Here is a 56,091-nt window from a genome sequence, read left to right on the forward strand (position 1 = left end):
TACCAGCACACTGGAGTTAATAATGGAAAGAAATCTGGCCAAAATTTCGCAAGCTGAGATGGATAAGGTCAACGTCGATCTCGCCGCCGCCGGCGTCGCGTTTAAGGAGCGATACAACATGCCGGTGGTCGCTGATTTGGTCGAGCGTGAGCAGCCCGCCCATCTGCGCGACTGGTTCCGCGAACGACTGATCGCCCACCGGCTGGCGTCTGTTTCGCTTTCCCGACTGCCCTGGGAGCCGAAGCAGAAATAATGCGCGCCCGCCTGCTCCCCGTCGGTTGGCAAGGCCACCCAATTCCTTTACGCTTGTTGTTTTGCTCTGGAGCGAGCCATGTTGCGCGTCATTGATACCGAAACCTGCGGCCTGCAGGGGGGCATCGTCGAAATCGCCTCGGTCGACATTGTCGATGGGCACATCACTAACCCGATGAGCCATCTGGTGCGTCCTGACCGCCCCATCACGCCGCAGGCGATGGCTATCCACCGTATAACGGAAGAGATGGTCGCTGATAAGCCGTGGATTGAGGAGATTATTCCGCACTATCTGGGCAGTCCCTGGTATGTCGCGCACAACGCCAGCTTTGACCTCCGGGTATTACCGGAGATGAGCGGCGAGTGGATTTGTACCATGAAGCTGGCCCGCCGCCTGTGGCCGGGGATCAAATACAGCAATATGGGGTTATATAAATCACGTAAGCTGAATGTGGCGACCCCGCCGGGGCTGCATCACCACCGCGCGCTGTATGACTGCTATATCACCGCCGCGCTGTTGCTGGATATCATCAACGTTTCCGGCTGGACGCCTGACGAAATGGCCAATATTACCGGCCGCCCGGCGCTGCTTACCACCTTTACTTTCGGCAAATACCGGGGTAAAGCGGTGGCCGAAATTGCTGAAAACGACCCCGGCTACCTGCGCTGGTTATTCAACAATCTCGACCGCATGAGCCCCGAACTGCGCCTGACCCTCAAACATTACCTCGGGGAATAGTCATCACACTGCCGCTTTCCCCGGCAGTGTCCCCTGCGCCAGGGCAATGAAAAAGGCATACTCCAGCGCCACTCCCTCATAGCTTTTAAAGCGCCCGGATTTGCCGCCATGGCCGGAATCCATATCGGTGCAAAGCAGCAGCAGGTTATCGTCGGTTTTCAGTTCCCGCAGTTTGGCCACCCATTTTGCCGGCTCCCAGTATTGCACTTGGGAATCGTGCAGCCCGGTGGTCACCAGCATATGCGGATAAGCCTGCGCCCGGACGCCGTCGTAAGGGCTGTAGCTTTTCATGTAGTGGTAATAGGTTTCATCCTGTGGGTTCCCCCACTCTTCAAATTCCCCGGTGGTCAGTGGAATAGATTCATCCAGCATGGTGGTCACCACATCGACGAACGGCACCTGGGCTATCACGCCATGAAACAGCTCAGGACGTTCGTTAACGGCCACGCCCATCAGCATCCCGCCGGCGCTGCCCCCCATGCCATAGCAGAGCTGCGGATCGCCGTACCTCTGGGCCAACAGCGCGTCACAGACGTCCAGATAGTCATTGAAGGTATTTTTCTTACTCAGAAATTTGCCGTCCTCATACCACTGCTGCCCCAGCTCGCCCCCGCCGCGGACGTGGGCAATGGCGTAGACAAAGCCCCGGTTGAGCAGACTTAGCCGGCTGGCGCTGAAATCGGCATCGATACTCTCGCCATATGAGCCATAGCCATAGACCAGCAGCGGATTGCTCCCTTTGCGGAAATGGTCGCGATGGTAGACCAGCGATACCGGAACCTCGACGCCATCGCGGGCGGTCACCCACAGGTGTTCGCTCTGGTAGCAGCTCGTGTCCAGCCCCTTCACTTCCTGCTGCTTGATAACCCGCCGTTCGCCGGTATCCATATCCAGTTCAAACAGGGTGTCCGGCGTGGTCATGGAGGAATACCCGTAACGCAGGCGCGACGTTTCGGGTTCCGGATTATAGGCAAGCCAGGTGACATAGGCCGGATCGTCAAAGGCGATCCCTACCACCTCCCGGGTCTTGCGGTTAATTTGCCGCAAGCTGGTCAGGCCGCGCTGGCGCTCCTCGACGACCAGCCAGTCGGTAAACAGCGTAAATCCTTCGAGCATCACGTCGTGACGCGGCGCGATCAGCGTGGTCCACTGATCTTCATCGCGCAGCACGGTACGGTAGAGGCCAAAATTCTTCCCCTCCCGGTTGGATCGCAGATAGAACGCGTGCTGATAGTGATCGAGGCTGTATTCGTGATCTTTCCGCCGCGGCAGGAAGCAGACCGGCTCAGCGTCAGGGAGTTCGGCGTTGAGCAGTAATGCTTCACTGGTGGTGGCGCTGGAGAGATAAATCACCACGAACTGCTGGGAAGTGGTCTTATGTACGCTGACGTAGAAGGTCTCATCTTTTTCTTCATACACCAGCACATCACTCTGCGCCGCGGTACCCACCGTGTGGCGCCAGACCTGATAAGGCAGCAGTGTGGTGGGATGTTTACGCACGTACCACACAAAGCGGGAATCATTACTCCAGGCAAAGCCGGAGGTGACATTTTCCAGGATCTCCGGGTACCACTCACCGCTGCTAAGATTGCAGAAGCGCAGGCCATACTGGCGGCGGGAAAGATAATCCTCCGCCACCGCCATCAATTGGTTATTCGGCGCGACGCCCAGTCCGCCAAGGGTGTAGAACTCACTCTTCGCCGCCCGCTGGTTGCCGTCAAGCAGGATCTCCCATTCATCCCACTCCTCTTTGAGCACCGACTGGCGCTGATAGATGGCGTATTCACAGCCCGGCTCGTAAACCTGGCGGTAGCGAAAACCGTTTTTACTGTAAGGGGCGGAGACTTCCCGTTGCGGAATGCGGTCGATAATTTCTTTCAGCAGACGTTCCTGCAGGCTGAGCTGCGAATCCATCACCCGCTTGCCGTAGGCGTTCTCCGCGTGCAGATAGTCCAGCACGTCAGGTTGCGCGCGCTCATCGTCGCGCAGCCAGTAATAGTTATCGATGCGTGTATCGCCATGCAAGGTCATGGCGTGAGGGATCCGTTTGGCTTTTGGTGGCATGTTGGTCTTCTGCTGCTTTATCGTGACACAAGAGCATTCAGGCCACACGGCGGCGCCTGAATGATGACGTGTCTATAAGGGTGGCAAAAGACGCGGGCGATGCAAGCGAAACGTGATAATTTAGACGCTTAGCGCTTGTTTTTGTGACTGGATATCCTGTTCTATATCGGCCCGGACATCCTTTGGCAGTGACAGCGCGTCTCCCAGCGCGTTCAGATAACTGCGTTCCATAAAGTGGTCGATATCAATGACCGCGCAGCTGACGTAGTAAATCTCCAGTGCCTCCTGCGGATCAACGATGCCCTCCGCCAGACGCTGTGGATCCAGCGGTTGGGCCAGCGCCTGGTCGATCAGCACCCGAGCCTGAACGTCAATATTGGCCGCCCGCAGCTGGGCTTCAATATTGGCCCGCTCGTGGTCATCAATATGACCATCGCTCTTGGCGGCAAAAACCAGCGCGGTGATCAGCCGCACGCTGCGCGGATCAACGTCCGCCGGCACGACAGCCGGCGTGCTCGCCTCGGACGCAGGCGCGTTTTGAGCGCGCATCTTCTGTTGATACTTGTTCCATAACACCGTACCCGCCACCGCCCCACCGCCTGCCAGCAGCGCGCTGGTGCCGTACTTCGCCAGCAGTTTGCGTGAGGATTTACTGGCCACCAGCAACCCGGCCAGCCCGCCAATCGCACCAGGCAGCAGTGCGCTCCCTTTTGACGACTCGCCTGTCGGTGACGCGCCCTGCTGCCCGAGCAGCGACTGCAGTTGATTAAGCCAGTTAGCCATGGTTTTCCTCTCAGGTGATAAAACACTGCTATCAGCCTAAACGACGCGATGTCAGGAAATGTTAGACCTGGCTAAAGATGCGCAAAGGTGGGCGCGGCAGACAAATCCCTGCCCAGCCAGCCAGACCATAGCTGGCTGCTGCCGGTCAGGCCACTTTCGCCTTACGCGCTTTGGTCGCTGGCGCCGCGGCGTCATCCGCCGGAGAAGCCTCTTCTGCCGCCGACGACGCGGGTGAGTCGTGCGCGGACGCATCCTGCTCCGGCAATCGGCCGACGCGCAGGATATGCTGCAGCGCCTCTTTTCGCTCTGCCAGCCACATCGCCATGGTGTCACGCTGGGCGTCATCCATCTCCAGCGGCGATGCCATCAGCCAGTCATTCAGCACCTCTGCCAGATCGAGCATTTTGTCGTAAGCGTCGGCCTCTTTTTTGCTGGCAAAAGACATTTTTTCCTCACCTTCGCGGATCACAACATATTTAATTTCAACCGCCATGCTGCAGCCTCTCAGTACTGTATTTTTATACAGTATAACAAATTTCCTCTCCGGACTCAACTCACGCGCGTAAAGACAGACGCAAACGTTTTCGTTTATAATCGGCGGCATCTTTTTTTACTGCGGAAGAGAGTTATGACTGTATTAGGCACCGCGCTGCGCCCGGCAGCCACCAAAGTAATGCTGTTAGGTTCCGGCGAGCTGGGCAAAGAAGTCGCCATTGAATGTCAGCGTCTGGGCATTGAAACTATCGCCGTCGACCGCTACCCCGATGCCCCGGCGATGCAGGTCGCCCACCGCGCCCACGTCATCAATATGCTGCACGGCGAGAGCCTGCGCGCCCTGATTGAACAGGAAAAACCCGATTACATCGTGCCGGAGATCGAAGCTATTGCTACCGATACCCTGGTTGAACTGGAGCAGGCCGGGCAGAAAGTGGTCCCCACGGCGCGGGCGGCAAAGCTCACCATGAACCGCGAAGGCATTCGCCGCCTGGCGGCAGAAGAGCTGCAGCTCCCCACCTCCAGCTATCGCTTCGCCGACAGCGAAGAAGGCTTCCGTGCGGCCGTTACCGAGATCGGTTTGCCATGCATCGTCAAACCGGTGATGAGCTCCTCCGGCAAAGGCCAGAGCTTTATCCGCTCGGCTGACCAGCTCAGCGAAGCCTGGCGCTATGCGCAGCAGGGCGGCCGCGCCGGCGCCGGGCGGGTGATCGTCGAGGGGGTGGTGAATTTCGACTTTGAAATCACCCTGCTCACCGTCAGCGCCGTCGATGGCGTGCATTTCTGCGCCCCGGTTGGCCATCGCCAGGAAGACGGCGATTACCGTGAGTCCTGGCAACCGCAGCAGATGAGCGACCTGGCCCTCGAACGTGCCCAGGCCATCGCCCGCAAGGTGGTGCTGGCGCTGGGCGGTCATGGCCTGTTTGGCGTGGAACTGTTCGTATGCGGCGACGAGGTGATCTTTAGCGAAGTCTCCCCGCGCCCACATGACACCGGCATGGTGACGCTGATCTCGCAGGATCTCTCGGAATTCGCCCTGCACGTTCGCGCCTTCCTTGGACTGCCCGTCGGCGCTATCCGCCAGTATGGTCCGGCCGCTTCCGCAGTGATCCTTCCGCAGCTGACCAGCCAGAACGTCAGCTTTGGCCAGTTGCAATCGGCCGTCGGGGCTGGCCTGCAGCTGCGTTTGTTCGGCAAGCCCGAGATTGACGGTACCCGCCGCCTGGGGGTGACCCTCGCCGTTGCCGATTCAGTCGAAGAGGCCGTGGCACGGGCTAAAACTGCCGCCGCGGCGGTCATCGTCGAAGGGTAGAGACAAAAAAACCCGGTCGCGTTGCCGCTGACCGGGTTGTCGACCTTGAGGCGCGGTTTACTTCGCGCCTTCCACCGCTTCACGCGCCAGGGTGGTAATGCGATCGTAGTCGCCGGCCTCCAGCGCATCGGCTGGCACCAGCCAGGAACCGCCGATGCACAGCACGCTGTTCAGCGCCAGGTAGTCACGGTAGTTGGCCGGAGAGATACCGCCGGTCGGGCAGAAACGAATGTGGCCGAACGGACCCGCAATCGCCTGTAGGGCTTTCACGCCGCCGTTGGCTTCCGCCGGGAAGAATTTAAACTCTTTCAGACCATACTGCATACCCAGCATCAGCTCGGACACCGTGCTGATCCCCGGGATCAGCGGAATGGTGCCGTCTTCGGTCGCCGCTTTCAGCAGGGATTCGGTCAGTCCCGGGCTGATAGCGAACTGCGCGCCAGCTTCCGTTACCGCTTTCAGTTGCTCGACGTTGGTGACCGTGCCCGCGCCGACAATCGCGTCCGGCACTTCTTTAGCAATCGCGCGGATCGCTTCCAGGGCGCACTCGGTGCGCAGGGTGACTTCCAGCACGCGCACGCCGCCCGCGACCAGCGCTTTCGCCATCGGTACCGCATGCTCCAGCTTTTTCACCACGATAACCGGGACAACCGGACCGGAGGTGAGGATTGCTTCTGCTGTTGTTTTCCAGTTTTTCATCAGGATTTTCTCTCGCCAGATCTAGAAATAAAATCGTCTTAAAAAGTGATGCAGGTTGCGCCCTGCTCCGCGCCAGAGAGCTTCTCACGCAGCGCCCCAAACATCTCCCGACCGGTTCCCACGCGCGACGCGCTGAGGTCAGGGATATGCGGCTGACGCGCCGCCAGTTCGGCATCGTCCACCAGCAGCGTCAGTTCTCCCGTCTGTCCGTTCACGCGAATCACATCGCCATCGCGCACTTTGGCCAGCAAACCACCGTCATACGCTTCAGGCGTGACATGGATAGCTGACGGGACTTTACCGGAGGCGCCAGAGAGTCGGCCATCGGTCACCAGCGCTATTTTGAAACGGCGGTCCAATAATACACCAAGTGGCGGCATAAGTTTATGTAATTCTGGCATCCCGTTCGCTTTTGGCCCCTGATGACGGACCACCACCACACAATCTTTATCCAGCAAGCCCGCTTCAAAGGCCGGCAATACGTCGTGTTGGCTCTCGAACACCACCGCCGGCGCTTCAATCACCTGGTTCTCTACCGGGACCGCCGACGTTTTCATTACCGCGCGTCCCAGGTTGCCGCTCAGCACTTTCGTGCCGCCGTGGCGGGAGAACGGTTTCTCGAAGGTCGCGATGACCTGATCGTCAAGCGGCGCTGTCGCCCCTTCACGCCAGTCCAGCTCGCCGTTGTTGAGCCACGGTTCCAGGGTGTAACGCGACAGACCAAAGCCGGCGACGGTGTGAACATCCTCATGCAGCAGGCCGCCTTTCAGCAGCTCGCGCACCAGTACCGGAACGCCGCCCGCCGCCTGGAAGTGGTTAATATCCGCCGGGCCGTTGGGATAGAGGCGCGCCAGCAGCGGCACCACGTCTGACAGGTCGGAGAAATCGTCCCAGTTAATAATGATCCCCGCCGCGCGGGCCATCGCCACCAGGTGCATGGTATGGTTGGTGGAGCCACCGGTCGCCAGCAGCGCCACGATGCCGTTGACTACCACTTTTTCGTCGAACATTTTCCCCAGCGGCATCCACTCGTTGCCATTGCCGGTCATGCGGGTGACCTGGAGTGCGGCAGCGGCGGTCAGCGCGTCCCGCAGCGGGGCATCCGGATGGACGAAGGACGATCCCGGCAGTTGCATGCCCATAAACTCGACCACCATCTGGTTGGTGTTCGCCGTCCCGTAGAAAGTACAGGTTCCCGGCGCGTGATAAGAGGCGGCTTCGGACTCCAGCAGCGCCATACGATCCACTTTACCTTCCGCGTACAGCTGGCGAATGCGGACCTTCTCTTTATTAGCCAGGCCGCTGGCCATTGGACCGGACGGAATAAAGACCGACGGCAGATGGCCGAAAGAGAGCGCTGCCATGGTCAGGCCGGGGACAATTTTATCGCACACGCCGAGGTATAGCGCGCCATCGAACATGTTATGCGACAGGCCGATTGCGGCGGACATGGCGATCACTTCGCGGCTCAGCAATGAGAGCTCCATACCATCCTGCCCCTGGGTTACGCCGTCGCACATTGCCGGCACGCCGCCGGCCACCTGGCCGACCGCATTGGCGCTATGCAGCGCTTTACGGATGATGTCCGGATAGTGTTCATAGGGCTGGTGAGCGGACAACATATCGTTGTAGGAGGTGATGATGGCGATGTTGTTGCGCAACATGCTTTTCAGAGAGGCTTTGTCGTCAGCCTGACAGGCCGCGAAACCGTGAGCCAGATTGCCGCAGGCCAGTTGCGCACGATGCACGGTGTCGGTTTTGGCCTGGTTAATCCTTGCGAGGTAAGCCGCGCGGGTCTCACGCGACCGTTCGATAATGCGATTTGTTACCCGTAACATTGTCGAATTCATAAAGGCTCCTCAAATTTGTATCTGTCCGGCCGCTGCGTGATGACGTATTTTTGTGCTAAAGGCCACCAACACCAGCGCTCAGGGGCAAAATGTCTGAAAGCAGTGTAATAAAAAAAGCCCCGTGGGTGAATCCTCACGGGGCTTAAAAGATTAAAAAGCGTGCGACTTTCTGCGTCAGATCATGTTACCGGTAAAATAACCCTGACGGATTAGGCGGCGAGCTTACTCGAACTCGTTCCACGAGCGGCCGTCACGGGTGATCATCGCCACCGACGCAACCGGTCCCCAGGTCCCTGCCTGATACGGTTTCGGCGCATCGCGGTCGGCAGCCCAGGCTTCGGTGATGGAATCCACCCATTTCCACGCCTCTTCGACTTCATCACGGCGCACAAACAGCGCCTGGATACCGCGCATGGTCTCCAGCAACAGACGCTCATAAGCATCGGCCAGGTGCGTCTGATTAAAGGTCTCGGAGTAGCTCAGATCCAGCTTAGTGATCTGCAGATTATGCTTATGGTCGAGGCCCGGCACTTTGTTCAGCACCTGGATATCCACCCCTTCGTCCGGCTGCAGACGAATAGTCAGCTTGTTCTGCGGCAGCTCCTGCCAGGTCTCTTTAAACAGGTTCAGCTCCGGGGTTTTGAAGTAAACCACTACCTCAGAGCATTTGGTCGGCAGACGTTTGCCGGTGCGCAGATAGAACGGTACGCCGGCCCAGCGCCAGTTATCGATATCGACACGGATCGCCACGAAGGTTTCGGTGTTACTGGTTTTGTTGGCGCCCTCTTCTTCGAGGTAGCCCGGCACTTTTTTGCCCTGGGCAAAGCCGGCGGTGTACTGGCCGCGAACGGTTTTCTCACGCACGTTGGAGCGATCAATGCGACGCAGGGATTTCAGGACCTTGACCTTTTCATCACGGATGCTGTCGGCGCTGAGATCGGACGGCGGCGACATGGCAATCATGCAGAGGATCTGCAGCAGGTGGTTCTGGATCATGTCGCGCATCTGCCCGGCCTGGTCGAAGTAACCCCAGCGCCCTTCAATACCCACCTCTTCCGCGACGGTGATTTCGACATGATCGATAGTGCGGCAGTCCCAGTTATTGACAAACAGGGAGTTAGCAAAGCGCAGCGCCAGCAGGTTGAGGACCGTCTCTTTACCGAGGTAGTGGTCGATACGGTAGACCTGGCACTCTTCAAAAAACTCGCCGACCTGGTCATTGATTTCACGCGAGGTTTCCAGCGAGGTACCCAGCGGTTTTTCCATCACCACGCGCGCAGGCTTGGCATTGAGCTTCGCTTCGCCCAGACCTTTGCAGATCGCGCCAAAGGTGCTCGGCGGCATGGCGAAATAGTTGATGGTGACACGGTTCTGTTGATCCAGCATCTCACCCAGACGCGTGAAGCCGCTGGTGTCATTGACGTCAAGGTTACAGAACTCCAGGCGTCCGCTCAGGGAATCCCACAAACCTTCATCAATTTTTTCCTTCATGAAGGTTTCCAGCGCTTCGCGCACGACTTTGGTGTAAGCCGCTTTATCCCAATCGGCACGGCCGACGCCAATGATGCGGGTGTCGGCGTGGATCTGGCCCGCTTTTTCAAGCTGATACAGGGAAGGCAACAATTTACGTCGCGCCAGGTCGCCCTTCGCGCCGAAAATGACCAGGTCGCATGCCTGGGCCGTTTGCGTTACCGCCATGTCATTCTCCTCAGTTGATAGTCTGGTGCTTCTGCCAGGCTATATTTGTAATTTTCTTACACTGCACTGTACTGTGTTTACGTATTTCCCGAAAGCCTTCCCCTTCGTTTGCGGCGGTAAAACCGCACAGGGTGAAAACATTCGGCGATGATTTGGGCATCTGGCTGATATTGTTCGTTGTTTGTACCTGTTTCAGGTCAGTAAAATACGACTCTGATCATGTAATGAAAAAAAACAACATTATTTCACGTCATTCCTCACCGCTTGCGCTTGCGGAGGGGTATATTCTTGCTAAAACGCCCGATGATTTCACCCATTAATGAAATCGTTTCCATTGATGAGCGCCCTGTTACTAATGAACATGCTGGAAAAAATCCAGTCCCGACTGGAACACCTTAGCAAATCTGAACGCAAAGTGGCGGAAGTGATCCTCGCCACCCCCGCGCAGGCCATTCATTCGAGCATCGCCGCCCTCGCCCTTGAGGCCGGGGTGAGCGAACCGACCGTCAATCGCTTCTGCCGCAGCCTCGAAACCCGCGGGTTTCCTGATTTTAAACTGCACCTTGCCCAGAGCCTCGCGCACGGTACGCTCTATGTTAACCGGAATGTTGATGAAGACGACAGCGTTGAGTCATACACGGGAAAAATATTCGAATCGGCCATGGCGAGTTTAGATCAGGTCCACCATTCTCTCGACATGTCGGCGGTGAATCGCGCGGTGGATCTGCTGACTCAGGCCAAAAAAATCGCCTTTTTCGGCCTCGGTTCCTCGGCGGCGGTCGCCCATGATGCGATGAACAAATTTTTCCGCTTTAACGTACCGGTCATCTATTCCGACGACATTGTCCTGCAACGCATGAGCTGTATGAATTGCGATGACGATGATGTGGTGGTGATTATCTCACATACCGGAAGAACCAAGAGCCTGGTGGAACTGGCGCAGCTGGCCCGTGAAAACGATGCCATGGTGATCGCCCTCACCTCCGCCGGTACCCCCCTGGCCCGGGAAGCCACGCTCGCTATCACCCTCGATGTGCCGGAAGATACCGACATCTATATGCCGATGGTCTCCCGTCTGGCCCAGTTGACCGTCATCGACGTGCTGGCGACGGGTTTTACGCTGCGTCGGGGGGCAAAATTCAGAGATAACTTGAAGAGGGTCAAGGAAGCGCTGAAGGAATCGCGTTTTGATAAAGAACAGTTCGTACCCAGTGATAATCAATAAAAGTTGATAACAAGCAGTACCCCATTACACCTTCGATAACGATCCGGCTGTGCGACGTTGCAGGCTGGCGCTACCGAATCCATGTTCACGCAACACCAAAGTTGTATCAGTCAACGGAGTATTACATGTCCAGAAGGCTTCGCAGAACCAAAATCGTTACTACCTTAGGCCCAGCAACTGACCGTGATAACAACCTGGAAAAAGTTATCGCCGCGGGCGCAAACGTAGTGCGTATGAACTTCTCTCACGGCACCCCGGAAGATCATCAGCTCCGTGCCGACAAAGTGCGTGAGATTGCGGCGAAACTGGGCCGTCACGTTGCTATCCTCGGCGACCTCCAGGGACCAAAAATTCGCGTATCGACCTTCAAAGAAGGCAAAATTTTCCTCAATATCGGCGACAAATTCCTGCTCGACGCTAACCTCGGCAAAGGTGAAGGCGACAAAGAGAAAGTCGGGATCGACTACAAAGGCCTGCCGGCGGACGTCGTGCCGGGCGATATCCTGCTGCTCGACGATGGTCGCGTACAGCTGAAAGTCCTCGAAGTTCAGGGGATGAAAGTGTTTACTGAAGTGACTGTCGGCGGTCCGTTATCTAACAACAAAGGGATCAACAAGCTGGGCGGCGGTCTGTCTGCCGAAGCGCTGACCGACAAAGACAAGGCTGATATCGTCACCGCCGCCAAAATCGGCGTCGACTACCTGGCGGTCTCTTTCCCGCGCTGCGGCGAAGACCTGAACTACGCCCGTCGCCTGGCGCGCGATGCCGGCTGCGATGCGAAAATCGTCGCCAAAGTTGAGCGTGCGGAAGCAGTCTGCGATCAGGATGCGATGGACGACGTGATCCTCGCCTCCGATGTGGTCATGGTTGCGCGCGGCGACCTCGGCGTCGAAATCGGCGATCCAGAACTGGTGGGTATCCAGAAAGCGCTGATTCGTCGTGCCCGTCAGCTGAACCGTTCCGTCATTACCGCTACCCAGATGATGGAGTCGATGATCACCAACCCGATGCCGACTCGCGCGGAAGTGATGGACGTGGCCAACGCCGTGCTGGATGGTACCGATGCGGTGATGCTCTCCGCGGAAACCGCTGCCGGTCAGTACCCGTCGGAAACCGTGGCCGCGATGGCGCGCGTGTGTCTGGGCGCCGAAAAAATCCCGAGCCTCAACGTCTCCAAACACCGTCTGGACGTCCAGTTCGACAACGTGGAAGAAGCGATTGCCATGTCGGCGATGTATGCCGCCAACCACCTGAAAGGCATCACGGCCATCATCACCATGACTGAATCGGGCCGCACCGCGCTGATGACCTCGCGCATCAGTTCCGGTCTGCCGATTTTCGCCCTTTCCCGCCACGAGCGCACCCTGAACCTGACCGCACTCTACCGCGGGGTGACCCCGGTGTTCTTCGACAGCCAGAATGACGGGGTAGCCGCTGCGCACGATGCCGTCAATCTGCTGCGGGATAAAGGCTATCTCGTCTCCGGTGACCTCGTGGTCGTGACCCAGGGTGATGTGATGAGCACCATCGGCAGCACCAACACCACCCGTATCCTCACCGTCGAGTAAGCCTCGGTGTCGACCTGCCAGCGATGCGGCTGGCAGGTTTTTTTTGCCCACTATCTGGCAGACTACACCATCCAGCTCAACAACAGCGTCGCGGCGATCACCGTTGACGCCCCGCCGATCCGCGTCGCAATCTGTGCAAACGGCATCAACCCCATTCTGTTTGACGCCGAGAGGATGGCCACATCTCCGGTTCCTCCAAGGCCACTATGGCAGCTGGTCACGATAGCGGCTTCCACCGGATACATATTCAGGCGAGCAGCGATAAAGAAACCGCTCAGCGCCATGGCAATAACGATGGAGCCGCAAACCACGACGTAACCAACGGAGAACACCGAGACCACGCTCTCCAGCGGCACATACAGCATGCCCAGGCCGATCATCAGCGGCCACACCAGCGCGGCGGAGACGAACTTGTAGCAGCTATGCGCCCCCAGCTCCATCGCCGCCGGGATAACTTTGGTATATTTGCAGAAGACGGCCGCCAGAATCATCAGCACCGGCCCCGGAATATGCACCACCTTCTCCAGCAGACCACCGACGATGAAAAACGCGCAAATCATCAGCAACCCGGCACCCATGAGCTGAAAATCGGTGGGTTGGGTACTCTGATGTTGCGCAAAGACGCTATTATCGTCATGGCTACGGATCAGCATCCCATTGCCGGATAGCGCCGGACGACGTGCGCCCATGCGCGCCAGAAAACCAGCGCAGATAATGGCGAAAATATTCCCAACCACCGCGGCCGGCGCCAGCTGGGCAACATAGACATCAGGCGTTTGCCCGAGAATGGCCGAATAAGCCAGCGACAAAGGCAGGATCCCTTCGCCGATGCCGCCGCCGATAATTGGCACGATAATAAAAAAGAAGGTGTGGTAAATACTGTAGCCAAATAAGCTGCCCACCAGCAGGCCGGTTAATATTGCCGCCCCGGTCCCCACCACCAACGGGACAAACATACGCACCATCCCCTGGATCAGAATAGTGCGGTTCATTCCCAGAATACTCCCGACGACCAGACAGGCGATGACGAAATAGAGGAGATTGGCCTCTTTCATCAGCAAGTGCACAGTATCGAGCGTATGAGCTTCAAACACGCCAAAGTAGACCAACACTGAGGGCATCATCAGGCACAAGATAGCCGGCCCGCCAATGTCTTTTAATACTGGTACCATGCGGCCAATCTTAGCCAGCGCGAATCCGAGGGTCATAATGACCGCCAGTCCGCCAATCATATTTTTCGGCAGCAAACCCGCACTCGCAGAGAGCGCGACGATCGCAGCGATACCAATAAAGAGCGTTAACGGTACGGCACCAACGTCGATATTGGAAAAAAATCGTGTCGATTGCCCGTTCGGTTGGGTTTTATCTATCGGGTGGTTGAGTGAATTATTTTCCATATTTTTACCTGAATGATAAGGAGGTAGCGTAGGGTAGTAACGCAATATTAAAATTTGCGTAGCAACATAAACGAAATAGCACTAAACACCGGCTCAACAAAATACACTCAAAACGGTAGCACAGGCGTTTAAAACAAAAAATGACAAACGGTTTTCCGCTGTCGGCTTTGTGACTAAACCATAAAGTTTATTTTAAGTAATTTAATTTATCGTCATAAAGCTAAAGTTAGCATCATCGATAATATTTGCATCTCATTCAAGCAACTCCATGATTTAACCCTGATTTACCCATTTGTAAGTAAAGTATCCGAGGCGAAATTATTTAAAGGCAGGCGACTGTGATGACTATCACCTTTTAAATATTACGGGATCGCTAGATTGGCGACACAACAACCCAATAAAATATGTCAGGACATCTTATGCCTTCACTACTCTTACAATCCCTTTTCCCATTGGTATTTATCATGCTGCTGGGATGGCTTAGCGGTAAACTAGGCTATACCCGGCGCGAGGATGCCTCCGTTCTTGCCACGGTGGTGATCCGCTTTGCGCTTCCGTTCCATCTTTTTATCGGCGCGTTAAATACCAATCCCGATAAAATTAAAAACTTCACCTTTATGGCGGTGTTAGTCATTGGCCTGATGGGATCCTATTTTCTCACGCTGCTGATCTCACGCTATGTTTTCCGTCATGATATTAAAACCAGCGCGATTCAGTCGCTGGTTTGCGCCTTCCCCGATATGGCCTACTTTGGTGCGCCCGTTCTGGCGGTACTGATAGGCCCGGAGGGTTTTCTTGGCGTGCTTATCGGAAACCTGGTGACCAGCGTATTGATGATCCCTCTGACTATCATCCTGATTCGCATGGGAGACAAGCACGGAAGTGCGGATGAACCCCAGCTTCATGCCGGGCAGCTGATCCTGCAAAACCTGCTGAAAGCCGTGAGAAACCCCATCGTCTGGATCCCGATTTCCGGCGTGTTGCTCAGCCTGGCAGGGGTCCAGTTGCCGCATATGCTCAGTATGCCTATTGAAATGGTGGGTAAAATCGCCGGCGGTCTGTCACTGTTCGCCCTGGGGCTGCTGTTTTACGGCGAACGCCCGACGGTCAATATTCAAACCTGTACCAATATCAGTATCAAAAATCTGATCCAACCGGCAATGATGGCGCTGGCCGGACTGGCCTTCGGGCTCAGTCATACCTTAATGCAACAGGTTATTATCATCGGCGCGACGCCTTCCGCCATCGCCGCAGGGATGTTTGCTCTGCGCAGCGATACCTATATTGAGCCGGCCTCATCCTCTATTTTGCTGGGTACCGCCATCGGCGTCGTCACCGAAGGCATTATGATTTATTTAATTTCGTGAACACGGAACGAAAACCCTTAAGCATCCCGGTCATTATTTACTATGATATTCAGGAGTCATCCAATGTTAGCCACAGAAACCTTATACACTCCCTATAACGGTGCAGTCTTGCTGGAAAATCCGTTATTAAATAAAGGCCTTGCATTTACCGAAAGTGAACGCACAGCATTTAATCTTCAGGGACTGTTACCCCATAATGTTGAAACCATTGAAGAACAAACCGAGCGCGCATGGGGCCAGTTTTGCCAGTTCAAAAAGAGTATTTCACGCCATATCTATCTCAGGAATATTCAGGATACTAACGAGACATTATTTTATAACCTGCTGCGCAGCCATATGAAAGAAACGTTGCCGGTGATCTATACCCCGACGGTGGGAGAAGCGTGCGAACATTTTTCAGAAATATATCGCCGGGGACGCGGTTTATTTATTTCCTGGCCTAACCGTCACCAGATTGACGAAATGCTGCAGGGGTTTTCCCGCAATGATATCAAAGTCATTGTCGTGACCGATGGCGAGCGCATTCTGGGGCTGGGTGACCAGGGGATTGGTGGCATGGGGATCCCCATTGGCAAACTCTCGTTATATACCGCCTGCGGGGGTATTCACCCGGCATCCACGCTGCCCATTATGTTAGATGTTGGTACCAATAACCCGCAGCATCTGGAGGATCCACTGTATATGGGCTGGCGCCATCCGCGCATCAGCGACGAGCAGTACCTTGAGTTTATGGACATGTTTGTCTATGCCATTCAGCAACGTTGGCCGAATGTATTACTTCAGTTTGAAGATTTTGCCCAAAAGAATGCCACGCGACTGCTCAACCGTTATCGTCACCAGCTGTGCTGTTTTAACGATGATATCCAGGGTACCGCCGCCGTGACCTCAGGGACGCTGATCGCCGCCGCGGCCGCGGCCGGGACGCCGATCCGCGACCAGCGGGTAGTTTTCCTCGGTGGCGGTTCGGCCGGATGCGGCATTGCGGAAAAAATCATTGCGCTGATGGTGGATGATGGTCTCTCGGAGGAGGAAGCGCGACGCCGCATCTTTATGGTTGACCGCTTTGGCCTGCTGACGGATGAGATGCCCAATCTGCTCGATTTTCAACGCAACCTCGTGACGCCGCGAGCCAGTATTGCCCACTGGGATACCGAGTCCGCCCAGCTGTCGCTGATGGATGTCGTACGCAACGTCCACCCTACCGTACTGATTGGCGTGTCAGGCCAGCCGGGGTTGTTTAGCGAGGAGATTGTGAAAGAGATGCATCGGCACTGCCCGCGTCCGATTATTATGCCGCTGTCTAACCCCACCTCCCGGGCCGAAGCCCAGCCGAAGGATTTGCTGGAGTGGACCCGGGGAAGCGCGCTGATCGCCACCGGTAGCCCGTTCGAACCCGTCTTCTACGACGGCAAAACCTACGATATCGCTCAGTGCAACAACGCCTATATTTTCCCCGGTCTGGGGCTGGGGATCCTCGCCAGTAAAGCGCAGCGCGTCACCGAAGCGATGCTGATCACCTGCAGTAAAACCCTCGCAGCCCACTCGCCTTTGGCGACCCGTGAAACCGGTGCTTTACTGCCGCCGGTTGAAGAGATTGAAATGATTTCCCGGGCTATTGCCGCAGAGGTTGCTCGCGCCGCGCAGCGGGACGGCGTCGCGCCGCAGATTGACGAGGCACAGCTGGCGGCGAATATCGATAAAACCTTCTGGCGAGCGCGCTACACCGCCTATAAACGATCGTCATTCTGATCGCTATTCCTCAACTCATCTTGCGGGAAGCCGGCTGGCTTCCCGCCACACCGGGGAACCACGCATGTTCAATGTGCTGATCGTCGATGATGATCCCATGGTAGCCGAACTGAACCGGCTGTTTATCAGCCGGGTGGCTGATTTTCACTGCTGCGGGGTGGCGGCGACGATCGGCGACGCCAAAGCGATGCTGAGCCATCTGGCGCAGGTCGATCTACTGCTGCTGGATGTCTACATGCAACAGGAGAATGGCCTTGACCTGCTGCCCTCGCTTCGCGCAGATGCGCGGAATATTGACGTCATCATGATGACATCTGCCGCCGATGCGCTCACGCTACAAACGGCGCTGCACTATGGCGTGGTGGATTACCTGATTAAACCGTTTCAGTTTCCGCGCTTTGAGGAAGCCCTGCAGACATGGCGCAACAAGCGTGAAGTGAAGCAGGCGAAATCCTGTTACGCCCAGGCGGATATCGACACCCTGCTGCGTCGCGGGATCCCGCAACAGGAAAGCGCCCGCCGCTTGCCGAAAGGGCTGACTCCGCAAACCCTTCGCCTGGTGTGCCAGTGGATTGACGCCCATCAGGCGCGCGATTTTTCGACCAACGAGCTGGCGGCGGCGCTGCAGATATCCAGGGTGTCATGCCGCAAATACCTGATTTGGCTGGAGCAGATAAACGTGCTCTTCACGACCAATCACTACGGTATCACTGGCCGCCCGGAGTATCGCTACCGGCTTGTCGTCGAGAACGTGATGTTACTGACGCAATATAGCCAGTGAGCCGGGAACGCCCACTGGCTCTCTTTTAGACTACTTCTTTGGGAACAGCTCTTTGCGTTTATAGGGCTCGATTTCACCCGGTTTGCGCGTTTTCAGCAGCTTCAGGATCCAGGTGTACTGCTCGGTGTGCGGCTTAACAAACACTTCCACTTCTTCGTTCATCCGCCGGGCGATCGTCGTATCGTCAGCGTCCAGCAGATCGTCCATTGGTGGACGGACCAGCACCGTCAGCCGATGCGTTTGGCCATCATAGACCGGGAACAGCGGTACGACGCGGGCGCGGCATACCTTCATTAAACGGCCAATCGCTGGCAGCGTCGCCTTGTAGGTAGCAAAGAAATCCACAAATTCACTGTGCTCTGCGCCGTGATCCTGGTCGGGCAGATAGTAACCCCAGTAGCCCTGGCGCACCGACTGAATAAACGGTTTGATTCCGTCGTTGCGCGCGTGCATACGCCCGCCAAAACGACGGCGCACGGTATTCCACACGTAATCAAAGACCGGGTTACCCTGGTTGTGGAACATCGCCGCCATCTTCTGCCCACCGGAGGCCATCAGCATCGCCGGGATATCCACGCCCCAGGCATGCGGAACGAGGAAAATCACTTTCTCGTTATTACGCTGCATCTCGTCGATGATCTCTTTCCCCTGCCAGTCGACGCGGGCAAGGATTTTTTGCGGATCGCGCAGGCCCAGCTCGGCCATCATCACCATCGCCTGCGGCGCCGAGGCATACATGGCGTCGATGATCGCTTCCCGTTCGCGCTCGCTTTTTTCCGGAAAACAGTACAGCAAATTAATCTGCGCCCGGCGCCGCGAGCTTTTCGCCAAACGCCCTACGAAGCGGCCGAGTTTGCCGAGGATCGGATCGCGAAAGGAAGGCGGCGTCAGCGCGATGCCAGCGAAGGCAAAGACGCCCAGCCACGCGCCCCAGTAGCGCGGCAGTAAAAAGGATTTCTCAAACTTAGGGATAAACTCAATATTATTTTTTTTCGTTTCCATGCCCAATCCGCAGGTCGACTGCTTAATCAAGATAATGGGATAGTGTAGCGAGACGTTGGGTAACCTACAAAAGAAAAAGCCGGCGCCCTGGGGCACCGGCTTTCCACTGACCGGTAGTTAGTCAAACCGCAGCTGCGGGACGACCTCTTTGACCTGCGCCAGGTAATCGGTACGGTCGGAACCGCTCAGCCCTTCGGTACGCGGCAGCTTAGCCGTCAGCGGGTTGACCGCCTGCTGGTTGATCCACACTTCGTAGTGCAGATGCGGTCCGGTAGAGCGGCCGGTATTCCCCGACAGCGCGATACGATCGCCGCGCTTCACTTTCTGCCCCGGTTTCACCAGCAGCTTACGCAAGTGCATATAGCGGGTGGTATAGGTGCGACCATGGCGGATAGCAACATAATACCCGGCAGCGCCGCTGCGCTTGGCCACCACCACTTCACCATCGCCGACCGCCAGCACTGGCGTCCCCTGCGGCATCGCGAAATCGACGCCACGGTGCGGCGCGACGCGCCCGGTGACCGGGTTCAGACGACGCGGGTTAAAGTTAGAGGAGACGCGGAACTGACGCGCCGTCGGGAAGCGCATAAAGCCTTTCGCCAGCCCCGTCCCGTTACGATCGTAGAATTTGCCGTCTTCGGCACGGATAGCAAAGTAGTCTTTACCATCGGAGCGCAAACGCACGCCCAGCAGCTGACTTTGCTCGCGCTTACCGTCGAGCATTTCGCGCGACATCAATACCGAGAACTCGTCGCCTTTTTTCAGCTTACGGAAATCCATCTGCCACTGCATGGCCTTGATCACCGCGCTGATTTCGGTACTGGTCAGCCCGGCGTCTCGTGCGCTGGAGACAAAGCTGGCGCCGACGGTGCCCTTCAGCACATTGTTGACCCAGTCGCCTTTCTGCAGCTCGCTGCTCATTTTAAAACCGTTATCCACACGGGTATAAGTGCGGGTTTCACGGCGGGACATCTCCCAGGTCAGACTCTGCAGATCGCCGTCCGCGGTCAGAGTCCAGGAGAGCTGCTGGCCAATCTTCAGATTACGCAGCTCTTTATCGGCGGAGGAAAGCTGGGCGATATCACCCATATCGATACCGTACTGGTTCAGGATGCTGCTGAGCGTATCGCCGGTCGACACCACATATTCGTGACCGCCGGCATCGGTATCGGCCTTCTCGTCGAGTTCATCCTGAGGAATGGCTTCTTCTTCCTGCGGGGCCTGGTCGATCGGCTCGGAGGCTTCCGGCAGCAGGGAACGGATCTCGCTTTTTTCCAGTTCAATGGTTCTGACGATGGGGGCGGATTCCGGGTGGTAAATGTAGGGTCGCCAGACGGCGACCGCTAAGGTAAGAACGCTAAGCGACCCCAACATGACGCGATGAGGTCGTGGCAGATTGTTGAATGCCTGAGTGACAGCGCGGGCTATCTGTTGCACGTATTCACTTCCTCGTTAATCTCCTTTCAGGCAGCTCGAATACTGATTCGCCAGCTGGGTCAGGAATTGTGGGTAACTCGCTTTACCCAACGTAATTCCAGTACCCAGCGGATCCAGGGTTCCCATGCGCACAGACGTGCCCCGGGCAACAGCTTCGATAACCGCTGGCCTGAACTGTGGCTCAGCAAAAACGCACGTGGCCTTCTGCTCAACCAGTTGTGTTCTGATTTCGTGTAAACGCTGCGCACCAGGCTGTATTTCAGGGTTGACGGTAAAGTGCCCCAGTGAGGTCAAACCGTAGTGTTTTTCAAAGTAACCGTAGGCGTCATGAAAAACGAAATAGCCCTTCCCTTTCAGCGGTGCCAGCTCATTGCTAACCTGCTTGTCAGTTGCCGCCAGCGCGGCCTCGAACTGCTGCAGGTTGCTGTCGAGTTTGGCTCGACTCTGCGGCATAAGTTCCAATAATTTATCGTGGATTGCAACCGCCGAAAGCCGCGCTATCTCTGGGGATAACCACAGATGCATATTGTAAATACCGTGATGGTGATCGCCGTCACTTTTTTCTGCTGCGCCGTGGTCATGACCATCATGATCGTCATCGTCGTCAGCGCCGGTCATCAGCAGCGGCTTCACCCCATCCAGCTCCGCGATGGTCACCTTTTTATTCGCCGCAATGCTTTGCGTCGACTTATCCATAAAGGCTTCCATTTCCGGACCAATCCATACCACTAAGTCTGCGTTCTGTAAGCGTTTTACATCAGAAGGCCGCAGTGAATAGTCATGCTCTGAGGCGCCGTCGGGCAATAGCACCTGAGTATCTGTCACCCCATCGGCGATAGCAGCTGCAATAAAGCCCAGCGGTTTCATGGAAGTCACTACGGCGGCGCTGGCCAGCGGAACCTGCGCGAACAAAAAAACAGCGCTAAGTCCAGCGCAAAGAAGCGTATTTTTATGTAACATAATGCGTCTAGTCATCGAAACGAGTGAATGTGATGTGATATTATAACATTCACTAGCTTGTGCAACCCTAAATTACTATGACAAACCTTGTTATGCTGGAAAATGTGTCGGTGGCCTTTGGCCAACGCCGCGTGCTGTCTGACATCTCGCTGGCACTCACGCCAGGCAAAATATTAACGCTACTGGGCCCGAACGGCGCCGGTAAATCGACCCTTGTGCGGGTGGTTCTGGGGCTGGTAGCACCGACAGAAGGTGTCATCAAGCGGGAAGAACGCCTGCGGATCGGCTATGTGCCGCAGAAGCTGCATCTTGACGCCACGCTGCCGCTGACCGTCAGCCGCTTCCTGCGTTTGCGCCCGGGTACCCGCAAAGACGACATCCTGCCGGCACTGAAACGTGTGCAGGCCGGGCATCTGATCGACGCGCCGATGCAAAAACTCTCCGGCGGCGAAACCCAGCGCGTACTGCTGGCCCGCGCCCTGCTCAACCGCCCACAGCTGCTGGTGCTGGATGAACCAACCCAGGGGGTTGACGTCAATGGCCAGGTAGCGCTTTACGATCTTATCGACCAGTTGCGCCATGAACTGGACTGCGCAGTGCTGATGGTATCGCACGACCTGCATCTGGTGATGGCGAAAACCGACGAAGTCCTGTGCCTGAACCAGCATATCTGCTGCTCCGGCGCGCCGGAGGTGGTCTCCATGCATCCGGAGTTTATCTCCATGTTCGGCCCGCGCGGCGCGGAACAGCTGGGAATTTACCGCCACCACCATAATCACCGCCACGACCTTCAGGGGCGAATTGTACTGCGTCGGGGAAACAGCCGCTAATGATTGAACTTCTGTTACCTGGCTGGCTTGCCGGGATGATGCTGGCCTGTGCCGCCGGTCCGCTGGGCTCCTTTGTGGTCTGGCGCCGCATGTCCTATTTTGGCGATACGCTGGCGCATGCGTCGCTGCTCGGCGTCGCTTTCGGCTTACTGCTTAACGTCAATCCGTTTTATGCGGTGATCGCCGTAACCCTGCTGCTGGCCGGCGGGCTGGTATGGCTGGAGAAACGCCCCCATCTGGCGATCGATACCCTGCTGGGCATCATGGCGCACAGCGCACTGTCGCTGGGGCTGGTGGTGGTCAGTCTGATGTCTAACGTCCGCGTCGATCTGATGGCATACCTGTTCGGCGATCTGCTGGCAGTGACGCCGCAGGATTTGATTGCCATCGCCATTGGCGTAGTGATTGTGATTGGTATCCTGCTCTGGCAGTGGCGACCTCTGCTGGCGATGACCATCAGTCCGGATCTGGCGTTTGTCGATGGCGTGAAGCTGCAGCGGGTCAAGCTGCTGTTGATGCTGGTCACCGCCCTGACTATCGGCGTGGCGATGAAGTTCGTCGGCGCGCTGATCATCACTTCCCTGCTGATTATCCCTGCCGCCACCGCCCGCCGTTTTGCCCGTACACCGGAGCAGATGGCCGCCGTGGCAGTAGGCGTGGGCATGCTGGCGGTCACCGGGGGGCTGACCCTATCGGCCTTCTACGATACCCCCGCAGGGCCATCGGTGGTGCTGTGCGCCGCCGCGCTGTTTATCCTCAGCATGACGAAAAAAGCCGCCAGCTGAAAATGAAAAAGCCCGGTCATGCTGTTGACCGGGCCTCCACATGCACTGCTCTGCCGCAACGCACTATGGCATTTCCGGCGGCGTAATGCCGAAATGATTCCAGGCCCGCACCGTCGCCATTCTTCCCCGCGGCGTACGCTGCAGAAAGCCCTGCTGAATTAAATAAGGCTCCAGCACATCTTCAATGGTTTCCCGCTCTTCGCCGATCGCGGCGGCAAGGTTATCCAGCCCCACCGGCCCACCAAAGAATTTATCTATCACCGCCAGCAGCAGTTTGCGGTCCATATAGTCGAACCCTTCCGCATCGACATTCAGCATATCCAGCGCCTGGGCGGCAATGTCGGCAGAGATGGTGCCGTCATGGCGCACTTCCGCGAAGTCGCGCACCCGACGTAGCAGACGGTTGGCAATACGCGGCGTGCCGCGTGAACGACGGGCCACTTCCAGCGCGCCTTCGTCGCTCATCTCCAGCCCCATATGGCGGGCGCTGCGGCTGACAATATGCTGTAGATCGGGTATCTGATAGAACTCCAGACGCTGCACGATGCCAAAGCGGTCGCGCAGCGGTGAGGTCAATGAACCGGCCCGGGTGGTGGCGCCGATCAGGGTAAACGGCGGCAGATCGATTTTGATGGAGCGCGCCGCCGGACCTTCGCCAATCATAATATCCAGTTGATAGTCTTCCATCGCCGGGTAGAGCACCTCTTCCACCACCGGCGAAAGGCGATGGATCTCATCGATAAACAGCACGTCGTGCGGTTCGAGGTTGGTCAGCATCGCGGCGAGATCGCCTGCTTTCTCCAGCACCGGGCCGGAGGTGGTGCGCAGATTCACCCCCATCTCATTGGCGACAATGTTCGCCAGAGTGGTTTTCCCCAACCCAGGCGGGCCAAAAATCAGCAGGTGATCGAGGGCGTCGCCGCGCAGTTTCGCCGCCTGGATAAAGATCTCCATCTGCGAGCGCACCTGCGGCTGGCCGACATACTCTGCCAGCAATTTTGGGCGGATGGCGCGGTCAACGGCCTCTTCTGCGCCGCTGCTGTCTGCCGATACCAGCCGGTCTGCTTCAATCATCCCTTACCTCACAACGCGGCGCGCAGCGCTTCGCGGATTAGCGTTTCACTGTTGGCGTCCGGACGCGCGATCTTGCTTACCATCCGGCTGGCCTCCTGCGGTTTATAGCCCAGCGCGACCAGCGCGGCAACCGCTTCCTGTTCGGCATCATCTGCCGTCGGGCCTGCCGGTGAAGTCAGCACCAGATCGGCCGCCGGAGTGAACAGGTCGCCGTGCAGCCCTTTGAAGCGGTCTTTCATCTCGACGATCAGGCGTTCTGCGGTTTTTTTGCCAATCCCCGGCAGCTTCACCAGCGAGGCGACTTCTTCCCGCTCAACGGCGTTGACGAACTGCTGCGCCGACATGCCGGAGAGGATCGCCAGCGCCAGCTTTGGCCCTACGCCGTTGGTTTTAATCAGCTCTTTAAACAGCGTACGTTCCTGTTTGTTGTTAAAACCATACAGCAGCTGGGCATCTTCACGCACCACAAAGTGGGTAAAGACTATCGCCTCCTGACCGGCCTCCGGCAGCTCATAGAAGCAGGTCATTGGCATATGCACTTCATAGCCGACGCCCGCCGTTTCCAGCAACACCAGCGGGGGTTGTTTTTCGAGAATGATGCCTCTGAGTCTGCCTATCACATGGGGCTCCTGCGTTATGGTCTAAGTATCTGGCGGTATCATAAAAAAAGCTGGATAGATATCCAGCCTGATTTGCGATTATCGTAAGCGCCCTCGCGCCAGATTGAGCCGGGTCTCACTTATCTGAGCGGCATTCTGGCTAACATGGCAGTGGGTGATGGCAATCGCCAGCGCATCCGCCGCATCCGCCTGCGGATTGGCAGGCAGCTTGAGCAAGGTACGCACCATGTGCTGGACCTGGCTCTTTTCGGCACTGCCGATCCCGACAACGGTCTGCTTGACCTGGCGGGCGGCGTATTCAAACACCGGCAGCGACTGATTGGTCGCTGCAACAATCGCCACTCCCCGCGCCTGCCCGAGCTTTAACGCCGAATCGGCGTTCTTCGCCATAAAGACCTGCTCAATGGCGAAATAGTCGGGCTGGAACTGGGTGATGATCTCTGTCACCCCAGCGTAAATCAGCTTCAGCCGCGACGGCAGATCGTCCACTTTGGTGCGAATGCATCCGCTGCCAAGGTAGCTCAACTGCCGTCCGACCTGACGGATCACGCCATAACCGGTGACGCGCGACCCCGGGTCAATGCCGAGAATAATAGCCATCACGCGCCTCCGGTTAACCGTGGATGCGACTGCATCACAGGGTGGCTGCGACCTCATCGGAGATCTCGCCGTTATGGTACACTTCCTGCACGTCGTCGCAGTCTTCGAGCATATCGATCAGACGCAGCAGCTTCGGCGCCGTCTCGGCATCCATATCCGCTTTGGTGGACGGGATCATCGAGACTTCGGCAGCGTCGGCTTTCAGGCCAGCGGCTTCCAGCGCGTCGCGCACGGCGCCCATCTCTTCCCACGCGGTGTAGACGTCGATGGCGCCGTCGTCATAGGTCACCACGTCTTCTGCGCCAGCTTCCAGCGCCGCTTCCATGATGGTGTCTTCATCGCCTTTCTCGAAGGAGATGACGCCTTTCTTACTGAACAGATAGGACACGGAGCCGTCGGTACCGAGGTTACCACCGGTTTTGGTGAAGGCGTGACGCACTTCCGCAACGGTACGGTTACGGTTGTCGGACAGACATTCCACCATTACCGCGGTACCGCCAGGGCCATAGCCTTCGTAAATGATGGTTTCCATGTTCGCGTCTTCATCACCGCCGACGCCGCGCGCGATGGCGCGGTTCAGGGTGTCGCGCGTCATGTTGTTAGACAGCGCTTTATCAACGGCTGCACGCAGACGCGGGTTGGAAGCCGCGTCGCCGCCGCCCAGACGCGCCGCAGTCACCAGCTCGCGAATGATTTTCGTAAAGATTTTACCGCGTTTAGCATCCTGTGCCGCTTTGCGGTGTTTGGTGTTGGCCCATTTACTATGACCTGCCATAAAAAACTCTCCAAAAAGCGCGCCCTTTCAGGCGGCGTTAATTACAAATTCTTCAATCGCCTGCCGGTTGCTCCACGACTTGGTCAGCGCAGCGGCTTCCGTCGCGCTGACCCAGCGGTAGGCCAGATGTTCGGTGAAGGTAATCTCCCGCTCATGAGGCAGCGCAAGACAGAACCAGAATTCTGTATTGCGCTCTACACCCGGCGCATAGCGATGACGCAAATGAGAAAATATCTCGAACTCCACCGTGCGCTGACAGTCAATTAAGGTCAGTTGCTCGCAGGCAACATCAATGGCGACCTCTTCCTTTACTTCACGCGCGGCGGCCTGCAGCGCGGTCTCTCCTGCTTCCAGGCTGCCGGTCACCGACTGCCAGAACGCGGGATCGTCGCGCCGCTGTAACATCAGCACCCGTTTCGTATCTTCGGCGTATATCACCACCAGCACCGAAACGGGCAGCTTAAATGACATATTACTTGTTCTCCAGAGACGCTTTTGTCTCTTTCTCCACAACCTGAATACCCAGTTCACCAAGCGAGGCCGGATTCGCGAAGCTTGGCGCTTCGGTCATCAGACAGGCCGCCGCGGTGGTTTTCGGGAAGGCGATAACGTCGCGGATGTTATCGGTACCGGTCAGCAGCATAGTCAGGCGGTCAAGACCGAACGCCAGGCCTGCATGCGGCGGCGTACCGTATTTCAGCGCATCCAGCAGGAAGCCGAATTTTTCACGCTGCTCTTGCTCGTTAATGCCCAGAATGCCAAATACGGTTTGCTGCATGTCGCCGCGGTGGATACGCACAGAACCGCCGCCGACTTCATACCCATTAATGACCATATCGTAGGCGTTGGCTACAGCCTCTTCCGGCGCGGCTTTCAGCTCGTCCGCCGTCATATCTTTTGGCGAGGTGAACGGATGGTGCATCGCCGTCAGGCCGCCTTCGCCGTCGTCTTCGAACATCGGGAAGTCGATCACCCACAGCGGCGCCCATTTGCTTTCGTCAGTCAGGCTCAGGTCTTTACCGAGCTTCAGACGCAGCGCGCCCAGCGCGTCAGCCACCACTTTCTTGTTGTCGGCGCCGAAGAAGATCATATCGCCGTCCTGCGCGCCGGTGCGCTCAAGGATGGCTTCCACGATCTCAGCGGTCAGGAATTTCGCCACCGGGCTGTTGATCCCGTCCATGCCTTTCGCACGCTCGGTCACTTTAATATAAGCCAGCCCCTTCGCGCCGTAGATCTTCACAAAGTTGCCGTATTCGTCAATCAGCTTGCGGGTCAGAGAGGCACCGCCCGGGACGCGCAGCGCCGCCACGCGCCCTTTCGGATCGTTGGCCGGGCCGGCAAAGACCGCGAATTCCACGGACTTCAGCAGGTCGGCGACGTCCACCAGCTCCATCGGGTTACGCAGATCTGGTTTATCGGAGCCGTAACGACGTTCGGCTTCGGCGAAGGTCATGATCGGGAAATCGCCCAGGTCGACGCCTTTAATTTCCAGCCACAGCTGACGCACCATCGCTTCCATGATCTCACGCACCTGCGGCGCGGTCATAAAGGAGGTTTCCACGTCGATCTGGGTAAATTCAGGCTGACGGTCGGCACGCAGGTCTTCATCGCGGAAGCATTTAACGATCTGATAGTAACGATCGAACCCGGACATCATCAGCAGCTGTTTGAACAGCTGCGGGGACTGCGGCAGCGCGTAGAATTTGCCTTTATGCACGCGGGAAGGCACGAGGTAATCGCGAGCGCCTTCCGGGGTAGCTTTAGTCAGCATCGGGGTTTCGATGTCGAGGAAGCCATGGTCATCCATAAAGCGGCGCACAAAGCTGGTGATTTTCGCGCGGGTTTTCAGACGCTGCGCCATTTCCGGACGACGCAGGTCGAGGTAACGGTATTTCAGACGCGCTTCTTCGGTGTTGACGTGATTGGAGTCCAACGGCAGCGATTCTGAGCGGTTAATGATCGTCAGATCGGAGGCCAGCACTTCGATGGCGCCGGTGGCCATGTCCGCGTTGATGTTTTTCTCTTCACGCGCGCGGACGGTGCCAGTGACCTGAATGCAGAACTCATTACGCAGTTCAGAGGCTAATTTCAACGCATCCGCACGATCCGGGTCGAAAAACACCTGAACGATGCCTTCGCGGTCGCGCATGTCGATAAAAATGAGGCTACCGAGATCGCGACGGCGGTTGACCCAACCACACAGAGTCACCTGCTGCCCAACGTGGGACTGTCGAAGCTGTCCGCAATATTCTGTACGCATGAGATATCCCTTAACTTAGCCGTCGGCGGATTGTCGTCTGCCCTGCAGGCGACGAGGTCGCAGCTTTAGCTGATGTCACAACTGAATGAAAAAAGGCGGCTATTATACTGGAAATTCTGTCGTTCGATAAGTCCGACGCACGATGTACGCTGCTTTGCTGCGCGCTTAACGTCTACACTCACATAAATTAACAATATTTGTTACCCTTTTGCGGAAGCCGCGCAGGTATTGTAGCCGCCTGACAACAGAACAAGATACGGGGATACCATGTTAGAACTCAATGCAAAAAAAACGGCGCTGGTGGTGATCGATCTGCAGGAAGGCATTCTGCCTTTCGCCGGCGGACCGCATCGGGCTGACGAGGTGGTGGCGCGTGCCGCTCGTCTGGCAGACCAGTGTCGACAACAGGGTTCACCGGTCATCATGGTCCGCGTCGGCTGGTCGGCCGATTTCGCTGAAGCGCTGAAACAGCCTGTCGACGCTCAGGCCGGGGCGCATACGCTGCCTGAAAACTGGTGGACCTACCCGGCTACGCTCGGTAAGCAGGAGAGCGATATCGAAGTGACCAAACGCCAGTGGGGCGCGTTCTATGGCACCGACCTTGAGCTTCAGCTGCGCCGCCGCGGTATCGACACCATTATTCTCTGCGGCATCTCCACCAATATCGGCGTCGAATCCACCGCCCGCAACGCCTGGGAGCTGGGTTTTAACCTGATCATCGCCGAAGATGCCTGCAGCGCCGCCTCCGCCGAACAGCATCAGGGCAGCATGACGCATATTTTCCCGCGCATCGGCCGGGTGCGCAGCACCGAGGAGATCCTCACGGCGTTATGATTTATATTGGGCTTCCCCAGTGGTCGCACCCGAAATGGGTGCGCCTTGGCATCACCAGCCTTGAAGAGTATGCCCGCCACTTCAATTGCGTGGAGGGCAACACTACCCTGTATGCGCTGCCGAAGCCGGAGATAGTCACCCGCTGGTATGAACAGACCCACGATGACTTCCGCTTCTGCTTCAAATTCCCGGCCACCATCTCGCACCAGGCCGCCCTGCGTCATTGCGACGAGTTAAGCAGTGAATTTTTTGCCCGCCTGGCGCCGCTGGCCTCGCGCATCGGCCAGTACTGGCTGCAGCTGCCGGCGACGTTCGGTCCTCGCGATCTCCCCGCGCTATGGCAATTTCTCGACGGGCTGCCGAAGGATTTCACCTACGGCGTCGAGGTTCGTCACCCCGAATTCTTCGCCAAAGGCGAAGCGGAACAGCAGCTCAATCGCGGGCTGCACGAGCGCAACGTTAACCGCGTGATCCTCGACAGCCGCCCGGTCCACAGCGCCGCGGCCACCAGCCCGGCGATGATCGACGCGCAGAAAAAGAAACCCAAAGTGCCGGTACATGCGGTGATGACCGCCCGGCAGCCGATGGTGCGCTTTATAGGCGGTGACGACATGGCCCACAACCGGGAACTGTTTCGCGTCTGGCTGCAGACCCTGCCGAAGTGGCATCAGTCTGGCACCCCGTGGCTGTTCCTGCATACCCCAGACATTGCTTACGCGCCGACACTGGTGGATACGCTGTGGAGCGATCTGCGCACCGCCCTGCCGGCGGCAGGAAATGCGCCGTCGATTCCGCAGCAATCCTCCCTTTTCTGATATCCTGCTATCATAATCGGAGCCATCTGCCAGAGTTAAAGGGAGTTTTCGTATGGTCAGCGCGCTGTATGCCGTTTTAGGTGCGTTATTGTTAGTGAAGTTTTCTTTCGACGTGGTGCGTTTACGCACCCAGTACCATGTGGGCTACGGTGACGGCGGCTTTAGCGAGCTGCAGGTTGCCATCCGCGTTCACGGTAATGCCGTCGAATATGTGCCGATTGGCCTCATTTTGCTGCTATTTATGGAGATGAATGGCGCCCAGACCTGGATGGTGCACGTTTGCGGCATTTTATTGATTGTCGGGCGACTGATGCACTCCTGGGGTTTTCATCACCGCGTCTACCACTGGCGCCGCTCCGGCATGAGCGCGACCTGGTGCGCGTTGTTGCTGATGGTGCTGGCCAATCTCTGGTATATGCCCTGGGAGTTGGTTTTCTCCCTCCGTTAGCGCACAATACGCCGTTTTCGTTTTTTCGGGTTTAACGTTATGTCTCACCGCGATACGCTTTTTTCCGCGCCGATTGCCAGCCTCGGCGACTGGACCTTTGATGAACGGGTTGCTGAAGTCTTCCCCGATATGATCCAGCGTTCTGTGCCCGGCTATTCCAATATCATCTCGATGATCGGCATGCTGGCCGAGCGCTTCGTTCAGCCCAACACTCAGGTTTACGATCTTGGCTGTTCGCTGGGCGCCGCCACCCTTTCCGTGCGCCGCAGTATTAGCCATCCGGGATGTCGCATTATCGCCATCGATAACTCCCCGGCGATGGTGGAACGCTGCCGCCGCCATATTGACGCCTATAAAGCCCCGACGCCGGTCGAGGTGATTGAAGGGGATATCCGTGCGGTGGCCATTGAAAACGCCTCGCTGGTTATCCTGAACTTTACCATTCAGTTCCTCGAGCCGGGCGATCGCCAGGCGATCCTGAATAAAGTCTATCAGGGGCTCAACCCCGGCGGCGCGCTGGTGCTCTCGGAGAAATTCAGCTTCGAAGATTCCCACGTTGGCGAACTGTTGTTCAATATGCATCATGACTTTAAACGCGCTAACGGCTACAGCGAGCTGGAGATCAGCCAGAAACGCAGCATGCTGGAAAACGTGATGCTGACGGACTCCGTGGAAACCCATAAAGCCCGCCTGCATCAGGCTGGGTTTGAACATGCCGAACTGTGGTTCCAGTGCTTTAACTTTGGCTCGCTGGTGGCAGTAAAATCCGGGGAGCAGGCATGATCGACTTCAGTAATTTCTATCAGCTGATCGCCAAAAGCCCGCTATCTCAATGGCTGGAAACCTTGCCAGCTCAGGTAGCCACCTGGCAGCGCGAAGCCCTGCACGGCAAGTTTCGCGAATGGGAGCGTGCCGTTGAGTTTCTCCCTGAATTAACGCCCTGGCGTCTGGACCTCCTGCACAGCGTCACCGCCGAGAGCGAAACGCCGCTTAGCGAAGGCCATCAGCTGCGGGTAGAAAATCTGCTAAAAAACCTGATGCCATGGCGCAAAGGCCCTTATTCGCTGTACGGCATTAACATTGATACCGAATGGCGCTCTGACTGGAAGTGGGAGCGTGTCCTGCCGCACCTGTCCGACCTCACCGGGCGGACTATCCTCGACGTGGGCTGCGGCAGCGGCTATCACATGTGGCGAATGATCGGCGCTGGCGCACATCTGGCGGTCGGCATCGATCCCACCCAGCTGTTCCTGTGCCAGTTTGAAGCGGTCCGTAAGCTGCTCGGTAACGATCAGCGGGCGCATCTGCTGCCGCTGGGTATCGAACAGCTGCCGGCGCTGGAAGCTTTTGACACCGTGTTCTCGATGGGCGTGCTTTACCATCGCCGCTCGCCGCTGGACCACCTGTGGCAGTTGAAAGATCAGCTGGCGCCGGGAGGCGAGCTGTTGCTGGAGACGCTGGTGGTCGAAGGGGATGAAAATACGGTGCTGGTTCCGGGCGAACGCTATGCGCAGATGCGCAACGTCTATTTTATCCCCTCGGCGGCGGCCCTGAAAATGTGGCTGGAGAAGTGCGGGTTTATCGATGTGCGCATCGTCGATGCCTGCGTCACCTCGACTGAGGAGCAGCGGCGCACCGAATGGATGACCAGTGAATCACTGGCCGATTTCCTCGACCCGCAGGATCAGCGCAAAACCGTGGAAGGCTATCCGGCTCCGCTGCGCGCGGTGATTATCGCCACCAAACCGGAAACGCAGCAGTCGCTGGCGAAAAAAGCGAGATAAAAAAAGGCCCCTGTTTAATGGGCAGGGGCCTGGTACGGGCAATCATCATATTGGGCGACATGATGTGCAGCAAAAAAACCGTTTAACTTCTCCAGGCGGAGATAATCCTTTTCATCTCCGCCACCGCTTCGCCATTAACGGCGTAGCGCCTGTATTCGTCCGCATCAGGATCGGCTGACATCGAAACGCCTGGATGACGAAAGCGCATTTCCGATGGCAACCACTGGCCTGCAGAGCTATGAACCTCTTTCACCCCCGCCTGCAGAAACAGCGGCAGGTTCGCGGCGCGGACTCCCGCACCGGCCATAATGATTGGAGTATCCCCTGCGGCAATAAGTTCCGTAATTAATGAAATACCTTTCTCCGCTGAGGGTTGCTGACCGGAAGTCAGGATACGTTTAATCCCCAGCTCACCCAGTGTATTCCAGGCCTGACGCGGGTCGGCACACAGATCGAACGCGCGATGAAAGGTCACCGCCAGCGGTCCTGCCGCCGCCATTATTTTTTTCATCCGCGGAATATCCACATGGCCATCAGCATCCAGCACGCCGGTCACCAGACCAGGGAACCCCAGCTCACGTACCATCTGAACATCGGCAAGCATCGAGGCGAACTCCGCCTCGATGTAGCAGAAATCGCCACCGCGGGGGCGAATAATCGGATGCACCGGAATGGTCATCGCCTTGCGGACCGAGACCAGCACCCCATAAGAGGGCGTTAATCCCCCTTCCTGCGGCGCGGCGCAGAGCTCGATGCGATCGGCACCGCAGCGCTCAGCCTCCCGGGCGCACGCCGCGCTATAGCAACAGACTTCCAGTACCGCCATTTCCCTCTCCCTGATCCAGACCATCCTTCGAGCATGTCACGATTTCGCGCCACAGACGCCGCGCCGCTTCACACTGTTATGTATCAGCTTGCTCGCTGGCGACGATTTGTTCAATAGACCACGGATGAAATTTCACCGTCACGCTACCGTCGGTCACCGCCAGAGTGGGGTTCGGCAGACGCTCATGCTGCCCTTTCGGCGAACTGGTTTTGACGACGATCCCCGGCTGGCTGAGTCCGTCATCGGCCAGCAGCGCCAGAGCACGGGCATTTAAGGTTGCCGGATCGCCAGGCAGGACAATTTCAATATGCTCCCAGCCTTCATGGGGATAACGCTTTTCACCCGGCCACGGCAGCTCAATGATATGGAAGCGCCAGTGCGCCACGCAGACCGGCTCCGCCAGCTTGAACAGGCAAATGGGCCGGCCGTTGATCATATTCTCCGACAGCAGGGTTCCGCACTGTTCCAGACCGCGGCGCCAGCGTTCCGCCGTGGTATTCTGATGACAGCGCAGGGAGATATGGTCGGCGTCGAGTCCGACTATCTCCAGCCCCAGTCGCGCAGTGAAGCGCTGAAGCGCATCGGAAAATCGCGGGAGATCCGCCGTAATATCGGCCAGTTGTTCAATTTGCTGCCAGTTTGCCATGGGTTTGCTCGTCAATGATGCTCGTCAGTAATGAAAAGGTAATTTACCGTGTTTCGGCCTGCGGACCAACCGCCGCCCTGCTGACGGGCAACCGAACGGCGATGGATTGCGCACGCCGCCGCGCCGCGCGCAATGCTGACGGACGGGGACAAATGCAGTATACTCCCGCCCTAATTTGTCCACATTATGGCGCCGCCTCCCTCGGGGGCAGGCGCATTACACGTAAGGTATTCCGGTGAATATTCAGGCTCTTCTCTCAGAAAAAGTCAGCCAGGCCCTGATCGCGGCAGGCGCGCCTGCCGATTGCGAACCTCAGGTCCGCCAGTCAGCAAAAGTTCAGTTCGGTGACTATCAGGCCAACGGCGTGATGGCTGTCGCCAAAAAACTGGGCATGGCGCCGCGACAACTTGCAGAGCAGGTACTGTCTCATCTTGACCTCAACGGCATTGCCAGCAAGGTTGAAATCGCCGGGCCGGGCTTTATCAATATTTTCCTCGATCCCGCGTTTCTGGCGGACAACGTCAACCGCGCGCTGCAGTCTGAGCGCCTGGGCGTCACGAAACCACAGGCGCAGACCATCGTCGTCGACTACTCGGCCCCCAACGTGGCGAAAGAGATGCACGTCGGCCATCTGCGTTCGACCATCATTGGTGATGCTTCAGTCCGTACCCTGGAGTTCCTGGGTCATAAGGTGATCCGCGCCAACCACGTCGGCGACTGGGGCACCCAGTTTGGCATGCTGATCGCGTATCTGGAAAAACAGCAGCAGGAAAACGCCGGTGAGATGGCCCTGGCCGACCTCGAAGGTTTCTATCGCGAAGCGAAAAAGCACTACGATGAAGACGAAGCCTTTGCCGAGCGCGCGCGTAGCTACGTGGTTAAACTGCAGGGCGGCGATCAGTACTTCCTGCAGATGTGGCGTAAGCTGGTCGACATCACCATGTCGCAAAACCAGATCACCTACGATCGCCTGAATGTGACGCTGACCCGCGATGACGTGATGGGTGAGAGCCTGTATAACCCGATGCTGCCGGGGATCGTCGCCGATCTGAAAGCCAAAGGGCTGGCCGTCGAGAGCGAAGGCGCCACCGTGGTGTTCCTTGATGAGTACAAAAACAAGGAAGGCGAACCGATGGGCGTCATCATCCAGAAAAAGGATGGCGGCTACCTCTATACCACCACCGATATCGCCTGCGCGAAGTATCGCTATGAAACGCTGCACGCCGACCGCGTGCTCTATTACATCGACTCCCGTCAGCACCAGCACCTGATGCAGGCGTGGACCATCGTGCGTAAAGCAGGCTACGTGCCGGACGCCGTGCCGCTGGAGCACCATATGTTCGGTATGATGCTGGGTAAAGACGGCAAGCCGTTTAAAACCCGCGCCGGCGGCACCGTGAAGCTGGCCGATCTGCTGGACGAAGCGCTGGAGCGCGCCCGTCGCCTGGTCGCGGAGAAGAACCCGGACATGTCGGCTGACGAGCTGGAAAATCTGGCGAAAGTGGTGGGTATCGGCGCGGTGAAATATGCCGATCTGTCGAAAAACCGCACCACCGATTACGTTTTTGACTGGGATAATATGCTGGCGTTCGAAGGCAACACCGCGCCGTATATGCAATATGCCTATACCCGCGTGCTCTCCGTCTTCCGTAAAGCCGGCATCGACGAAAACGCGATGAACGATGCACCAGTGGTCATCGCCGAAGATCGCGAAGCCCAGTTGGCAGCGCGCCTGCTGCAGTTTGAAGAGACCCTCTCCGTGGTCGCTCGCGAAGGGACGCCGCACGTGATGTGCGCCTACCTGTACGATCTGGCGGGGCTGTTCTCCGGCTTCTACGAGCACTGCCCGATCCTCAGCGCGGAAAGCGAAGAGATCCGCAACAGCCGCCTGAAGCTGGCGCTGCTGACAGCGAAAACCCTCAAGCTGGGTCTCGATACCCTGGGTATCGAGACCGTAGAGCGTATGTAACCAGTAACCCGGCGAAAGCCGGGTTAGTTTTATTCGGCGCCCCGCCAGCGGGGCGCTCTGCTCAGAAATATTTACGCAGATACTCGGTCAGACAAAGGATCGCCATCGCCTGGCCATAGGGCATCGAGGTAAGCGGGATCTGGCGATAAAAATCAAGGTCTGACCCCATTCCGGTGCCAAACGAGGTCTGCAGCAACTCCCCCTGCGGCGAAATATTCTGCACAATCCCGCGAATCGCTTTTTCAGCCACCCCGGCATAGTGCTGCCCGACGTAATGCTTGCGCACCGCTTTGAGAATGCCGTAGGCAAAGCCGGCGGTCGCGGAGGCCTCAAGATAAGAGTGCGGATCGTCCAGCAGGGTATGCCACAGGCCGCTGTCGTCCTGGCATTTTGCTAAGGCGGCAATCTGTGCGTCGAGTACCGTCATCAGATAACGCCGTACCGCGTTCCCCTCGGGGAGATCCACCAGCTCCAGAAAATCCGGGATCACCATGGTGAGCCAGCTGTTGCCCCGCGCCCAGCGCGCCCGGGCAAAGTTGTGCCGCCCCTCATAGCTCCAGCCGTGAAACCACAGCCCGGTCTCCCGGTCCATCAGGTTCTGCACATGGAGCAGGAACTGATAGGTCGCCTCCTCCACATACTGCGGGCGATTAAGCAGCTTGCCAATTTTGGCTAACGGCAACACGGTCATCATCAGCGTGTCATCCCACATTTGCTGATGGTTCTCCTCCGCCAGGGTCATGTGCTGCATGCCGCCCTGCTCGGTGCGCGGCATCTCATGCATCGCCCATTCCGCCCAGCTTTCGAGCCACGGCAGATACGCCATCCGGCCGGTCTCTTCAAAGCGGTATGCCAGGGTCAGGAACGGGGCCATCGTATTGACGTTTTTGGTCGTTGCCCCCTCGGCGAAGCGGTCGGCAAACCAGCGGTCGATGATATCGCGCATCTCGATATCGCCGGTTTGCTGATAATACTGATAGATGCCGTACAGCCCAACGCCGTGGGTCCACTCCCAGCCGGCCCAGCCTTTGGTATCGATCACGCGCCCGTCATCGAGGCGCAGTAAAAATTGCCCGCTCTCATCCTTAATGTTCACCAGGTTTTGCGTCACGTTGCGGATCAGCGCCTGCAGTTCGCTGCGGGCGATAAAACGCTCAGGCTGACACAGTAATGGGCTATGTTTGACTGGCCAAACTTTCATGTTGTTAACCTCGGGTGTATGTCGAATTCAAAGCGCTGCCCTGGTTGAGCGCCGGGGCAGCAGGTTTATGACGATTCAGATAGCCAATATTGTTATTGCCCCACAGGCAGTCGTAAGGCATCCCCGCCAGCATCTCGACCACCGCGCGGTGTTCCGCACGGGTCTGTTCCGGCTGGGCACAGCCGAGATCGCGCATTCTGAGGGTTTCACTGCGCAGGATGCTGTGGGTGTGCAGGTTGAGCTTGAAGCGTAGCGAGACGAGGAAGCCGCAGGCTAACACCACCAGGGTGCCGACGCTGAGGATCAGTAAAATGGTATGACTCACCCCTGGCGGTTGTATTTTTTGCCCGGAAACAAACCCCGACAGTTGCATGATGATGCCCACCAGCATCACCGCCCCCGCCTGCGAGGCTTTGCGGGTCAGCGTCATGATGCCGGCAAAAATCCCTTCGCGGCGCTGGCCGGTGATCGCCTCGTCGACGTCGGCAATATAGGTATAGGTATTCCACGGCACGTAATTAATCCCGCCGCGTCCCAGTCCGGCGACAGCAGAGATGAGCAGCAATAAGGAATAGACGTCGCTCAGTCCGGCGTAATAGAGCAGCGCATACGAGAGCGAGCTCAGGCCAAACAGGACCACCACCATGCGGTACGACGGCGCGGGGCCAAAGCGAATGCACAGCGGGATCATGGCGATCACCGCGATAAACTGGAAGATGGCCATCGTCCCCAGCAGATTCGAGGCGACAGAGGCTTCCTGCATCAGGACAAAGACCACGTAATAGGTAAACACGGCATTGAAGACGTCCTGGGCGATATAGCCCCCCAGATACATGCCGAGGTGCTGGCGGAAAATTTTTATCCGCAGCGTGGAGCTTAGCTCAATCACCAGGCGATTGAGGCTCTGAGCGAGGGTTAAGTTTTGTTTTTCCGCTTCCGCCCGCAGCGCCGCCTCTGACCACGCCTCACGCGGCCGTTCCCACGTGAAGCACCAGACGAAGGTCAGCATCACCGCGCACAGGACCGAGAACACCAGACTGGCATAAAAGAATGAACTGGCATTGTCTTTCCCGAGCCAGGTGAGGAGGATCCCCGGCAGAAAGGAGGCTAAAATCGCCGACATTTGCGCCATCGAGATGCGCGCGCCGGAAAATTTGGTTTTCTGTTTAAAATCATCGGTCATCTCCGGCACCAGCGTTTCGTAGGGCACCAGAATCATGGTGTAAACCATATCAAACAGCAGATAGGTGACGAGGTAGTACCAGAAGCCCATCTCGCCGACCCACATCGCTGAATAGCTGAATACGCACGGGATACCGAGCAGAATAAAGAATTTTCTGCGGCCGAAGCGCTTGCCGAGCCAGGTGGTGCCGAAGTTATCGGTGAGAAAGCCCATCAGCGGGCTCACCACCGCATCCAGCACGCGGGCAGAAGCAAATATAAGCGTGGCCTCTATTGGGGAGAGTCCGCAGAAGGTGGTGTAAAAGTAGAGCAGCCATGCGGCGGTTAGCGCCGTCGTGCCGGCGCCGAGAAAATCGCCCGCGCCGTAGGCCAGGTAGTTAGCCAGTCCAATTTTTCGTGTTTTCATCGCCGTGATCCTGTGTCTTTTTTAAAAGAACGCCGACAATCGTTCCGGATTTGCCACCGGAAGGGAGTGGGTACCTGGCTACACTAAAAGCAGTGAAACGACGTTACCTTTGTGTTTTTGCCACGGAACAACCGCCGGTGGCAAAAGGACAAAGAGACGATGTCTCCACTTCACTCATTTATAAAACAGCATTTCTTTTAAATAAAAAGATGGGTTCATTTGTGTGATCTTGTAGGGAAAACACGGACTGGCGAAGAGCGTCGCAAATCACGGGAGCAGCCCTTGCGCCGCTGGGGAAACAGGAGTAAAGAATGGAAGAAAGGGTTATTCCGCGTATCTCAAGGAGGCCTGATGCCTTATTCACATCTGCTGGTTGCCGTCGCGCCAACGCCGGAGAGTCAGATATTAATTAAAAAAGCGGTGTCGATTGCCCGCCCCGTTAACGCGAAAGTGAGCTTTATTACCTTCGCCACGGACCCGGAGATGTATAACCAGTTCGCCGCACCGATGATGGAAAATCTGCGTGAGCTGATGCAGGAAGAAACGCGGGAGTTTCTCAATGAGCTGGCACGTCAGGCGGACTACCCGATAGAAAAAATGACCATCGCCTGCGGCGAACTGGGTCACCATGTCAAAGACTTTTGCCAGTCGCACAAGGTCGATCTGGTGATCTGCGGCAATCACAACCACTCGCTTTTCTCGCGCGCCACCTGCTCGGCGAAAAATATCGTCGGCAGTAGCGGCGTCGATGTCCTGCTGGTTTCCCTTGAAAAGGGCTAACGCCGGTTAGCCCTTTTCCTGAACTAGGCCAGTTTAGGGAAGGTGGCTATCTTCCCCCGCAGGCGGCTCTCCTCGCTGCGCGGCGAAATATGCTGCAGATCGTCGACAAAGCGCGCCTGCCAGTTATGAATATCATTCTCTCTGATCACGTCCAGCATCGCTGAATGACGGGCGATACGTTCCGCCAGCGGCATGCTGAGAGCGCGATCCAGCGCGGTGGCCACCTCATCGCGATCGTAAGGGTTGACGATCAGCGCGCTGGTCAGCTCCTGCGCCGCCCCGGCAAACTGCGACAGGACCAGCACCCCGGGGTTATCCGGATCCTGCGCCGCGACATACTCTTTCGCCACCAGGTTCATGCCATCACGCAGCGGCGTCACCAGCCCGACGTCAGAGTAGCGGAAGACCTTCATCAGCAACTTACGGTCAAAATGCTGGTTCAGGTAGTAGAGCGGGGTCCAGCCAAGCTGGCCAAACTGGCCATTGATGCGTCCGGATGCCGTTTCCAGCTGGTGGCGGATATCCTGATAGGCCTGCACATCGCCACGGGAAGTGGGCGCAATCTGGGTATAACGGATCTTGCCATGATGCTGAGGGTACTTCTCAAGCAGCGTCTCATAGGCAAGGAATCGCTCCGGCAACCCTTTCGAGTAGTCAAGGCGCTCCACGGAGAAGATATTCTTCACATTTTTCAGCTCATTCTTCAACTGGGCCAGCTTCGGTGGCAGCGGGCCTTTGGCGTTGCGGGTAATCTCGTCCGGATCGATCCCAATCGGATAAACCTCGGTACTGAACGCCTTACCCCATGCCTGATAGCGTTTGTCCCCGATCTCGGAGAGCCGGGTCTGCATGGCAATGCTGTCAAGAAAGGCGGTTCTGTCGCTTTCGGTCTGGAAGCCCAGCAGATCGTAATCGCACAGTTGCTCCAGCAGCTCGGCATGCGGCGGTAGCGCGTTAAAAATCTCCGGCGTCGGGAACGGAATATGCAAAAAGAAGCCGATCCGGTTGTTCACTCCGCGCTTACGCAGTTCACTGGCGAAAGGCAGCAGATGGTAATCATGGATCCACAGCGTATCGTCAGGCTCGATCAGCGGCAGAAGCTTGTCGGCCAACATCGCGTTGACCCGCTGATACCCTTCCCAGGCTTCGCGCTGGAAGCTGACCAGGTCAAGACGATAGTGGAAGGCCGGCCACAGCACGGCATTGGAAAACTGGTTGTAATATTCATCATGGTCCCGTTCATTCAGATTGAACGACGCCCAGGAGATATTTCCGCGGGAGACCTGCTGCAGCGGCTGCTGGTCATCACCAATTTCGCCGCTCCAGCCAAACCACAGCCCCCCCGCCGCTTTCAGTGCCCCCAGGATGCCGACGGCCAGGCCGCCAGCGCTCGATTTTTTATCGTCCGGTAAGGCGATACGGTTAGAGACTACGACTAAACGACTCATGGTCATCCCTCCTTTCGATTTGCGCGTCATACGCCAGATGTTGCACCCACGTCCTTACAGCGGCGGCATCCGCCAACCGCCAGTGCGCCTGAGTTTCCCCGGCGCCGACTTTTACCGACATCCCCTGCAGTTGATTAACCACGCTGAATCCCGCCTCGTCGGTCAAATCATCGCCGACAAAAACCGGTTCGCGACCGGCAAACGGCGCCTCCTGCATGAAGGCGCTGATCGCCTCCCCTTTGTTCACTCCGCGGGGTTTAATCTCCACCACGCACTTGCCCAGCTGCAGTGCCAGCAGCGGGTAGCGCTGAACGATGCGCTGAGCCAGCTCCAGCACCGCGCTCTGCTGCTGCGGAGCCTGACGGTAGTGCAGCGCGAAGGCCATCTCTTTACTCTCCAGCTCGCAGCCGGGAAGCGCCTGCAGCGCCGAGGTCAGTTCAGCCGCGATTTCATCGCGCAGCGCCGACGGCAGAGAAACGATATAGGTTTTACCATTGATATCACGGCGTTCTGCCCCGTGAACACCGGCCAGCGGTAGCCGCCAGGGATGGGTTAGCGCGTCAAGTTCAGCCATTGAGCGCCCTGAAATCAATGCCACCGCCCCACCCTGCTGCTGGGCCAGCGCGTTGAGCGCCTGCAGCGTGTTGTCGGGTATCACCACCTGATCGGGGTGCGGTTGGATATCGGCAAGAGTACCGTCGAGGTCAAAGAAAAAAGCGTAGTTTCCGGTTAGCGCAGGCGGTACAGATATCTGGTTATCCACCCTGTTTCCTCCTTATCATGGCCAGCCGAAGCTGGTTGTTAATTATATGTTAGCCATGTAAGTATAGACAGTGTGACCAACCTCGCCATTTTTGATAGTTACCGCCAGCGAAACGGGCGCTGGCGGTAATTACTCTGTAGACTTAAAAGTTCGGCCTAAAATCAGGCCGCACGTTTGGCTTTTTGTTTGTAGCGGTCAAAAATCACCGCCGCCAGCAAGATGACCCCGCGCACGACGTATTGTGAGAATGGCGAGATGTTCAGCAGGTTCATCGCGTTCTCCACGGTCCCGAGGATCAGGATCCCGGCGACCACGTAGGAGATCTTGCCGATCCCGCCCTTCAGCGATACCCCGCCCAGCACGCAGGCTGAAATAACAATCAGCTCATAGCCAATCGAGGTCATCGGCTGGCCGCTGGTCATCCGCGACGCCAGAATGATCCCCGCGGCGGCCGATACCAGACCGGAGAGAACAAAGATAATAATCTTGGTGCGCACCACCGGGACCCCGGCCAGGCGCGCCGCCTCTTCATTGCCGCCAATAGCCAGCGTATTACGACCAAAGGTGGTTTTGTTTAGTAATAATCCGAAAACCACCAGACAGGCGACCGTCAGCCAGATTGGCGCCGGCAGACCAAACCAGTTGGCATAGCCGAGGGTGAAGAAACGCTCATCTTCAATCCCCACCGCTTTACCGTCGGAGATAATGTAGGCCAGACCCCGGACGATTTGCATCGTCGCGAGGGTGGTGATCAGGGCGTTAATCTTCAGGCGCGCAATGACAAAGCCGTTGACCAGGCCACTGACCGCGCCCAGCAGCAGGCCGGCGGCAATCCCCAGCCACAGGCTTTCGCTGAGATTAATCACCACCGCGGTGGTCACCCCGGCGCAGGCGATAACCGACGCCACCGACAGGTCAAAATCGCCGGAGGCCAGGCAGAAGAGCATGCCGCAGGCCACCATCCCGGACATCGAGATCGCCAGCCCCAGTCCCTTCATATTGACGAATGAGGCAAAGTTGGGCACAAAAATAACGCAGCCGATAAACAGCACAGCAAACACCACCAGCATGCCAAACTGATCCCAAATGCGGGCAAAGCTAAAGGCAGAGCGGGTAGCGCCGGACGTAGTCACTGATGACATCATTTACTCCTTACTCAGGCGACAGCCTGACTCACTTTTGGCATCGCAAGGCTTAACGCCTGCTGTTCATTGGCTTCTTCATGCAGCAGTTCGCCGGCGATTTGTCCTTCGCGCATCACCACGATGCGGTCAGCGACGCCCAGCACTTCCGGCAGGTCGCTGGAGGCAAACACCACGGCAACACCTGAGGCGGCGAGGCCATATATCACGTTGTAAATTTCATGTTTGGCGCCGACGTCGATGCCGCGGGTGGGCTCATCGAGCAGGATCACCTTCATCTCTTCCGACAGCCAGCGGCCAAGGATCGCTTTCTGCTGGTTACCGCCAGACAGGTTCATGATCAGCTGTTCCGGGCCCGGCGTTTTAATGTTCAGCGACTGGATATGCTGATCGGCGTTGTCCGCCTCCCAGGCGTTGTTGATCAGGCAGCCAGCGTGAATATGCTTGCGCCGGGCGCTGATATTGATGTTGTCGCGCACGGAGTGAACCGGAATAATCCCCTCCGCCTTGCGATCTTCCGGGCACAGCATCATGCCGGCCCGAATGGCCTGGGCCGGTTTACGAATGTCGACGGGTTGGCCATCGATATACACCTGACCGCCGGTGATCCGCGTCCCGCCAAATAAGCCTTTCATCAGTTCGCTGCGACCGGCGCCCACCAGCCCGAACAGGCCGACAATTTCACCACTGCGTACCGAGAGGCTGACCGGCGTACGCACGCCCGGCGCTTTGACCTCCTCCAGGCGCAGCCGCTCTTCGCCATAGGGGCGAGGCTTCCAGCCGTAAATATCCCCCAGATTGCGTCCCACCATTGCCTGGACCAGCGCGTCATGACTGACGCTCGGCATATCGTCAAAGGTGCAAACATAGCGGCCATCCTTAAAGACGGTGATGGCATCGCTGAGGGCGAAAATTTCTTCCATCCGGTGCGAAACATAGATGATGACCCGCCCCTCCTCCCGCAGTTCGCGGATAACGCGAAACAGGTTGTCTATCTCGCGGGCGGAGAGCGAACTGGTCGGTTCATCGAACGCGATGATCTTGGCGTTGCGCGCCAGCGCTTTGGCAATCTCCACCATCTGCCACTGGCCAATGGAGAGATACTTCAGCGGCGTCTCCGGGTCGATATCCAGCCCCAGATGCTCCAGCTGCAGGCGGGCCTCATAATTGAGCAACGATCGGTTGACGATACCGCCTCTGTGCGGCAGCTGGCCAAGATAGATATTTTCGGCGACGGTCATCTCCGGGATCAGATGCAGCTCCTGGTAGATAATCGCCACGCCGGCGTTCAGCGCCGCCATGGTATTGCTGAACGCCATCTGCTGGCCGCCGATCTGCAGGTGACCGGCGGTCGGATTGTAGTTACCGCTGAGAATTTTCAGCAGCGTCGATTTGCCTGCGCCATTTTCGCCCATCAGCGCGTGGATCTGTCCTGGGTAGCAGTCAAAACTGATATCGGACAAGGCCTTTACGCCAGGGAACGTCATGGTGATGCCGCGAAATGAGAGATAAGGGGTAGACTGTTGCATAACGACTCCGCTCTTCAGCACTCAGCCCCCGCCGCGGCGGGGGCCAGTTCAACCGGGCTGTTACAGCCCTTTTTTCGCCAGCTCTTCTTTGAAGTTATCGCGGGTAATCAGCACCACATCGGTCACCGCCGTAAACTTCGGCGGTTCAACGCCTTTGGTGACCCAGTTGTAGAGCATTTCGCTGGTTTTATAGCCATGAATATCCGGGCTTGGCAGCAGGGAACCATAGAAGCCGGTCGGTTGCGCCTTCGACAGTTCGTTGACCGCATCCACACCGTTGATGCCGATGCCAATCACATCCGGTGCTTTAAAGCCCTGACCTTCAGTGGCACGCACGCCGCCGAGCACGGTGTTGTCGTTCATCCCAACGATCAGCCAGTGTTTCACCTGCGGGTGCTGGACCAGCATCGAGTTACCGGCGTCAAACGCCCCCGGGATATCGTTAGATTTTGTCGGCACGCGGTAGATTTGCGCGTCCGGGAAGCCGGCTGCCTTCAGGGCATCAATGGAGCCGGTGGTGCGACGACGGGCGGTGTCCAACTCATCGGCGGTGATAGCCATTACCGCAGTGTCTTTGACATCCCAGCCGCGTTTCTGCATCTCTTTATACAGCTCCTGCCCCTGGCGGGCGCCGATTTCGCTGGCCGCCATCATCACCAGCGGCACGTTCTCCATCGGTTTACCTTTGGCGTTGACGAACTGGTCATCGACGGTAATGACCTTCATGTCATAGCCGCGCGCTTTGGCGACAATCGCCGACCCGAGCTTGGGATCGGGGGTACAGATGACAAAACCTTTCGCGCCGCTGGCCGCCAGGCTGTCGATTGCGTTGAGGGTTTTCTCACCATCCGGAACCGCAATCTTAATGACGTCAAACCCTAAATCTTTTCCTGCTTTATCAGCAAATTTCCACTCAGTCTGGAACCATGGCTCTTCCGGTTGTTTCACCAGAAAACCCAGTTTTATATTTTCCGCCATAGCTGATTGTGACATAACCGCAGCGAGACCAATGGCCGCCAGCGCTTTAGTAAATTTGTGCATGGTAAACTCCAGCTTTAATTCGCTTTCATGTAGGGAAAAATCGGAATTAACAATTTTATCGGCATCAAAACAAGGCATTAGAAAAATCGCATTCCCCACTGCCGTTGTTAGAGTAGTAATACCCGGAAATTATTTCTCCATACGAGAGCATTATCACATCGCGGAATTACAGTAATTGCGTACATACATTTAGCAAAAAATGACATAAAAAAAGACATAATTGTCATACAATTTTAGCGACTTATAGCAGGATCATCTATACCACCAGCAGACTTATCCTTGTGATGTCAGAGGGTGTTTAACGGAGGGTTACAACGCTGTTATCACCGGCGGTTGACGGCGTCATGAAGGCCGATCGTCTTTTCGCTTTTTCCTGTGACAAGCAGCCTCACACGGCTGGGCTACGTGACCCACTTAATATCGCGAAAAAACGGATCTTTTGCGTAATTTATTCCGAATTGAAAAAATATATTCCTCTTCAAAAAAAGCCTGCAACAAAAAATAAAAATAATTTTCATTAGCCTGAAACATTACTATTGAAATAACTTATTCCGCTCTGTTCTACGACAAATTTCGTAGTCAAATATCTATAACTTATCACTAACCCGATGCCAGCAAGCCCCGCCAACGGCGCACAATCTCAATCCTGACGTTATCCACAAATAATGGTGTAACAAAACGTAAATTACCGCACTTGAGAGTTTTCTTAATTCCGTTCAGCGAGTATTCTTAAATCGTCGGCAAACGGGAAAAATTACCCGACCATATGGAATGTGTAGAGTTTTATTATTCTGCAACAGTGCAGCGTGTCACTATTTTATCTTGCGGTTATCCGCAGGATCCGTCGACACGCATCAGTAACCCCTTCCAGGTTAATAAGGATATTTTTATGGCAGTTCCAGGAATGGCACAAAAGCTAAACACCCAAATGAACCTTGAGTTTCACGCCTCTAACGTTTACCTGAATTTAAGCGAGTGGTGCGCCCGGCATCGGTTCGACGGCGCCGCAACATTTTTGCGCACCCGCGCGCAAAGCAGCATCACCCTCACCATGCGCGTGTTTGATTACCTGAAAAAAGCCGGTAGCTGGCCGATAGTGAATCCCGACCACGCCTGTAATCCCGAGTGTACCTCGCTGGAAGATCTGTTTACTCAAACTCTTAGCGATTACCAACAGCGTAGCAGTATGCTAAGCGGTCTTGCCGAAGAAGCCAGAGCGCACAGCGACGATAACACCTGGCGATTTCTGACGCTGCTGGCGGAAGAGCAGCAACAGGATGGTCTGCTGTTGCAAAGCGTGCTTGAGGAAATCCGCAACGCCGATAAAGCCGGTCTCGGAATGGAGCAGACCGATCGGCGTCTGATGGCATTGGTCGGGGAATCGCGGAAGCCACATTAGTCGGGCACTTCGCTCTGCCGGGGGAGCGCGACCGCGCTGCCCCGTCTCTCGCTTTAAATCAGTTATGTCAATTTTCCCACCTCATTTATTCCCCAATAGAATAAAAAAGTTTTAGCGCGATCGCATTCCCACGTCACCGCTATCCCTTCTCAGGGATTAGTGAGCGCGGTCACTTTTTATCAAGCCACAAAGAAATATAAAAACAGTGTTTCAAAAATATAAAACACGAGGTTTATTTTTTATGGCTAGATATACGGCTTCAGCCCCTGAAGGGCTGCAGGGAAGACCGATCTTGTTACGCCATCAGTTAGCTTACGGCGGTGGTAATCTGTTGGGGAGTGGCGCACTGGCGATAAGCGGCGCCTGGCTGCTCTATTTTTATACGACCTTTTGCGGCCTGACGCTGATCGAGGCCTCATTTATCTTCTCCGTCGCCAGCATCATTGATGCTATCAGCAACCCGCTGATGGGCTATCTCACCGATAACTTTAGCAAAACGCGCTTAGGCAAGCGCTTCGGCCGCCGGCGTTTCTTTCTGCTAATCGGTATTCCGCTGATGATGTTCTACCCGCTGCTGTGGGTGGAAGGCCTGAGTTTCTGGTACTACCTCTGCACCTATGTGGTGTTTGAGATCATCTACACCTCTATCATGGTGCCTTATGAAACGCTGGCGACAGAGATGACCGATGATTTCTCGTTGCGCTCAAAACTGACCGGCTATAAAGCCATTTTCGGCAAGCTAGCCAACTTCCTCGCGGCGTTTATTCCCGGACAGTTCATTCTGCTGTACGGCAAAGATTCTGCCACCCCTTTCTTCCTCACCGGTCTGACCTACGGCGCTATCCTGATCGTCGCGATTTCCTGCCTGTGGCTGTGCAGCTGGGAGCGCGAACGCGAGGAAGAAGTGGAAACCAGCGCGAAAAAAGGACTGCTGAGCACCCTGCTGTCGCTGGCAAAAGATATGCGTTCCACCTTTTACCTGCGCGTATTCCGCAAACATCTTGGTATGTACCTGTGCGGGTTTGGCGCTGAATGGCTGTTTGCCTCCATCTTCACCTATTTCGTGATATTCGTTCTGCAGCATGATCCGGCGATGGTCGCTGGACTGAACAGCCTGAACTCGATTCTGCAGCTGATCTCTACGGCGCTGTTTATCGGCCTGTGCGTGAAAAAGGGCTTCAGCAAACCCTATATCCTGGCGCTGGGGATCGTGATTTTCGCGGTCCTGCTGTATACCTCGCTGTGGTTCTTCCATCTGCCGTCAGGCCTGGCGACGGTGCTGATGTTCGGCATTACCGTGCTGTTCGGCCTGGGTACCGGCGGGGTTTACTACATTCCCTGGACCGTTTACACCTTCCTGGCCGATGTCGATGAGATCTACACCGGACGCCGTCGGGAAGGGATCTATGCCGGCGCCATGACCTTCTCAGGGAAAATTCTGCGCTCGATTGTGGTGTTCTCGATGGGGGCGATCCTGAGCTTCTACGGTTTCCAGTCAAAAGCGCACAGCCAACCGGAAAGCGCGGTGACCGCTATCGCAGTGGTATTCTGCGTCGGGGTGATCGCGTTAGCGTTGGCCGCCATCGTCTTCAGCAAGCAGATGAAGCTGGATCGTAAAGCTCATCTGGTGGTGCTGCAGGAAGTCGCGCGGATCAAAGCGGGCGGAAAAATCAGCGATATCGCGCCGGATGTGCGAGTTATCGTGGAAGATCTGGTCGGCCACCGCTACGAAGAGTGCTGGGGCAACAGCAAGTTGTTCAAAGATACGGCCCCTGCGCCTGCGCAGACCGTGATTTCCCATTAAAGAAGAAGGCCCCGCCGGTGACCGGCGAGGCCTGTTATTAATGCGTTTCTTCCTGCGGGGTAAACTTCAGCTCAATCAACGCGATCGCTTTTTGCACCGCGCGAAGGGTCACCGGGTCGGCAGAGGCCGGATGGCTGGCGAAGTCGATAGCTTTCAGCTGAGTGGTCATTTTTTCACGCACTTCCACGGGCGCAATGACGTCAATGACGTCGAGGATCTGTTTGATAACCAGCTGGCAGGCAACCACATCGGAAACCAGCTCATCGTGTTCGGTAAGATGTTGAGACATTAATTACTCCTTTTTTCAGGAGCGTAATAGTACCCTAAATCGTCACAGATAAAAAAACCTGCCGTCGCAGGTTTTTTTATCTGCCCTACTGGCTGGCGGAACTTCTCCTGCCGCTTTGCCCAGGTTCACACTCTTGATGGCATTAACAACATGACTACCACGATCTCTTCCAGAGACGAACGTGCTTTTTCAGCGCCTGCGCTGCTGGTGGCCGGTGCTTTTTTTATGGAGTTTCTCGACGGGACGGTGATCGCCACCGCGCTGCCCGATATGGCGAAAGATTTTGGCGTCACCGCGGTCGAACTGAATATCGGCATCAGCGCCTATCTGATCACCCTCGCGGTACTGATCCCAGCCAGCGGTTGGATCGCCGATCGCTTCGGCGCTCGCGCTATTTTTACCCTCGCCCTGGCGATCTTTACCCTTGCCTCGGTCTTCTGCGGCCTCTCCACCGAGGTGCATACCTTTGTCGCCATGCGTATCCTGCAGGGGATCGGTGGCGCGCTGATGGTCCCCGTCGGTCGCCTGGCGGTACTGCGAACCACGCCGAAACACCTGCTGATCAAAGCCATCGCTACCCTCACCTGGCCGGCGCTGGTGGCCCCCATTATCGGCCCGCCTTTAGGCGGCTTTATCACCCGCTACGCCAGCTGGCACTGGATCTTCTTTATCAATGTCCCGCTGGGCCTTGCAGCCATCATCCTTGCGCTGCGCATTATCCCTGATATTCGCGAAACGGAACGGCGCTCCTTCGATCTCACCGGCTTTATCACCACCGCAGTCGCGATGGTCAGTCTGGTCACCGCGATGGAACGGCTCGGCGATCGCCAGCCGCAGATCTGGCCGACGCTGGCCCTCGCCGCGCTTGGCTTCGGCTGTCTGGCATATGCTATACGCCACTTCCGCCGGGCGACGGCGCCGATGGTTCGTCTCGACGCGCTACAGGTGCCTACGTTCCGGGTGACGATGTACGGCGGCTCGCTGTTCCGCTCCTCCATCAGCGCGGTCCCCTTTCTGCTGCCGCTGCTGTTTCAGGTAGGGTTCGGCATGGATCCCTTCCACTCCGGCCTGCTGGTGCTGGCGGTGTTTGTCGGCAATTTGACCATCAAACCCGCCACCACGCCGCTGATCCGCTGGCTGGGCTTTCGCCGGCTGCTGTTGATCAACGGTGCGCTGAACGTCTGTTCACTGCTGGCCTGCGCGCTGCTCACGCCGCAGACGCCGGTCTGGGCCATCATGCTGATCCTTTATCTCGGCGGAGTATTTCGCTCAATCCAGTTTACGGGCGTGAGCACACTGGCTTTTGCCGATGTCCCCGCCGCGCAGATGAGTGATGCCAATACGCTGTTCAGTACCGCGTCGCAGCTGGCTGTGGGGCTGGGGATCACGCTCGGGGCAATTGGTATTCGCCTGGGTGAGCAGGTCGGCGACTGGCTGCACCTTTCCACGCTGCCGGGGATCAGCTTTCGCCTGTCGTTTGTCTTTATCGCGTTGATCTGTCTGGTGGGGATGATCGACAGCCTGCATCTGGCCAAAACGGCCGGCAGCAGCGTGTCGGAGAAGAAGACATAAATGATGGAAGGGCCAGGGGCGCTGGCCCTGATGACGGTTAACCGACGATCTGGCGAACGAAGGCTTCGATTGCTTTATCCTGACAGTTTTCGAAGAAGCACTGCTGGAAGCGCGGGCCAGATACCGCGGTTTTCACCAGCTCCGGATCGATGGCGCGCAGGGTGTCGAGATAGTTTTCTTTTACCACTGCCGCTTTAACCTGGTTGAGGATCCCGGCATTTCGCACCTGCGGCTCTTTGCGCTCCGGCGGATAGCCTTCGCCGTTGCGGCCGGTAAACGCTTTTTCAAAGATAAAGCGTACATTCAGCTCCGCGCCCCAGCCGAAACCTTTGGCAAACGGCAGCGACAGCGCATTACCATTGTTGATCTGAGCAAACAGGAACGCGTCCGCCGGATCGATACAGTAGCCGCAGACCACGCCCGGGTGAATATTCAGCGACATCAGCGCCCCCTGACCGGTACCGCAGCCGGTGACCACGAAGTCGACCGCTTTCGAATTCAGCAGGATGCTGGCCATGATCCCGAGGTGAATGTAGGTCAGATGATGATCGTGCTCATCGCTCATGCCGACGTTGTACACCGGGAATCCTTTTTCGTCGGCAACGGCGTTAAGCTCCTTAAGGATGATGGCGTTTTTGTTCGCCTGGCTGTTCTCCATCATCAGTGCAATCTTCATGGTTTACTCTCCTGAATGCTGTGCGGGCCTGCCCGCAGAATGTCATTGGCGTTGACTGCACTCTACTACCTGAAAAACAAACTTTCAAATTTTATGAAAAGTTGTTTTAAAAATTACGCAGCGCTTCACACTTTCACCCTCTCCGCCGGTCCAGTCGCCAGGTCCACGCCCCCAGGCAAGCAACCCCACCTCGTGGTTTGAACTTCGTCAGCCAGTTGGAAGGTCATTTGATTTTCCAATACGATTAATAATAAATTAAAACCATTCTCATTTATTATTAAACTGCCAATGCGTGTTATTCCCATTAGCATTTTAAATAAAATATTTTTAAATTTACTTTTTGCAAATAATTAAATAACAAATTATAGTGGCATCCTATAACATCTATTTTTAATTCCAGGAGCGCGACAATGCTGAAAACGGAAATGATCGACAAACTGAATGAACAGATGAATCTTGAACTTTATTCTTCTCTTCTTTATCAGCAGATGAGCGCCTGGTGCAGTTACCACAGTTTTGAAGGCGCAGCGGCCTTCCTGCGTCGCCATGCCCAGGAAGAGATGACCCATATGCAGCGCCTGTTCGACTACCTGACCGACACCGGTAGCCTGCCGCGCATCAACGCTATCGCCTCCCCGTTTGCCGAATATGCCTCACTGGACGAGCTGTTCCGCCAGACCTATGAGCACGAGCAGCTGATCACGCAAAAAATTAATGAACTGGCGCACGCCGCCATGACCAGTCAGGATTACCCGACCTTTAATTTCCTGCAGTGGTATGTTGCTGAACAGCACGAAGAAGAGAAATTATTTAAATCGGTGATTGATAAACTGACTCTCGTTGGAAAAAGTGGCGAAGGTCTGTACTTTATCGATAAAGAACTGGCTACCCTCGACACACAGAATTAATCTCCCGCGCCGCGACAACCCGTGTCGCGGCCCTTTTAATGCCGGCAAATCTTATTTTCTGCGGTAGTAAAGCCTTCTTCTCTGGCAATAAATTTGCCTTTTTTCTCTAAAAACGCTACCAGCTCTGCGGCGCTTAGATTCGCTGCTGAACAGGTGTGAAACCGCGCCTCTTCGCCAAAGCGGTGGCGAATGGCGGCCTCCAGCGAGGCGACCGTCCAGGACTCACCCGAGGCGAGCATCATCTGCAGTACTTCATGACCATGAATAGAAGACATAACCCCTCCTGAAAACCACCAGCTTAGGCCAGCCATGCCATCGGCGCCTTGCGCCAGCGCAGGCTTTCCCCCCTTTAAGTTCGTAAAGTTTACATTACACCCATTGTAACCCTCATTTGACGAATGCCGTAATATCCCCTACTCTGCGCGGCATAATTTATTGTTATTTGCTGTAGGGATAGCGAAAAGCGTGAAAAACCGCACTCTGGGCAGTATTTTAATCGTAGCTGGCACCACTATCGGTGCAGGAATGTTGGCGATGCCATTGGCCGCCGCCGGCGTTGGGTTTACCGTCACGCTGGGTTTACTTTTCACCTTGTGGGCACTGATGTGCTATACCGCCCTGTTGTTGCTGGAAGTCTACCAGCACGTGCCTGCCGACATGGGGCTCGGCTCCCTGGCCGCACGCTATCTGGGCCGCTACGGGCAGTGGATTACCGGGTTCTGCATGCTGTTTCTGCTGTATGCCCTCACGGCGGCCTATATCAGTGGCGCCGGTGAATTGCTCGCTTCCAGCCTCAACCAGTGGCTGGACTGGCAGCTGCCGCCGGCGGCCGGGGTACTGTTATTTACAGCACTGGGCGGGGCGGTGGTGTGCATCGGTACCTCGCTGGTCGACTTATTCAATCGCTTCCTGTTTAGCGCCAAAATCATCTTTCTGGTGATTATGCTGGCGCTACTGATGCCGCATATTCATCAAGTCAATTTGTTGACGCTGCCGGTTGAGCAAGGCCTGGCGCTGTCGGCTATTCCGGTGATCTTTACCTCCTTTGGCTTTCACGGCAGCGTGCCGAGCATCGTCAGCTATCTTGGCGGCGATATCCGCAAACTGCGCCGGGTATTTATTATCGGCAGCTTTATTCCGCTGGTGGCTTATATTTTCTGGCAGCTGGCGACGCTGGGGAGTATCAACCCTCCCGCGTTCACCGCCCTGCTGGCCAAAAACGCCGGTCTGAACGGTCTGCTGGAGGCGATCCGCGAAGTGGTGGCGTCTCCACACGTGGAGCTGGCCGTACACCTGTTTGCCGACCTCGCGCTGGCGACCTCATTCCTCGGCGTCTCGCTCGGCTTGTTTGATTATCTGGCCGATGTGTTTCAACGCAAAAACAGCGTGAGTGGGCGTCTGCAGAGTGGAGCAATCACCTTCCTGCCGCCGGTGGCGTTCGCCCTGTTCTATCCCCGCGGTTTTGTTATGGCCCTGGGCTACGCCGGGGTGGCACTCGCCGTGCTGGCCCTGATGTTGCCGGCTCTGCTGGCAATGAAGAGCCGCCGACAACATCCGCAGGCTGCCTGGAGAGTGGTCGGCGGCGCGCCGGCGCTGTGGCTGGTTCTGCTGTGCGGGATCGGTATCGTGGCGATTCAGTTCAGTATCGTCGCCGGACTGCTGCCTGCGGTGGGATAAAAAAAGGGGCCGGCCGGCCCCTGGTTTTATTTTGCTAAGCAGCACTGCTTATACTTTTTTCCGCTCCCGCACGGGCAGGGATCGTTGCGTCCGACCTTCGCCTCATTTCTGACCGGCTGCGGAACCACCACCGGCTGCGGATTCGCCATCCAGTACTGGTAAAGCGCCAGCGCCGCCGGCGTGATACGCTCGATGCTGTCGATAAACTCATCCGCCGTCAGATTATCCAGCGCGGTAAACTGCGCCTCGCTGCCGTGGAGTGCAATCGCGTCCAGGGCTGGCTGAAGCTCAGCGGGCAGCGTCGACCAGTCGCTCAGCGCTACGCCGCGCAGGTAGCCAAAGCACCACTCTTCGACGATCGTCAGTTCCTGACCTTCCGCTTCGCGGGTGCCAAACAGCGGTTCGAACTGTTCGGGATAGGACTCCAGCCGTTCGGCGATGTCGCTCATATGCTGCAGCGTCAGATCGACAAAGCGATCGCGCTCGCGGTCATTGGCCCAGCGCGGCACATTGTCCGCCCCGCCCCAGATGGCCACCAGCCACTGGGCTGGTTCGATATCAGTCGGTGCAGAGAGGATAGCCGTCAGCAGGCCATCCAGTTCAGACACATCCAGAATAGCGCCTTCGGTGGCGTATTTCGCCAGCGTTTCGTCCAGCCATTCCAGTTCGTTTTCGTTTAAAGGTCCGGTATTCATTCACAGGCTCGCATGGTAAAAATCGGGCCTACAGTAGCCGAATTGCCGACAGAAAGCCACCCGGCGCGGCAATCCGCCTGCCCATGCACATCAGGCCAGGCCGTGCAGCGCCGCCGCCACGTCGCGAATGGCCTCCTCCCCTAACGGCAGCAAGGGCCGGGGAAGACAGTCAGGATCGCACAGCCCGAGAATGGCCGCCGCGCTGGCTATCACCCGCAGGCTGCCGCCATAGCGGTCAAAGCATCGCCAGAGAGGGGTCAGCTGCGCATTCAGCGCCGCAACCTGCGCCGCGTCGCCAGTACGAATCGCCCTTACCAGCGCCCCCGAAAGTTGGGGAAAGAGCCCGCCGCAAACCGAGTACCAGACTTCGCAACCGGCCTGCAATCCCGCCGTCGCCAGGGCGTCGCCGCTGGCGCCAAGCGTAACGCGGGCAGGAAGATGACGGCGCAACGTTGCCAGCCGTTCACGCGCCTGTGGCTCAGGCAAACCGGGAATTTTAATCGAGGCGATGGCCGGCAAGGCGGCGATGCGCCCCTGCAGCTCATCCGCCAGCGTGACGTGAGTGGTGCGGGGATTGTCATACAGGCAAACCGGAACCGAGACGTGCCGACAGACCTCTTCGTAAAAGGCAAAGATCTCCTCCGCAGAAAGCGGCTGATAGGACATCATCGGCAGTAATAACGCATCCGCCCCGGCCTGCTGGGCATCCTCCACCAGGCGCAGCACCTCGCTGGTGGCGATGGCGCCGACACCGACCATCATCGGGATCGACCCAACATGCGCTTTCGCCACCTGCACCACCCGCTTGCGCTGCTCACGACTCAGATACGCGTAGCTGCCGGTCGAGCCCAGGATGCCCAGAGAGTCGACGCCGGTATCGGTAAGACGAGAGAGAATACGGATAAACGCCTTTTCATCAATATGCTGCTGATGCAGCGGCGTCAGCGGAAATGCGCAAAGCCCTGTGAACATGATGCCTCCGGCAGGCTGGGATACGAATCCGGTTGATAGTAGCAAGGAGAGATCGTTTTGTCCTGGGACAAATGAAAGATTGAATGAACGGCCTAATCTGAAGGGTAGAAGAAGGTTATCTTACGAGGATGTCAGGAAAAGGGAGGGATAGAAACAAAAAAACCACCCGTAGGTGGTTTCACGACACTGCTTATTGCTTTGATTATTCTGCTTTTATCCCAATGGTACCCGGAGTGGGACTTGAACCCACACAGCGCGAACGCCGAGGGATTTTAAATCCCTTGTGTCTACCGATTCCACCATCCGGGCTCGGGATATAAAGTGGAGGCGCGTTCCGGAGTCGAACCGGACTAGACGGATTTGCAATCCGCTACATAACCGCTTTGCTAACGCGCCTTTAATACTGAAGCACCCGCAACTGCCGATGCTGATAATCTGGAGCGGGAAACGAGACTCGAACTCGCGACCCCGACCTTGGCAAGGTCGTGCTCTACCAACTGAGCTATTCCCGCATTATCAAGTTATTTGCTAATTACTTGATTTTGTTATCGTCTGGAAGACTGTGCTGCCGTTCGATGCGTTGCATTCTACTTATCTCTCGCGGTGAGTCAACGGTATTTTTCGCAACTTTGCATCGTTTGCTGAAAATAACGGCGAAACGATCACTGATCAAGCAAATCGCCGCGCGCTGCGTTCAGATACTGCAGCATCGACCACAGCGTCAGCACCGCCGCCACGAGGAAAAGCGCGATCCCGGCCCACTCAACCCACGGATAAGGACGCCACAGCATCCATACCAGGGCGGCCATCTGTGCGGTCGTTTTGACTTTGCCAATCCACGAGACCGCCACGCTGCTGCGTTTCCCCAGCTCAGCCATCCATTCGCGCAGTGCCGAAATAATAATTTCACGGGCAATCATGGTCGCCGCCGGCAGCGTGACCCACCAGGTGTGATAGTGCTCG

54 protein-coding genes, 3 tRNA genes and 2 pseudogenes (1 of these 59 running past the window's edge) are annotated in these 56,091 nt (G+C 56.8%); 24 read left to right on the forward strand and 35 right to left on the reverse strand.

The features are described 5' to 3' along the window. The first annotated feature begins 22 nt into the window (after positions 1 to 22). The gene (locus CWM58_RS14760) at positions 23 to 253 is read left to right on the forward strand and encodes a DNA polymerase III subunit theta (protein ID WP_012541260.1); all 231 of its coding nucleotides are present in this window, start codon (positions 23 to 25) and stop codon (positions 251 to 253) included. Positions 254 to 331: 78 nt separating this feature from the next. Further along, complete coding sequence (gene exoX, locus CWM58_RS14765; RefSeq protein WP_100681213.1) at positions 332 to 991, forward strand: exodeoxyribonuclease X; 660 nt, start codon at positions 332 to 334, stop codon at positions 989 to 991. Between the two features lie 3 nt (positions 992 to 994). Here exoX and ptrB read toward each other — a convergent pair whose 3' ends face one another. The 3 genes from ptrB to CWM58_RS14780 all read right to left on the reverse strand — a co-directional run bounded on the left by ptrB (position 995) and on the right by CWM58_RS14780 (position 4,331). Continuing rightward, positions 995 to 3,055 (reverse strand): oligopeptidase B, encoded by a 2,061-nt coding sequence (ptrB, locus tag CWM58_RS14770; RefSeq protein ID WP_100681214.1) that lies wholly within the window; start codon positions 3,053 to 3,055, stop codon positions 995 to 997. Between the two features lie 120 nt (positions 3,056 to 3,175). After that, on the reverse strand, positions 3,176 to 3,838 hold the full coding sequence (locus tag CWM58_RS14775; protein ID WP_074385458.1) for a tellurite resistance TerB family protein: 663 nt from the start codon (positions 3,836 to 3,838) through the stop codon (positions 3,176 to 3,178). A gap of 145 nt (positions 3,839 to 3,983) precedes the next feature. After that, positions 3,984 to 4,331, reverse strand: a complete 348-nt coding sequence (locus CWM58_RS14780; protein ID WP_100681215.1) for a YebG family protein — start codon at positions 4,329 to 4,331, stop codon at positions 3,984 to 3,986. A gap of 135 nt (positions 4,332 to 4,466) precedes the next feature. Between CWM58_RS14780 and purT the strand changes: the two genes are divergently transcribed. Next, positions 4,467 to 5,645 carry a formate-dependent phosphoribosylglycinamide formyltransferase gene (gene purT, locus CWM58_RS14785; RefSeq protein WP_100675386.1) on the forward strand — a complete coding sequence of 393 codons (1,179 nt, stop codon included), beginning with the start codon at positions 4,467 to 4,469 and terminating at the stop codon, positions 5,643 to 5,645. A 57-nt stretch (positions 5,646 to 5,702) separates the two neighbouring features. Here the strand turns inward: purT and CWM58_RS14790 are convergent, their stop codons facing one another. The 4 genes from CWM58_RS14790 to CWM58_RS14805 all read right to left on the reverse strand — a co-directional run bounded on the left by CWM58_RS14790 (position 5,703) and on the right by CWM58_RS14805 (position 10,052). Further along, positions 5,703 to 6,344 carry a bifunctional 4-hydroxy-2-oxoglutarate aldolase/2-dehydro-3-deoxy-phosphogluconate aldolase gene (locus CWM58_RS14790; protein ID WP_002911423.1) on the reverse strand — a complete coding sequence of 214 codons (642 nt, stop codon included), beginning with the start codon at positions 6,342 to 6,344 and terminating at the stop codon, positions 5,703 to 5,705. A 38-nt stretch (positions 6,345 to 6,382) separates the two neighbouring features. Next, the gene (edd, locus tag CWM58_RS14795; protein WP_100681216.1) at positions 6,383 to 8,194 is read right to left on the reverse strand and encodes a phosphogluconate dehydratase; all 1,812 of its coding nucleotides are present in this window, start codon (positions 8,192 to 8,194) and stop codon (positions 6,383 to 6,385) included. A gap of 222 nt (positions 8,195 to 8,416) precedes the next feature. Further along, positions 8,417 to 9,892, reverse strand: coding sequence for a glucose-6-phosphate dehydrogenase (gene zwf, locus CWM58_RS14800; protein WP_008804260.1), 1,476 nt, complete (start codon positions 9,890 to 9,892; stop codon positions 8,417 to 8,419). Between the two features lie 10 nt (positions 9,893 to 9,902). After that, positions 9,903 to 10,052: a hypothetical protein gene (locus CWM58_RS14805; RefSeq protein ID WP_004145554.1), complete on the reverse strand. Its 150-nt coding sequence runs from the start codon at positions 10,050 to 10,052 to the stop codon at positions 9,903 to 9,905. 159 nt (positions 10,053 to 10,211) lie between these two features. Between CWM58_RS14805 and CWM58_RS14815 the strand changes: the two genes are divergently transcribed. Both CWM58_RS14815 and pyk read left to right on the forward strand, forming a co-directional pair. Further along, positions 10,212 to 11,117 (forward strand): MurR/RpiR family transcriptional regulator, encoded by a 906-nt coding sequence (locus CWM58_RS14815; RefSeq protein ID WP_162677299.1) that lies wholly within the window; start codon positions 10,212 to 10,214, stop codon positions 11,115 to 11,117. 125 nt (positions 11,118 to 11,242) lie between these two features. Next, positions 11,243 to 12,685: a pyruvate kinase gene (pyk, locus tag CWM58_RS14820; protein ID WP_074385455.1), complete on the forward strand. Its 1,443-nt coding sequence runs from the start codon at positions 11,243 to 11,245 to the stop codon at positions 12,683 to 12,685. 62 nt (positions 12,686 to 12,747) lie between these two features. Here pyk and CWM58_RS14825 read toward each other — a convergent pair whose 3' ends face one another. Then, on the reverse strand, positions 12,748 to 14,082 hold the full coding sequence (locus tag CWM58_RS14825) for a 2-hydroxycarboxylate transporter family protein (protein ID WP_100681217.1): 1,335 nt from the start codon (positions 14,080 to 14,082) through the stop codon (positions 12,748 to 12,750). 419 nt (positions 14,083 to 14,501) lie between these two features. Here CWM58_RS14825 and CWM58_RS14830 point away from each other — a divergent pair, with 419 nt between their 5' ends. The 3 genes from CWM58_RS14830 (at position 14,502) to dcuR (ending at position 17,979) form a co-directional block, all read left to right on the forward strand. After that, on the forward strand, positions 14,502 to 15,449 hold the full coding sequence (locus tag CWM58_RS14830; RefSeq protein ID WP_061154102.1) for an AEC family transporter: 948 nt from the start codon (positions 14,502 to 14,504) through the stop codon (positions 15,447 to 15,449). A gap of 63 nt (positions 15,450 to 15,512) precedes the next feature. Beyond that, entirely contained in the window at positions 15,513 to 17,198 is a 1,686-nt protein-coding gene (locus CWM58_RS14835) for an NAD-dependent malic enzyme (RefSeq protein WP_100681218.1), read from the forward strand. A 64-nt stretch (positions 17,199 to 17,262) separates the two neighbouring features. Beyond that, a complete protein-coding gene (dcuR, locus tag CWM58_RS14840) occupies positions 17,263 to 17,979 on the forward strand; it encodes a two-component system response regulator DcuR (protein WP_100681219.1) in 717 nt (238 codons plus the stop codon). Between the two features lie 30 nt (positions 17,980 to 18,009). On the opposite strand, the gene lpxM is transcribed toward dcuR, so the two are convergent. From lpxM to znuA, 3 genes are all read right to left on the reverse strand, one after another. Then, complete coding sequence (gene lpxM / locus CWM58_RS14845; RefSeq protein WP_061154099.1) at positions 18,010 to 18,981, reverse strand: lauroyl-Kdo(2)-lipid IV(A) myristoyltransferase; 972 nt, start codon at positions 18,979 to 18,981, stop codon at positions 18,010 to 18,012. A 117-nt stretch (positions 18,982 to 19,098) separates the two neighbouring features. Next, on the reverse strand, positions 19,099 to 20,418 hold the full coding sequence (gene mepM / locus CWM58_RS14850) for a murein DD-endopeptidase MepM (RefSeq protein WP_061154098.1): 1,320 nt from the start codon (positions 20,416 to 20,418) through the stop codon (positions 19,099 to 19,101). Between the two features lie 15 nt (positions 20,419 to 20,433). Beyond that, a complete protein-coding gene (znuA, locus tag CWM58_RS14855; RefSeq protein ID WP_061154097.1) occupies positions 20,434 to 21,378 on the reverse strand; it encodes a zinc ABC transporter substrate-binding protein ZnuA in 945 nt (314 codons plus the stop codon). Positions 21,379 to 21,488: 110 nt separating this feature from the next. Between znuA and znuC the strand changes: the two genes are divergently transcribed. Further along, positions 21,489 to 22,208: a zinc ABC transporter ATP-binding protein ZnuC gene (gene znuC, locus CWM58_RS14860; RefSeq protein WP_228958578.1), complete on the forward strand. Its 720-nt coding sequence runs from the start codon at positions 21,489 to 21,491 to the stop codon at positions 22,206 to 22,208. Then, positions 22,208 to 22,993: a zinc ABC transporter permease subunit ZnuB gene (gene znuB, locus CWM58_RS14865; RefSeq protein ID WP_061154096.1), complete on the forward strand. Its 786-nt coding sequence runs from the start codon at positions 22,208 to 22,210 to the stop codon at positions 22,991 to 22,993. The genes znuC and znuB overlap by 1 nt, the downstream gene beginning before the upstream one ends. Before the next feature lie 63 nt (positions 22,994 to 23,056). Here znuB and ruvB read toward each other — a convergent pair whose 3' ends face one another. The 6 genes from ruvB to aspS all read right to left on the reverse strand — a co-directional run bounded on the left by ruvB (position 23,057) and on the right by aspS (position 28,322). Then, positions 23,057 to 24,067: a Holliday junction branch migration DNA helicase RuvB gene (gene ruvB / locus CWM58_RS14870; protein ID WP_061154095.1), complete on the reverse strand. Its 1,011-nt coding sequence runs from the start codon at positions 24,065 to 24,067 to the stop codon at positions 23,057 to 23,059. An 8-nt stretch (positions 24,068 to 24,075) separates the two neighbouring features. Next, on the reverse strand, positions 24,076 to 24,687 hold the full coding sequence (gene ruvA / locus CWM58_RS14875) for a Holliday junction branch migration protein RuvA (RefSeq protein ID WP_002911454.1): 612 nt from the start codon (positions 24,685 to 24,687) through the stop codon (positions 24,076 to 24,078). A gap of 78 nt (positions 24,688 to 24,765) precedes the next feature. Further along, positions 24,766 to 25,287, reverse strand: coding sequence for a crossover junction endodeoxyribonuclease RuvC (gene ruvC, locus CWM58_RS14880; protein ID WP_061154094.1), 522 nt, complete (start codon positions 25,285 to 25,287; stop codon positions 24,766 to 24,768). Between the two features lie 34 nt (positions 25,288 to 25,321). Then, positions 25,322 to 26,062 (reverse strand): YebC/PmpR family DNA-binding transcriptional regulator, encoded by a 741-nt coding sequence (locus CWM58_RS14885; RefSeq protein WP_061154093.1) that lies wholly within the window; start codon positions 26,060 to 26,062, stop codon positions 25,322 to 25,324. Between the two features lie 27 nt (positions 26,063 to 26,089). Further along, positions 26,090 to 26,533 carry a dihydroneopterin triphosphate diphosphatase gene (gene nudB, locus CWM58_RS14890; RefSeq protein WP_002911477.1) on the reverse strand — a complete coding sequence of 148 codons (444 nt, stop codon included), beginning with the start codon at positions 26,531 to 26,533 and terminating at the stop codon, positions 26,090 to 26,092. 1 nt (position 26,534) lies between these two features. Further along, a complete protein-coding gene (gene aspS / locus CWM58_RS14895) occupies positions 26,535 to 28,322 on the reverse strand; it encodes an aspartate--tRNA ligase (RefSeq protein WP_061154091.1) in 1,788 nt (595 codons plus the stop codon). A gap of 267 nt (positions 28,323 to 28,589) precedes the next feature. On the opposite strand from aspS, the gene CWM58_RS14900 reads away from it, so the two are divergent. The 5 genes from CWM58_RS14900 to cmoB are packed head-to-tail and all read left to right on the forward strand — an operon-like array spanning position 28,590 to position 32,203. Further along, positions 28,590 to 29,156, forward strand: coding sequence for a hydrolase (locus CWM58_RS14900; RefSeq protein ID WP_074385448.1), 567 nt, complete (start codon positions 28,590 to 28,592; stop codon positions 29,154 to 29,156). Next, positions 29,153 to 29,971 carry a DUF72 domain-containing protein gene (locus CWM58_RS14905; RefSeq protein WP_061154089.1) on the forward strand — a complete coding sequence of 273 codons (819 nt, stop codon included), beginning with the start codon at positions 29,153 to 29,155 and terminating at the stop codon, positions 29,969 to 29,971. Before CWM58_RS14900 ends, CWM58_RS14905 begins: the two co-directional genes overlap by 4 nt. Before the next feature lie 52 nt (positions 29,972 to 30,023). Next, complete coding sequence (locus CWM58_RS14910) at positions 30,024 to 30,419, forward strand: MAPEG family protein (RefSeq protein ID WP_008804243.1); 396 nt, start codon at positions 30,024 to 30,026, stop codon at positions 30,417 to 30,419. 39 nt (positions 30,420 to 30,458) lie between these two features. After that, complete coding sequence (gene cmoA / locus CWM58_RS14915; RefSeq protein ID WP_100681221.1) at positions 30,459 to 31,202, forward strand: carboxy-S-adenosyl-L-methionine synthase CmoA; 744 nt, start codon at positions 30,459 to 30,461, stop codon at positions 31,200 to 31,202. Then, positions 31,199 to 32,203, forward strand: a complete 1,005-nt coding sequence (gene cmoB, locus CWM58_RS14920) for a tRNA 5-methoxyuridine(34)/uridine 5-oxyacetic acid(34) synthase CmoB (RefSeq protein WP_100681222.1) — start codon at positions 31,199 to 31,201, stop codon at positions 32,201 to 32,203. The genes cmoA and cmoB overlap by 4 nt, the downstream gene beginning before the upstream one ends. A gap of 82 nt (positions 32,204 to 32,285) precedes the next feature. On the opposite strand, the gene cutC is transcribed toward cmoB, so the two are convergent. Both cutC and CWM58_RS14930 read right to left on the reverse strand, forming a co-directional pair. Beyond that, a complete protein-coding gene (gene cutC / locus CWM58_RS14925) occupies positions 32,286 to 33,029 on the reverse strand; it encodes a copper homeostasis protein CutC (protein WP_100681223.1) in 744 nt (247 codons plus the stop codon). 76 nt (positions 33,030 to 33,105) lie between these two features. Continuing rightward, the gene (locus tag CWM58_RS14930) at positions 33,106 to 33,675 is read right to left on the reverse strand and encodes a VOC family protein (RefSeq protein WP_100681224.1); all 570 of its coding nucleotides are present in this window, start codon (positions 33,673 to 33,675) and stop codon (positions 33,106 to 33,108) included. Positions 33,676 to 33,910: 235 nt separating this feature from the next. Between CWM58_RS14930 and argS the strand changes: the two genes are divergently transcribed. After that, a complete protein-coding gene (argS, locus tag CWM58_RS14935) occupies positions 33,911 to 35,644 on the forward strand; it encodes an arginine--tRNA ligase (RefSeq protein WP_061154085.1) in 1,734 nt (577 codons plus the stop codon). A 61-nt stretch (positions 35,645 to 35,705) separates the two neighbouring features. On the opposite strand, the gene CWM58_RS14940 is transcribed toward argS, so the two are convergent. Beyond that, complete coding sequence (locus tag CWM58_RS14940; protein WP_100681225.1) at positions 35,706 to 36,845, reverse strand: glycoside hydrolase family 105 protein; 1,140 nt, start codon at positions 36,843 to 36,845, stop codon at positions 35,706 to 35,708. Positions 36,846 to 36,849: 4 nt separating this feature from the next. Next, positions 36,850 to 38,433: an MFS transporter gene (locus CWM58_RS14945; RefSeq protein WP_100681226.1), complete on the reverse strand. Its 1,584-nt coding sequence runs from the start codon at positions 38,431 to 38,433 to the stop codon at positions 36,850 to 36,852. Between the two features lie 351 nt (positions 38,434 to 38,784). Between CWM58_RS14945 and uspC the strand changes: the two genes are divergently transcribed. After that, entirely contained in the window at positions 38,785 to 39,213 is a 429-nt protein-coding gene (gene uspC / locus CWM58_RS14950) for a universal stress protein UspC (RefSeq protein ID WP_008804235.1), read from the forward strand. 23 nt (positions 39,214 to 39,236) lie between these two features. On the opposite strand, the gene otsA is transcribed toward uspC, so the two are convergent. The 5 genes from otsA to CWM58_RS14975 all read right to left on the reverse strand — a co-directional run bounded on the left by otsA (position 39,237) and on the right by CWM58_RS14975 (position 45,136). After that, the gene (gene otsA / locus CWM58_RS14955) at positions 39,237 to 40,661 is read right to left on the reverse strand and encodes an alpha,alpha-trehalose-phosphate synthase (protein WP_061154082.1); all 1,425 of its coding nucleotides are present in this window, start codon (positions 40,659 to 40,661) and stop codon (positions 39,237 to 39,239) included. Then, positions 40,636 to 41,424 carry a trehalose-phosphatase gene (gene otsB, locus CWM58_RS14960; protein ID WP_061154081.1) on the reverse strand — a complete coding sequence of 263 codons (789 nt, stop codon included), beginning with the start codon at positions 41,422 to 41,424 and terminating at the stop codon, positions 40,636 to 40,638. The genes otsA and otsB overlap by 26 nt, the downstream gene beginning before the upstream one ends. 161 nt (positions 41,425 to 41,585) lie before the next feature. Next, on the reverse strand, positions 41,586 to 42,566 hold the full coding sequence (gene araH, locus CWM58_RS14965; protein ID WP_004203438.1) for an L-arabinose ABC transporter permease AraH: 981 nt from the start codon (positions 42,564 to 42,566) through the stop codon (positions 41,586 to 41,588). A 14-nt stretch (positions 42,567 to 42,580) separates the two neighbouring features. Beyond that, positions 42,581 to 44,095, reverse strand: a complete 1,515-nt coding sequence (araG, locus tag CWM58_RS14970) for an L-arabinose ABC transporter ATP-binding protein AraG (RefSeq protein ID WP_100681227.1) — start codon at positions 44,093 to 44,095, stop codon at positions 42,581 to 42,583. A gap of 60 nt (positions 44,096 to 44,155) precedes the next feature. Continuing rightward, a complete protein-coding gene (locus tag CWM58_RS14975; RefSeq protein WP_100681289.1) occupies positions 44,156 to 45,136 on the reverse strand; it encodes an arabinose ABC transporter substrate-binding protein in 981 nt (326 codons plus the stop codon). Positions 45,137 to 45,537: 401 nt separating this feature from the next. On the opposite strand from CWM58_RS14975, the pseudogene CWM58_RS29295 reads away from it, so the two are divergent. The 3 genes and pseudogenes from CWM58_RS29295 to CWM58_RS14990 all read left to right on the forward strand — a co-directional run. Then, positions 45,538 to 45,641, forward strand: a pseudogene (locus CWM58_RS29295) (hypothetical protein); the annotation flags it as partial. 384 nt (positions 45,642 to 46,025) lie between these two features. Continuing rightward, on the forward strand, positions 46,026 to 46,535 hold the full coding sequence (locus CWM58_RS14985) for a non-heme ferritin-like protein (protein WP_061154079.1): 510 nt from the start codon (positions 46,026 to 46,028) through the stop codon (positions 46,533 to 46,535). A gap of 292 nt (positions 46,536 to 46,827) precedes the next feature. Then, on the forward strand, positions 46,828 to 48,339 hold the full coding sequence (locus CWM58_RS14990; RefSeq protein WP_162678270.1) for an MFS transporter: 1,512 nt from the start codon (positions 46,828 to 46,830) through the stop codon (positions 48,337 to 48,339). A 37-nt stretch (positions 48,340 to 48,376) separates the two neighbouring features. Here the strand turns inward: CWM58_RS14990 and CWM58_RS14995 are convergent, their stop codons facing one another. Then, positions 48,377 to 48,628 carry a DUF2766 family protein gene (locus CWM58_RS14995; RefSeq protein WP_002911524.1) on the reverse strand — a complete coding sequence of 84 codons (252 nt, stop codon included), beginning with the start codon at positions 48,626 to 48,628 and terminating at the stop codon, positions 48,377 to 48,379. Positions 48,629 to 48,778: 150 nt separating this feature from the next. On the opposite strand from CWM58_RS14995, the gene CWM58_RS15000 reads away from it, so the two are divergent. Beyond that, complete coding sequence (locus tag CWM58_RS15000) at positions 48,779 to 50,200, forward strand: MFS transporter (protein WP_074385440.1); 1,422 nt, start codon at positions 48,779 to 48,781, stop codon at positions 50,198 to 50,200. 37 nt (positions 50,201 to 50,237) lie between these two features. Here the strand turns inward: CWM58_RS15000 and CWM58_RS15005 are convergent, their stop codons facing one another. Continuing rightward, positions 50,238 to 50,876, reverse strand: a complete 639-nt coding sequence (locus CWM58_RS15005) for an RpiB/LacA/LacB family sugar-phosphate isomerase (RefSeq protein ID WP_061154076.1) — start codon at positions 50,874 to 50,876, stop codon at positions 50,238 to 50,240. A gap of 243 nt (positions 50,877 to 51,119) precedes the next feature. Here CWM58_RS15005 and CWM58_RS29300 point away from each other — a divergent pair. Together CWM58_RS29300 and ftnA are read left to right on the forward strand one after the other, a co-directional pair. Next, a pseudogene (locus tag CWM58_RS29300) lies at positions 51,120 to 51,230 on the forward strand (hypothetical protein); the annotation flags it as partial. A 56-nt stretch (positions 51,231 to 51,286) separates the two neighbouring features. Further along, positions 51,287 to 51,784 (forward strand): non-heme ferritin, encoded by a 498-nt coding sequence (gene ftnA, locus CWM58_RS15015; protein ID WP_008804225.1) that lies wholly within the window; start codon positions 51,287 to 51,289, stop codon positions 51,782 to 51,784. A gap of 35 nt (positions 51,785 to 51,819) precedes the next feature. On the opposite strand, the gene CWM58_RS15020 is transcribed toward ftnA, so the two are convergent. After that, a complete protein-coding gene (locus tag CWM58_RS15020) occupies positions 51,820 to 52,059 on the reverse strand; it encodes a YecH family metal-binding protein (protein ID WP_061154075.1) in 240 nt (79 codons plus the stop codon). A gap of 190 nt (positions 52,060 to 52,249) precedes the next feature. Between CWM58_RS15020 and tyrP the strand changes: the two genes are divergently transcribed. Beyond that, complete coding sequence (gene tyrP, locus CWM58_RS15025; RefSeq protein WP_100681228.1) at positions 52,250 to 53,461, forward strand: tyrosine transporter TyrP; 1,212 nt, start codon at positions 52,250 to 52,252, stop codon at positions 53,459 to 53,461. Positions 53,462 to 53,487: 26 nt separating this feature from the next. Here the strand turns inward: tyrP and CWM58_RS15030 are convergent, their stop codons facing one another. The 6 genes from CWM58_RS15030 to pgsA all read right to left on the reverse strand — a co-directional run. Then, a complete protein-coding gene (locus tag CWM58_RS15030; protein ID WP_061154073.1) occupies positions 53,488 to 54,156 on the reverse strand; it encodes a YecA family protein in 669 nt (222 codons plus the stop codon). A 90-nt stretch (positions 54,157 to 54,246) separates the two neighbouring features. After that, the gene (locus tag CWM58_RS15035) at positions 54,247 to 55,128 is read right to left on the reverse strand and encodes a dihydrodipicolinate synthase family protein (protein WP_100681229.1); all 882 of its coding nucleotides are present in this window, start codon (positions 55,126 to 55,128) and stop codon (positions 54,247 to 54,249) included. Between the two features lie 222 nt (positions 55,129 to 55,350). Beyond that, positions 55,351 to 55,437, reverse strand: a tRNA-Leu gene (locus tag CWM58_RS15040). Positions 55,438 to 55,450: 13 nt separating this feature from the next. Next, a tRNA-Cys gene (locus CWM58_RS15045) sits at positions 55,451 to 55,524 on the reverse strand. A 40-nt stretch (positions 55,525 to 55,564) separates the two neighbouring features. Next, a tRNA-Gly gene (locus tag CWM58_RS15050) sits at positions 55,565 to 55,640 on the reverse strand. Positions 55,641 to 55,790: 150 nt separating this feature from the next. Then, positions 55,791 to 56,091, reverse strand: the 3' portion of a protein-coding gene (pgsA, locus tag CWM58_RS15055) for a CDP-diacylglycerol--glycerol-3-phosphate 3-phosphatidyltransferase (RefSeq protein WP_008804219.1). Its footprint extends 248 nt past the window's final position; only the last 301 of its 549 coding nucleotides appear in the window; its start codon lies beyond the right edge, outside the window; the stop codon is at positions 55,791 to 55,793.

This window comes from Klebsiella sp. H-Nf2, assembly GCF_002806645.1.
Classification (GTDB): domain Bacteria; phylum Pseudomonadota; class Gammaproteobacteria; order Enterobacterales; family Enterobacteriaceae; genus Klebsiella; species Klebsiella variicola.

What these genes read in the sequence shown, in the direction of transcription:
- CWM58_RS14760 (WP_012541260.1), top strand. Translation starts at nt 23, where the DNA reads ATGGAAAGAAATCTGGCCAAAATTTCGCAAGCTGAGATGGATAAGGTC.
- exoX (WP_100681213.1), top strand. Translation starts at nt 332, where the DNA reads ATGTTGCGCGTCATTGATACCGAAACCTGCGGCCTGCAGGGGGGCATC.
- ptrB (WP_100681214.1), bottom strand. Translation starts at nt 3,055, where the DNA reads ATGCCACCAAAAGCCAAACGGATCCCTCACGCCATGACCTTGCATGGC.
- CWM58_RS14775 (WP_074385458.1), bottom strand. Translation starts at nt 3,838, where the DNA reads ATGGCTAACTGGCTTAATCAACTGCAGTCGCTGCTCGGGCAGCAGGGC.
- CWM58_RS14780 (WP_100681215.1), bottom strand. Translation starts at nt 4,331, where the DNA reads ATGGCGGTTGAAATTAAATATGTTGTGATCCGCGAAGGTGAGGAAAAA.
- purT (WP_100675386.1), top strand. Translation starts at nt 4,467, where the DNA reads ATGACTGTATTAGGCACCGCGCTGCGCCCGGCAGCCACCAAAGTAATG.
- CWM58_RS14790 (WP_002911423.1), bottom strand. Translation starts at nt 6,344, where the DNA reads ATGAAAAACTGGAAAACAACAGCAGAAGCAATCCTCACCTCCGGTCCG.
- edd (WP_100681216.1), bottom strand. Translation starts at nt 8,194, where the DNA reads ATGAATTCGACAATGTTACGGGTAACAAATCGCATTATCGAACGGTCG.
- zwf (WP_008804260.1), bottom strand. Translation starts at nt 9,892, where the DNA reads ATGGCGGTAACGCAAACGGCCCAGGCATGCGACCTGGTCATTTTCGGC.
- CWM58_RS14805 (WP_004145554.1), bottom strand. Translation starts at nt 10,052, where the DNA reads ATGCCCAAATCATCGCCGAATGTTTTCACCCTGTGCGGTTTTACCGCC.
- CWM58_RS14815 (WP_162677299.1), top strand. Translation starts at nt 10,212, where the DNA reads ATGAAATCGTTTCCATTGATGAGCGCCCTGTTACTAATGAACATGCTG.
- pyk (WP_074385455.1), top strand. Translation starts at nt 11,243, where the DNA reads ATGTCCAGAAGGCTTCGCAGAACCAAAATCGTTACTACCTTAGGCCCA.
- CWM58_RS14825 (WP_100681217.1), bottom strand. Translation starts at nt 14,082, where the DNA reads ATGGAAAATAATTCACTCAACCACCCGATAGATAAAACCCAACCGAAC.
- CWM58_RS14830 (WP_061154102.1), top strand. Translation starts at nt 14,502, where the DNA reads ATGCCTTCACTACTCTTACAATCCCTTTTCCCATTGGTATTTATCATG.
- CWM58_RS14835 (WP_100681218.1), top strand. Translation starts at nt 15,513, where the DNA reads ATGTTAGCCACAGAAACCTTATACACTCCCTATAACGGTGCAGTCTTG.
- dcuR (WP_100681219.1), top strand. Translation starts at nt 17,263, where the DNA reads ATGTTCAATGTGCTGATCGTCGATGATGATCCCATGGTAGCCGAACTG.
- lpxM (WP_061154099.1), bottom strand. Translation starts at nt 18,981, where the DNA reads ATGGAAACGAAAAAAAATAATATTGAGTTTATCCCTAAGTTTGAGAAA.
- znuA (WP_061154097.1), bottom strand. Translation starts at nt 21,378, where the DNA reads ATGTTACATAAAAATACGCTTCTTTGCGCTGGACTTAGCGCTGTTTTT.
- znuB (WP_061154096.1), top strand. Translation starts at nt 22,208, where the DNA reads ATGATTGAACTTCTGTTACCTGGCTGGCTTGCCGGGATGATGCTGGCC.
- ruvB (WP_061154095.1), bottom strand. Translation starts at nt 24,067, where the DNA reads ATGATTGAAGCAGACCGGCTGGTATCGGCAGACAGCAGCGGCGCAGAA.
- ruvC (WP_061154094.1), bottom strand. Translation starts at nt 25,287, where the DNA reads ATGGCTATTATTCTCGGCATTGACCCGGGGTCGCGCGTCACCGGTTAT.
- CWM58_RS14885 (WP_061154093.1), bottom strand. Translation starts at nt 26,062, where the DNA reads ATGGCAGGTCATAGTAAATGGGCCAACACCAAACACCGCAAAGCGGCA.
- nudB (WP_002911477.1), bottom strand. Translation starts at nt 26,533, where the DNA reads ATGTCATTTAAGCTGCCCGTTTCGGTGCTGGTGGTGATATACGCCGAA.
- aspS (WP_061154091.1), bottom strand. Translation starts at nt 28,322, where the DNA reads ATGCGTACAGAATATTGCGGACAGCTTCGACAGTCCCACGTTGGGCAG.
- CWM58_RS14900 (WP_074385448.1), top strand. Translation starts at nt 28,590, where the DNA reads ATGTTAGAACTCAATGCAAAAAAAACGGCGCTGGTGGTGATCGATCTG.
- CWM58_RS14905 (WP_061154089.1), top strand. Translation starts at nt 29,153, where the DNA reads ATGATTTATATTGGGCTTCCCCAGTGGTCGCACCCGAAATGGGTGCGC.
- CWM58_RS14910 (WP_008804243.1), top strand. Translation starts at nt 30,024, where the DNA reads ATGGTCAGCGCGCTGTATGCCGTTTTAGGTGCGTTATTGTTAGTGAAG.
- cmoA (WP_100681221.1), top strand. Translation starts at nt 30,459, where the DNA reads ATGTCTCACCGCGATACGCTTTTTTCCGCGCCGATTGCCAGCCTCGGC.
- cmoB (WP_100681222.1), top strand. Translation starts at nt 31,199, where the DNA reads ATGATCGACTTCAGTAATTTCTATCAGCTGATCGCCAAAAGCCCGCTA.
- cutC (WP_100681223.1), bottom strand. Translation starts at nt 33,029, where the DNA reads ATGGCGGTACTGGAAGTCTGTTGCTATAGCGCGGCGTGCGCCCGGGAG.
- CWM58_RS14930 (WP_100681224.1), bottom strand. Translation starts at nt 33,675, where the DNA reads ATGGCAAACTGGCAGCAAATTGAACAACTGGCCGATATTACGGCGGAT.
- CWM58_RS14940 (WP_100681225.1), bottom strand. Translation starts at nt 36,845, where the DNA reads ATGAAAGTTTGGCCAGTCAAACATAGCCCATTACTGTGTCAGCCTGAG.
- CWM58_RS14945 (WP_100681226.1), bottom strand. Translation starts at nt 38,433, where the DNA reads ATGAAAACACGAAAAATTGGACTGGCTAACTACCTGGCCTACGGCGCG.
- uspC (WP_008804235.1), top strand. Translation starts at nt 38,785, where the DNA reads ATGCCTTATTCACATCTGCTGGTTGCCGTCGCGCCAACGCCGGAGAGT.
- otsA (WP_061154082.1), bottom strand. Translation starts at nt 40,661, where the DNA reads ATGAGTCGTTTAGTCGTAGTCTCTAACCGTATCGCCTTACCGGACGAT.
- araH (WP_004203438.1), bottom strand. Translation starts at nt 42,566, where the DNA reads ATGTCATCAGTGACTACGTCCGGCGCTACCCGCTCTGCCTTTAGCTTT.
- araG (WP_100681227.1), bottom strand. Translation starts at nt 44,095, where the DNA reads ATGCAACAGTCTACCCCTTATCTCTCATTTCGCGGCATCACCATGACG.
- CWM58_RS14975 (WP_100681289.1), bottom strand. Translation starts at nt 45,136, where the DNA reads ATGCACAAATTTACTAAAGCGCTGGCGGCCATTGGTCTCGCTGCGGTT.
- CWM58_RS14985 (WP_061154079.1), top strand. Translation starts at nt 46,026, where the DNA reads ATGGCAGTTCCAGGAATGGCACAAAAGCTAAACACCCAAATGAACCTT.
- CWM58_RS14995 (WP_002911524.1), bottom strand. Translation starts at nt 48,628, where the DNA reads ATGTCTCAACATCTTACCGAACACGATGAGCTGGTTTCCGATGTGGTT.
- CWM58_RS15000 (WP_074385440.1), top strand. Translation starts at nt 48,779, where the DNA reads ATGACTACCACGATCTCTTCCAGAGACGAACGTGCTTTTTCAGCGCCT.
- CWM58_RS15005 (WP_061154076.1), bottom strand. Translation starts at nt 50,876, where the DNA reads ATGAAGATTGCACTGATGATGGAGAACAGCCAGGCGAACAAAAACGCC.
- ftnA (WP_008804225.1), top strand. Translation starts at nt 51,287, where the DNA reads ATGCTGAAAACGGAAATGATCGACAAACTGAATGAACAGATGAATCTT.
- CWM58_RS15020 (WP_061154075.1), bottom strand. Translation starts at nt 52,059, where the DNA reads ATGTCTTCTATTCATGGTCATGAAGTACTGCAGATGATGCTCGCCTCG.
- CWM58_RS15030 (WP_061154073.1), bottom strand. Translation starts at nt 54,156, where the DNA reads ATGAATACCGGACCTTTAAACGAAAACGAACTGGAATGGCTGGACGAA.
- CWM58_RS15035 (WP_100681229.1), bottom strand. Translation starts at nt 55,128, where the DNA reads ATGTTCACAGGGCTTTGCGCATTTCCGCTGACGCCGCTGCATCAGCAG.